General features: G+C 71.2%; 57 protein-coding genes (1 of these 57 only partly in view). 28 read left to right on the top strand and 29 right to left on the bottom strand.

Annotated features, from left to right (window positions below; translation table 11 throughout):
• The 3 genes in view from ACN269_RS05855 to ACN269_RS05845 are tightly spaced (each overlapping or abutting the next) and all read right to left on the bottom strand, a layout consistent with a single transcriptional unit that may run on beyond the window.
• Positions 1-1,200: the 5' portion of a glycosyltransferase family 2 protein gene (locus ACN269_RS05855; protein ID WP_421471413.1), read on the bottom strand. 339 nt of this gene lie to the left of the window's left edge; only the first 1,200 of its 1,539 coding nucleotides appear in the window; its start codon is at positions 1,198-1,200; its stop codon lies beyond the left edge, outside the window.
• Positions 1,190-1,735 (bottom strand): hypothetical protein, encoded by a 546-nt coding sequence (locus ACN269_RS05850; protein WP_421471412.1) that lies wholly within the window; start codon positions 1,733-1,735, stop codon positions 1,190-1,192. Before ACN269_RS05850 ends, ACN269_RS05855 begins: the two co-directional genes overlap by 11 nt.
• A complete protein-coding gene (locus ACN269_RS05845) occupies positions 1,732-1,881 on the bottom strand; it encodes a peptidase (RefSeq protein WP_421471411.1) in 150 nt (49 codons plus the stop codon). Before ACN269_RS05845 ends, ACN269_RS05850 begins: the two co-directional genes overlap by 4 nt.
• A 187-nt stretch (positions 1,882-2,068) precedes the next feature.
• On the opposite strand from ACN269_RS05845, the gene ACN269_RS05840 reads away from it, so the two are divergent.
• Positions 2,069-3,121: an LCP family protein gene (locus tag ACN269_RS05840; RefSeq protein WP_421471410.1), complete on the top strand. Its 1,053-nt coding sequence runs from the start codon at positions 2,069-2,071 to the stop codon at positions 3,119-3,121.
• Between the two features lie 333 nt (positions 3,122-3,454).
• Here ACN269_RS05840 and ACN269_RS05835 read toward each other — a convergent pair whose 3' ends face one another.
• The 11 genes from ACN269_RS05835 to ACN269_RS05785 all read right to left on the bottom strand — a co-directional run bounded on the left by ACN269_RS05835 (position 3,455) and on the right by ACN269_RS05785 (position 16,638).
• Complete coding sequence (locus ACN269_RS05835) at positions 3,455-4,318, bottom strand: TylF/MycF family methyltransferase (RefSeq protein ID WP_421471409.1); 864 nt, start codon at positions 4,316-4,318, stop codon at positions 3,455-3,457.
• A gap of 76 nt (positions 4,319-4,394) precedes the next feature.
• Positions 4,395-6,365, bottom strand: a complete 1,971-nt coding sequence (locus ACN269_RS05830) for a hypothetical protein (RefSeq protein WP_421471408.1) — start codon at positions 6,363-6,365, stop codon at positions 4,395-4,397.
• Complete coding sequence (locus tag ACN269_RS05825) at positions 6,365-7,564, bottom strand: glycosyltransferase family 4 protein (RefSeq protein WP_421471407.1); 1,200 nt, start codon at positions 7,562-7,564, stop codon at positions 6,365-6,367. The genes ACN269_RS05830 and ACN269_RS05825 overlap by 1 nt, the downstream gene beginning before the upstream one ends.
• A complete protein-coding gene (locus ACN269_RS05820) occupies positions 7,564-8,511 on the bottom strand; it encodes a glycosyltransferase family 2 protein (protein WP_421471406.1) in 948 nt (315 codons plus the stop codon). The genes ACN269_RS05825 and ACN269_RS05820 overlap by 1 nt, the downstream gene beginning before the upstream one ends.
• Positions 8,508-9,824 carry an O-antigen ligase family protein gene (locus ACN269_RS05815; RefSeq protein ID WP_421471405.1) on the bottom strand — a complete coding sequence of 439 codons (1,317 nt, stop codon included), beginning with the start codon at positions 9,822-9,824 and terminating at the stop codon, positions 8,508-8,510. The genes ACN269_RS05820 and ACN269_RS05815 overlap by 4 nt, the downstream gene beginning before the upstream one ends.
• The gene (locus tag ACN269_RS05810; RefSeq protein WP_421471404.1) at positions 9,821-10,981 is read right to left on the bottom strand and encodes a glycosyltransferase; all 1,161 of its coding nucleotides are present in this window, start codon (positions 10,979-10,981) and stop codon (positions 9,821-9,823) included. The genes ACN269_RS05815 and ACN269_RS05810 overlap by 4 nt, the downstream gene beginning before the upstream one ends.
• On the bottom strand, positions 10,974-12,281 hold the full coding sequence (locus ACN269_RS05805; protein ID WP_421471403.1) for a glycosyltransferase family 2 protein: 1,308 nt from the start codon (positions 12,279-12,281) through the stop codon (positions 10,974-10,976). Before ACN269_RS05805 ends, ACN269_RS05810 begins: the two co-directional genes overlap by 8 nt.
• Positions 12,281-13,132, bottom strand: coding sequence for a methyltransferase domain-containing protein (locus ACN269_RS05800; RefSeq protein WP_421471402.1), 852 nt, complete (start codon positions 13,130-13,132; stop codon positions 12,281-12,283). Before ACN269_RS05800 ends, ACN269_RS05805 begins: the two co-directional genes overlap by 1 nt.
• A complete protein-coding gene (locus ACN269_RS05795; RefSeq protein WP_421471401.1) occupies positions 13,129-13,980 on the bottom strand; it encodes a class I SAM-dependent methyltransferase in 852 nt (283 codons plus the stop codon). The genes ACN269_RS05800 and ACN269_RS05795 overlap by 4 nt, the downstream gene beginning before the upstream one ends.
• A complete protein-coding gene (locus ACN269_RS05790; protein ID WP_421471400.1) occupies positions 13,977-15,542 on the bottom strand; it encodes a lipopolysaccharide biosynthesis protein in 1,566 nt (521 codons plus the stop codon). Before ACN269_RS05790 ends, ACN269_RS05795 begins: the two co-directional genes overlap by 4 nt.
• Positions 15,535-16,638, bottom strand: a complete 1,104-nt coding sequence (locus tag ACN269_RS05785) for a sugar transferase (RefSeq protein ID WP_421471399.1) — start codon at positions 16,636-16,638, stop codon at positions 15,535-15,537. Before ACN269_RS05785 ends, ACN269_RS05790 begins: the two co-directional genes overlap by 8 nt.
• 210 nt (positions 16,639-16,848) lie before the next feature.
• Between ACN269_RS05785 and ACN269_RS05780 the strand changes: the two genes are divergently transcribed.
• Positions 16,849-17,901, top strand: coding sequence for an NAD-dependent epimerase/dehydratase family protein (locus tag ACN269_RS05780; protein ID WP_421471398.1), 1,053 nt, complete (start codon positions 16,849-16,851; stop codon positions 17,899-17,901).
• Positions 17,902-17,908: 7 nt separating this feature from the next.
• On the opposite strand, the gene rfbD is transcribed toward ACN269_RS05780, so the two are convergent.
• Positions 17,909-18,841: a dTDP-4-dehydrorhamnose reductase gene (gene rfbD, locus ACN269_RS05775; protein WP_421471397.1), complete on the bottom strand. Its 933-nt coding sequence runs from the start codon at positions 18,839-18,841 to the stop codon at positions 17,909-17,911.
• A 181-nt stretch (positions 18,842-19,022) separates the two neighbouring features.
• Between rfbD and ACN269_RS05770 the strand changes: the two genes are divergently transcribed.
• Positions 19,023-21,401 carry a discoidin domain-containing protein gene (locus ACN269_RS05770; RefSeq protein WP_421471396.1) on the top strand — a complete coding sequence of 793 codons (2,379 nt, stop codon included), beginning with the start codon at positions 19,023-19,025 and terminating at the stop codon, positions 21,399-21,401.
• 222 nt (positions 21,402-21,623) lie between these two features.
• Here the strand turns inward: ACN269_RS05770 and ACN269_RS05765 are convergent, their stop codons facing one another.
• The gene (locus tag ACN269_RS05765) at positions 21,624-22,106 is read right to left on the bottom strand and encodes a GNAT family N-acetyltransferase (RefSeq protein ID WP_421471395.1); all 483 of its coding nucleotides are present in this window, start codon (positions 22,104-22,106) and stop codon (positions 21,624-21,626) included.
• A gap of 442 nt (positions 22,107-22,548) precedes the next feature.
• Positions 22,549-23,714, bottom strand: a protein-coding gene (locus tag ACN269_RS05760; RefSeq protein WP_421471394.1) for an IS3 family transposase whose coding sequence is annotated in 2 segments (ribosomal slippage) — positions 22,549-23,427 and positions 23,430-23,714 — 1,164 coding nt in all. Because the reading frame shifts where the segments join, the coding sequence is not laid out codon by codon here.
• A 540-nt stretch (positions 23,715-24,254) separates the two neighbouring features.
• Here ACN269_RS05760 and ACN269_RS05755 point away from each other — a divergent pair.
• From ACN269_RS05755 to ACN269_RS05740, 4 genes are all read left to right on the top strand, one after another.
• Positions 24,255-25,013: a hypothetical protein gene (locus ACN269_RS05755; protein WP_421471393.1), complete on the top strand. Its 759-nt coding sequence runs from the start codon at positions 24,255-24,257 to the stop codon at positions 25,011-25,013.
• A gap of 244 nt (positions 25,014-25,257) precedes the next feature.
• Positions 25,258-26,400 carry a helix-turn-helix domain-containing protein gene (locus tag ACN269_RS05750; protein ID WP_421471392.1) on the top strand — a complete coding sequence of 381 codons (1,143 nt, stop codon included), beginning with the start codon at positions 25,258-25,260 and terminating at the stop codon, positions 26,398-26,400.
• Positions 26,401-26,514: 114 nt separating this feature from the next.
• Complete coding sequence (locus ACN269_RS05745; protein WP_421471391.1) at positions 26,515-26,676, top strand: hypothetical protein; 162 nt, start codon at positions 26,515-26,517, stop codon at positions 26,674-26,676.
• A complete protein-coding gene (locus ACN269_RS05740) occupies positions 26,663-27,904 on the top strand; it encodes a helix-turn-helix domain-containing protein (RefSeq protein ID WP_421471390.1) in 1,242 nt (413 codons plus the stop codon). The genes ACN269_RS05745 and ACN269_RS05740 overlap by 14 nt, the downstream gene beginning before the upstream one ends.
• Before the next feature lie 37 nt (positions 27,905-27,941).
• Here the strand turns inward: ACN269_RS05740 and ACN269_RS05735 are convergent, their stop codons facing one another.
• The gene (locus ACN269_RS05735; protein ID WP_421471389.1) at positions 27,942-28,325 is read right to left on the bottom strand and encodes a hypothetical protein; all 384 of its coding nucleotides are present in this window, start codon (positions 28,323-28,325) and stop codon (positions 27,942-27,944) included.
• Between the two features lie 145 nt (positions 28,326-28,470).
• Between ACN269_RS05735 and ACN269_RS05730 the strand changes: the two genes are divergently transcribed.
• Entirely contained in the window at positions 28,471-29,079 is a 609-nt protein-coding gene (locus ACN269_RS05730) for a hypothetical protein (protein ID WP_421471388.1), read from the top strand.
• Between the two features lie 43 nt (positions 29,080-29,122).
• Here the strand turns inward: ACN269_RS05730 and ACN269_RS05725 are convergent, their stop codons facing one another.
• Positions 29,123-29,989: a metallophosphoesterase family protein gene (locus ACN269_RS05725; protein WP_421471387.1), complete on the bottom strand. Its 867-nt coding sequence runs from the start codon at positions 29,987-29,989 to the stop codon at positions 29,123-29,125.
• A 167-nt stretch (positions 29,990-30,156) separates the two neighbouring features.
• On the opposite strand from ACN269_RS05725, the gene ACN269_RS05720 reads away from it, so the two are divergent.
• Positions 30,157-31,008 carry an alpha/beta fold hydrolase gene (locus tag ACN269_RS05720; RefSeq protein WP_421471386.1) on the top strand — a complete coding sequence of 284 codons (852 nt, stop codon included), beginning with the start codon at positions 30,157-30,159 and terminating at the stop codon, positions 31,006-31,008.
• 97 nt (positions 31,009-31,105) lie between these two features.
• On the opposite strand, the gene ACN269_RS05715 is transcribed toward ACN269_RS05720, so the two are convergent.
• From ACN269_RS05715 to ACN269_RS05695, 5 genes are read right to left on the bottom strand one after another with little or no spacing between them, the layout of a single operon-like run.
• Entirely contained in the window at positions 31,106-31,735 is a 630-nt protein-coding gene (locus ACN269_RS05715; RefSeq protein ID WP_421471385.1) for a hypothetical protein, read from the bottom strand.
• Complete coding sequence (locus ACN269_RS05710; protein WP_421471384.1) at positions 31,732-33,138, bottom strand: selenium-binding family protein; 1,407 nt, start codon at positions 33,136-33,138, stop codon at positions 31,732-31,734. Before ACN269_RS05710 ends, ACN269_RS05715 begins: the two co-directional genes overlap by 4 nt.
• 29 nt (positions 33,139-33,167) lie before the next feature.
• A complete protein-coding gene (locus ACN269_RS05705; protein WP_421471383.1) occupies positions 33,168-33,899 on the bottom strand; it encodes an ABC transporter ATP-binding protein in 732 nt (243 codons plus the stop codon).
• A complete protein-coding gene (locus ACN269_RS05700; RefSeq protein ID WP_421471382.1) occupies positions 33,872-34,705 on the bottom strand; it encodes an ABC transporter permease in 834 nt (277 codons plus the stop codon). Before ACN269_RS05700 ends, ACN269_RS05705 begins: the two co-directional genes overlap by 28 nt.
• The gene (locus tag ACN269_RS05695) at positions 34,702-35,679 is read right to left on the bottom strand and encodes an aliphatic sulfonate ABC transporter substrate-binding protein (RefSeq protein ID WP_421471381.1); all 978 of its coding nucleotides are present in this window, start codon (positions 35,677-35,679) and stop codon (positions 34,702-34,704) included. The genes ACN269_RS05700 and ACN269_RS05695 overlap by 4 nt, the downstream gene beginning before the upstream one ends.
• Before the next feature lie 149 nt (positions 35,680-35,828).
• Here ACN269_RS05695 and ACN269_RS05690 point away from each other — a divergent pair, with 149 nt between their 5' ends.
• The 5 genes from ACN269_RS05690 (at position 35,829) to ACN269_RS05670 (ending at position 40,039) form a co-directional block, all read left to right on the top strand.
• Positions 35,829-37,016, top strand: a complete 1,188-nt coding sequence (locus ACN269_RS05690; RefSeq protein ID WP_421471380.1) for an LLM class flavin-dependent oxidoreductase — start codon at positions 35,829-35,831, stop codon at positions 37,014-37,016.
• A 358-nt stretch (positions 37,017-37,374) separates the two neighbouring features.
• Positions 37,375-38,094: a VOC family protein gene (locus ACN269_RS05685; protein WP_421471379.1), complete on the top strand. Its 720-nt coding sequence runs from the start codon at positions 37,375-37,377 to the stop codon at positions 38,092-38,094.
• 406 nt (positions 38,095-38,500) lie between these two features.
• Positions 38,501-38,992 carry a hypothetical protein gene (locus ACN269_RS05680; protein WP_421471378.1) on the top strand — a complete coding sequence of 164 codons (492 nt, stop codon included), beginning with the start codon at positions 38,501-38,503 and terminating at the stop codon, positions 38,990-38,992.
• Between the two features lie 84 nt (positions 38,993-39,076).
• Complete coding sequence (locus ACN269_RS05675; protein ID WP_421471377.1) at positions 39,077-39,340, top strand: hypothetical protein; 264 nt, start codon at positions 39,077-39,079, stop codon at positions 39,338-39,340.
• A 153-nt stretch (positions 39,341-39,493) separates the two neighbouring features.
• The gene (locus tag ACN269_RS05670) at positions 39,494-40,039 is read left to right on the top strand and encodes a DUF4240 domain-containing protein (protein WP_421471376.1); all 546 of its coding nucleotides are present in this window, start codon (positions 39,494-39,496) and stop codon (positions 40,037-40,039) included.
• Between the two features lie 58 nt (positions 40,040-40,097).
• Here ACN269_RS05670 and ACN269_RS05665 read toward each other — a convergent pair whose 3' ends face one another.
• The 3 genes from ACN269_RS05665 to ACN269_RS05655 form a co-directional block, all read right to left on the bottom strand.
• Positions 40,098-40,463 (bottom strand): VOC family protein, encoded by a 366-nt coding sequence (locus ACN269_RS05665; protein WP_421471375.1) that lies wholly within the window; start codon positions 40,461-40,463, stop codon positions 40,098-40,100.
• A 191-nt stretch (positions 40,464-40,654) separates the two neighbouring features.
• A complete protein-coding gene (locus tag ACN269_RS05660) occupies positions 40,655-41,041 on the bottom strand; it encodes a hypothetical protein (protein ID WP_421471374.1) in 387 nt (128 codons plus the stop codon).
• A gap of 54 nt (positions 41,042-41,095) precedes the next feature.
• Positions 41,096-41,917 carry a hypothetical protein gene (locus ACN269_RS05655; protein ID WP_421471373.1) on the bottom strand — a complete coding sequence of 274 codons (822 nt, stop codon included), beginning with the start codon at positions 41,915-41,917 and terminating at the stop codon, positions 41,096-41,098.
• Positions 41,918-42,322: 405 nt separating this feature from the next.
• On the opposite strand from ACN269_RS05655, the gene ACN269_RS05650 reads away from it, so the two are divergent.
• The 7 genes from ACN269_RS05650 to ACN269_RS05620 all read left to right on the top strand — a co-directional run bounded on the left by ACN269_RS05650 (position 42,323) and on the right by ACN269_RS05620 (position 47,453).
• Entirely contained in the window at positions 42,323-42,625 is a 303-nt protein-coding gene (locus tag ACN269_RS05650; protein WP_222957358.1) for an urease subunit gamma, read from the top strand.
• A complete protein-coding gene (locus tag ACN269_RS05645) occupies positions 42,622-42,987 on the top strand; it encodes an urease subunit beta (RefSeq protein ID WP_421471372.1) in 366 nt (121 codons plus the stop codon). The genes ACN269_RS05650 and ACN269_RS05645 overlap by 4 nt, the downstream gene beginning before the upstream one ends.
• Entirely contained in the window at positions 42,984-44,687 is a 1,704-nt protein-coding gene (locus tag ACN269_RS05640; protein WP_421471371.1) for an urease subunit alpha, read from the top strand. The genes ACN269_RS05645 and ACN269_RS05640 overlap by 4 nt, the downstream gene beginning before the upstream one ends.
• A complete protein-coding gene (locus tag ACN269_RS05635; RefSeq protein ID WP_421471370.1) occupies positions 44,687-45,499 on the top strand; it encodes an urease accessory protein UreF in 813 nt (270 codons plus the stop codon). The genes ACN269_RS05640 and ACN269_RS05635 overlap by 1 nt, the downstream gene beginning before the upstream one ends.
• Positions 45,489-46,247, top strand: coding sequence for an urease accessory protein UreG (gene ureG / locus ACN269_RS05630; RefSeq protein WP_421471369.1), 759 nt, complete (start codon positions 45,489-45,491; stop codon positions 46,245-46,247). Before ACN269_RS05635 ends, ureG begins: the two co-directional genes overlap by 11 nt.
• Positions 46,247-46,975, top strand: a complete 729-nt coding sequence (locus ACN269_RS05625; RefSeq protein ID WP_421471368.1) for an urease accessory protein UreD — start codon at positions 46,247-46,249, stop codon at positions 46,973-46,975. The genes ureG and ACN269_RS05625 overlap by 1 nt, the downstream gene beginning before the upstream one ends.
• Positions 46,976-47,057: 82 nt before the next feature.
• Positions 47,058-47,453, top strand: a complete 396-nt coding sequence (locus ACN269_RS05620; protein WP_421471367.1) for a cupin domain-containing protein — start codon at positions 47,058-47,060, stop codon at positions 47,451-47,453.
• A gap of 8 nt (positions 47,454-47,461) precedes the next feature.
• On the opposite strand, the gene ACN269_RS05615 is transcribed toward ACN269_RS05620, so the two are convergent.
• Positions 47,462-47,926 carry a MarR family winged helix-turn-helix transcriptional regulator gene (locus ACN269_RS05615; RefSeq protein ID WP_421471366.1) on the bottom strand — a complete coding sequence of 155 codons (465 nt, stop codon included), beginning with the start codon at positions 47,924-47,926 and terminating at the stop codon, positions 47,462-47,464.
• A gap of 96 nt (positions 47,927-48,022) precedes the next feature.
• Here ACN269_RS05615 and ACN269_RS05610 point away from each other — a divergent pair, with 96 nt between their 5' ends.
• The 7 genes from ACN269_RS05610 (at position 48,023) to ACN269_RS05580 (ending at position 54,899) form a co-directional block, all read left to right on the top strand.
• Positions 48,023-49,105 (top strand): substrate-binding domain-containing protein, encoded by a 1,083-nt coding sequence (locus tag ACN269_RS05610; protein ID WP_421471365.1) that lies wholly within the window; start codon positions 48,023-48,025, stop codon positions 49,103-49,105.
• Positions 49,106-49,512: 407 nt separating this feature from the next.
• Positions 49,513-50,757 carry an urea ABC transporter substrate-binding protein gene (gene urtA, locus ACN269_RS05605; RefSeq protein ID WP_421471364.1) on the top strand — a complete coding sequence of 415 codons (1,245 nt, stop codon included), beginning with the start codon at positions 49,513-49,515 and terminating at the stop codon, positions 50,755-50,757.
• Positions 50,736-51,722 carry an urea ABC transporter permease subunit UrtB gene (gene urtB / locus ACN269_RS05600; RefSeq protein ID WP_421471363.1) on the top strand — a complete coding sequence of 329 codons (987 nt, stop codon included), beginning with the start codon at positions 50,736-50,738 and terminating at the stop codon, positions 51,720-51,722. Before urtA ends, urtB begins: the two co-directional genes overlap by 22 nt.
• Entirely contained in the window at positions 51,719-52,906 is a 1,188-nt protein-coding gene (urtC, locus tag ACN269_RS05595) for an urea ABC transporter permease subunit UrtC (protein WP_421471362.1), read from the top strand. The genes urtB and urtC overlap by 4 nt, the downstream gene beginning before the upstream one ends.
• Positions 52,903-53,679, top strand: coding sequence for an urea ABC transporter ATP-binding protein UrtD (gene urtD / locus ACN269_RS05590; protein ID WP_421471361.1), 777 nt, complete (start codon positions 52,903-52,905; stop codon positions 53,677-53,679). Before urtC ends, urtD begins: the two co-directional genes overlap by 4 nt.
• Entirely contained in the window at positions 53,679-54,371 is a 693-nt protein-coding gene (gene urtE / locus ACN269_RS05585; RefSeq protein WP_091427612.1) for an urea ABC transporter ATP-binding subunit UrtE, read from the top strand. The genes urtD and urtE overlap by 1 nt, the downstream gene beginning before the upstream one ends.
• A 57-nt stretch (positions 54,372-54,428) precedes the next feature.
• Complete coding sequence (locus ACN269_RS05580; RefSeq protein WP_421471360.1) at positions 54,429-54,899, top strand: molybdenum cofactor biosysynthesis protein; 471 nt, start codon at positions 54,429-54,431, stop codon at positions 54,897-54,899.
• Between the two features lie 7 nt (positions 54,900-54,906).
• On the opposite strand, the gene ACN269_RS05575 is transcribed toward ACN269_RS05580, so the two are convergent.
• Positions 54,907-55,284, bottom strand: a complete 378-nt coding sequence (locus tag ACN269_RS05575) for a nuclear transport factor 2 family protein (RefSeq protein ID WP_421471359.1) — start codon at positions 55,282-55,284, stop codon at positions 54,907-54,909.
• Positions 55,285-55,378 lie beyond the last annotated feature (94 nt).

Genomic DNA, 55,378 nt, shown 5'->3' with positions numbered 1-55,378 from the left:
CACCGACAACTGCGGCTCACAGCGAACCCGGTAGACGATCCCCCAGAGGGCGAACGGCCCGACGCCGAAGACCAGCACCAGCGGTGGCACGCCCCACCCGCCGCCGTCCCACCAGCCGGCCAATCCGCCGGCGGTGCGGTCGACGTACCAGATCATCACCGCCAGGCAGGCGGCATAGATCGGCGTGCCCAGGAGCTGGGTCCACGGCGCGGCCAGGAAGTGGGCGATTTCCAACGTGGCGGAGTTCCTGATTCGGGGGGAGCGCAGCACCCGGCCCAGATAGCGGCCACACTGCATCGAGCCCTGAGCCCAGCGGGTCCGCTGCCGCACCAGTGGTCCGATCCGGGTCAGCGCCTCCTGGGCCACCCAGCTCTCCGCGCAGTACTCGGTGCGTCCACCGGCCAGCAGGATGTGCAGGCCCAGCTCGAAGTCCTCGAGCAGGGCGCCGTGCCACGGTGTGCCGTGTTCGGCGGCGATGTCGTTGAGCAACGACAGGCGGGTGAACTGCCCGTTGCCGCCCATCGCCACGCTGCCGGTGTGTCGACGCAGGGACTGCATGGCGGCGATCGGCGCGCGGAACTCCATGTCCTGTAGCCGGATCAGCAGCCGACCCCAGCGGCTGACCTCGGTCGCCGGGGCGTACCGACGCGGCGCGCACTGGAGCATGCGCACCTCCACCTGGACCGCGCCGACGTCCGCCGTACCGAAGTACTGCCGGCCCGAGAGTGCGACGGGGCCCTGTGGGTCGAGCCGGCTGTCCGCGTCCAGGACCCCGACGATCACCCGGCTGCGGTCGACGCCGGCCGGCAGCGACTGCTCGATACACCGCCAGGCGGCGTTGAGCGCGGCGCCCTTGCCCTGCCGCGCGTCCGGTAGCTGACGCCGGACGACGTGCACCCGGGGCTCATCGGCGAACGCGGCCAGTTCGGCGAGCGTGCCGTCGTCGGAGGCGTCGTCGACGCACCAGACGGCCACCTGCGGGAAGTCGCCGAGCAGCCGCCGCAGCGTGTCGCCGATGACGGACGCCTCGTTGCGACACGGCACGATGATGTGCCAGTCGAAGCCGTCCGGGCTGCCGCCCCGGCTACGTCGGGTCTTCAGGTGGAAGACCAGGATGCTCAGCACGTACGCGCAGAAGCTGACGCACAGCAGGAACGCCGCCGTGTTGAGCAGCGCGAGGGTCTGGGTCTCAGCGGACACCGGCGACCGCCCCCCGCATGCGCTTGGTGCGGCTGACCAGGACGACGAACAGGATCGCCACGGCGATCAGGCCGGCCGTCGTGATCACGGATCCGATCAGCACGTGGCTGCGCTCGTAGCCGAGCCGGAAGCCCCAGGTCTGCATCGAGACGACGACCGCGGCGAGGCGCACCTGGTTCACCGTGATCAGCAGCAGGGTGGCGATTCCCAGGGCGTTGAGTCCACGGGTCATCGAAATGCGCCGGAACCCGACGAGCGTCGAGGCCAGCACGATCGGCGGTATCAGCAACATGGCGACCGAGCATCCACTGGAGACCATGAAGCCGACCCAGCGCTCGTCGAGCGGGAAGATGACCGCCGCGCCGATCGACCTGGCGTGCGCCAGGCCGACGGTGTCGACCAGGCGGGCGTTCAGCCAGGCCTCGCCGCTGGCGATGTCGTGCCAGCGCCACAGGGTCGCGGCGGCCACGGCGACGCCGAACAGGATGCCCGTCGTCGCGCGCAGCCACGCTCCCCAGGTGGAGGAACCTGTCATCGTTCACGGCCCAGCATGGCGACGAACCACAGCGCCAGGCCGAGCACGACCAGGCCGATGCCGACTAGCAACCACGACTGGATCGCGACCCCGGTGGCCGCCAGCCCTCCGCCGATGTGTGGACCCTTGGTAGGTCTTCCGTACATGGCCAACCCCCTCGTGAACTCGGAGGTCAGGATGGCATCGGCAGAATCGGGCAAACAGGATAAAAACCCATAGACGCCCTAAAGAGTGATTAAATACCCCTTGTGTGGGTGGCGCCGCGATGGTCGGGCGGCATCCCTTGCGCCGCAACAGATTCGATGTCCCGAGAGTGGTGCAGAGGTGGTCAAGATGGTGACCGGATCCCCCCGCAGGGCGGGCTCGCCGACGACGTCCCGGTGGCGGGCCCTGGCGGGCTGGCAGAAGGCCATGGTCGCGTTGACCCTGGTCTTCGCGGTGCTCTGCGCGGGCGTCGTCACGGTCGGCTTCGGTCTGAAGCACCGGTACGAGAGCCGGGTGCAGCGCGAGGACATCCTCGGCCAGGGCACCGGTCCCCGCGACGAGCGCCGCTGGAAGTCGGGGCCCCTCAACCTGCTGCTGCTCGGGTCGGACTCCCGCGACGGTGAGCCGGATCAGGCGCTCTACCCCGGGCAGCGCTCGGACACCATCATGCTGGTGCACGTCAACGCCGCCCGGGACGCGGCCACCGTCGTCTCGATTCCCCGGGACAGCTACGTCGAGGTTCCCGCCGCCGGTGGGGTGTGGTCCGGCGGACTCAACAAGATCAACGCTGCGTTCGCCTTCGGCGGCGCCGCGCTGGCCGCCGAGACGGTCGCCAAGCTCACCGGCCTACCCCTGGACGGGGTGCTGGTGGCCAACTTCGCCGCCGTCCGCAAGCTGGTGGACGCGGTGGGCACCATCAACGTCTGCCTGCCCTACCCGGTCACCTCCTCGGACACGAAGGTCACCTGGACCGCCGGTTGTCACGACCTGGACGGCAGGGCGGCCGACGACCTGATGCGGCAGCGACACGGAGTGCCCGGCGGCGACTTCGGGCGCATCCACGACCAGCAGCTGGTGGTCCGTGCCCTGGTCGAACGGATCAGCGCGACGAGTCTGCTCACCAACCCGACCCGACTCGACCGGGTGCTCACCACGGCGGCCGAGTCGCTGGTCGTCGACCGTGACCTCGACCTGGCCGACCTCGCCCTCGCGGTGCGCCGGGTCAGGCCCGAGACCGTCCAGTTCGTCACCGCCCCCTTCAGCGACGCCAACCTCCAGACCCCGGCCGGGTCCGCAGTACGGCTGGACGAGGTGAAGGCCCCGGCACTCTTCGCGGCCGTCCGCGAGGACCGTGTCGCGCAGTGGCTCGCGGCCAACCCGCAGACGGCGCCGACCAACTGAGCCGCGCCGGTCCTGGCGGTCGGACGCAGATCGCGGAGAACGTAGTCTCACCCGGCGCACGCGCATCTGAGCTTCGAGAACTCTCCGGCGCTGCCCCACGAGGTGGTGGCTGAGGTGTTGGTGCAGGGACGTCGACGCTCGGGCTCTCGACGGATATGACGACGTCCGGAGCTTTCTCCGCTCGTGGTGAGGTCGTCAGGTGCGGGGAGAACACGCGGAGGCGGACACGGTCGTGAGCGGTATGCCGCAGAGTCATCTTGATGCCTCTGCGGCATACCGCTCACCAGCACATCGACCCGCTGAGAGCCGAGCGAACGGCGCCGGCGCCCTCGTTCAGCGCGTCCGCTGCCAGTAGCGGCACGTCCAGTCGACCTGGTGTAGCTCGTCCTCGATGCCGTGCTCGGCACGGAAGTCGTCGACGGCCTGCTTGCACCCGCGTACGGCGTGGTAGTCGTCGATGATCACGTACCCGCCCACCGACAGCTTCGGGTAGAGCGAGCGCAGCGCGACCATCGTGGAGTCGTAGAGGTCCCCGTCGAGACGCATCACCGCCAGGCGTTCCATCGGCGCGGTGGGCAGGGTGTCCGCGAACCAGCCCTTGAGGAAGCGGACCTGGTCGTCGAGGAGGCCGTACCGCTCGAAGTTCTTCATCACCTGCTCCTGCGACACGGCCAGGAAGGACACCTGCCACAGCGCGTCCTCGACGTCCTCGACCCGTCGGGGGTCCGGCTTGGGCAGACCGCGGAACGAGTCCGCGACCCACACCGTGCGGTCCCGGTCGCCGTAGGCGCGCAGCATCCCGCGCATGAAGATGGTCGCGCCGCCGCGCCAGACCCCGGTCTCGATCAGGTCCCCGGGCACGCCCCGGTCCAGCACGTCCGCGATGCACCGCTCCAGGTTGTCCAGCCGGCGCAGGCCGATCATCGTGTCGGCCTCCGGCGGCCAGTCCCGGCCGTTGGCCCGTGCCTCCGCGTCGAACGGGAACTGGAGCACCAGCTCCAGCCCCTTGCGTTGCAGCAGGTGCCGGCCGCGCTGGTAGAGCTTCCCGTGCAGGGAACCCCGACGTGGCTGGTAGGGCATCCACGTCTCGCGGAAGACGTATCTGGTCAACGCCTTCTTGAGCAGGTCGCAGTAGAGCGCCCGGGGATCGTCAAGCATCGGGTCGGACGACTGGCTCGGCGCCAACATCTCACTCATCGGCAATCTCCTTGTCGGTGTCTCTGATCGGCAACTGGCGGCCCGCCTCGGCGTGCGGGCGCCGCCCCCTCGTTCGTCAGCCCCAACGGTCGGCATCGCCGACGGCGACCGCGCGGCGCAGCACGATGGACGTGGAAGAGAGTCGTTCCGTACCCGGTCGTCCGGCGGGCAGCAGCTCCTGCCCGTAGGCCGACCACCGGCCCGTCGGGTCCGGGATGGGCGTCTGCGCCGACGACGGCGGCGTCACGGGCTCGGCCGTCGCCGACCGCCAGGTCGCCTCGGGCCGGGCCAGTGGCCGTCCGAGCACGCTCACCCCAGCAGCGCCGTGGCGGGTCGGCGAGCCATTCGCGTGCTCGGGACTGCGGGGAACGTCGGTCACCACCGGGTTGGGCTCGGTGATGGCGTCCTCGACGCGGGTCGCCCGGACCGGCGTCTGCGGGAGGCGGGCATTCGCGTCGCCCGCCGCCTGCTCGACCGGCGTCGCCTGCTCGACCGGCGTCGCCCGCTCGACCGGAACCGCCCGCTCGGTCGGTGTCGGCCGCTCGACGGCGATGCCTTCGACCGTCCTCGCGGACGGGCGAGGCGAACCGCCCGAGTCCCCGGTCTGCCGGCGATGCCGCCCGCCCGTGCTGCCGGAGGAGTCCTCGACGAGCGCGCTGACCAGCTCCCGGATGACGGCGCCCGACCTCGACGACGGCACCGACAGGGTGTCGTGTGTCGGGTCCGGCGTCGGAGTCGGTTGCTGACCGGCCACCCGGTGGTCCGTACGCGCCTCCGCGCCGATCACCACGACACCCGCCAGGGGAAGCCCGAGGCGCTGCACGAGCCGGGCCGCCCGCGTTCCGTCGTCGAGGTTCGTCCGGCCGGCGCGAATGACCAGCAGCACCCCGTCCGCGTGCTGGGCGAAGGCGGAGATCTCCCGTCCCGCCAGGATCGGCGGCGCGTGGACGAGCACGCAGTCCTCGTCCTCGCCCAGGGCGTTGAGAAGTCCGCCCAGGTCGTGCAGGGCCTGCGTGTCGGCACCCTCGCGGGGTTCGGCCGGCAGCACGGTCAGGGTGGGGAAGTCGACCAGGCGCACCGGGGAGCGCTTCTGCGTGAGGACCTGTTGCCAGGTGTGCGGCGCCTCCGGGAAGTGACCGGACAGCACCGGATCCCGTACGGCTCCGTCCACCAGGGTGGCCCGGCAGTGCTCGTCGGCCAGACCGAGACCCAGCAGCGCGGTCACCAGCGCCTTTCCGTCGTCGTCGTGGGCGCTGGTGACCAGCAGCCTCCGGCGCGGCAGCGGCGCGGTGAGCACGCTGAGCGTCGAGATCGTGGCACGTACGGCGTCGGTGACGTCGCTGCGCGCGTAGAGCGCACTGGCGTGGTGGCGGGAGAAGCGGCGCGGCAGCTTCGGCAGCACGCCGAGGACCGGCAGGCCCAGGCGCGTCTCGACCTGCCCGACGTCACGCAGTCGGCTGTCGAACCGGTCGCGCAGGAGCGTCGCGCCCCAGCCGGCCAGCAGTCCGGCCAGGGCACCGAGCACACCGTTCAGCAGCGGCTTGGGAAAGGCGGGGGTGGCCGGCGGGCTCGCGGTGTCGAGCACCCGGGCGCTGATGATGGTCGAGCCGCCCATCTCCAGTTTGCTCAGGCGTTCGCTGGCGGCACGGGAGGCCACGTTCGCGATCGCGGCGGCCTGGGCCCCGGAACCGGCGCTCGCGTGCACGGTGATGATCTGTAGACCGAGTTCGTACTCACCGTTGACGTGCCCGAGCACCGCGTGCTCGGGCAGTCGCAGTGTGCGCGCCGTCTCGATCGCGACCTCCCGGGAGCCGACGAGTCGGGCGATGGTGGGTGTGAGGTTCTGCGCGAGAGCCAGATCCGCGGGTCGGCTCTCGTCGGTCTGTTCGGCGCTGACCAGTACGGACGCCTCGGCCTCGTAGCGGGCCGGGAGGAGTTCGGTGACCCCCTGGGCGGCGGCCAGGCCCGCGCACAGGCCGATCAGCGGTACGCCCACGCGGCGCCAGGAGGCACCGAGCAGGCCCTTGACATCTATCGACGCGCTCATCAGGCGATCGCCTCTCTTGTTGGATGCCCGGTCTCGGCGGGCGGTGTGCGAAAGGGGCGGGTGGGGGACCGCAGCCCGCGCCAGGTGGCGCAGAGGGTGTCGGCGATGCGTGCCCAGTCGAACTCGGCGTGCGCTCGGCGCAGGCCCTGGTTCGCCAGCCGGCCGGCGAGTGGGGGATCGTCGCGCAGCCGCGCGAGGCAGGTCGCCAGCGCGGGCACGTCACCGGCGGGAAAGACCAGGCCGGCGTCGCCCACCACGTAGGGGATCTCGCCGACGTCGCTGCCCACGACCGGTACGCCGCAGGCCATGGCTTCGACCAGCACCCGGCCGAACTGCTCGCGCAACGGGATGCCGATCCACGGCAGGGTGTTGCGCTGCACCACCTCGACCGACGGCATCGCCACCGCGTCCATCCGGTTCAGCAGAGCGGGCAGCTCGGCGTGCCCGGCCCAGCCGTGCCGGTGCACCCGGCCGGGCCGTCGCGCGGCCGCCCGGTCGATCTCGCCGCCCAGGCTGCCGTCCCCCACCAGCGACACGTCGCAGTCGATCAGCTCGGCCGCGCGCAGCAGGTCCGTCACGCCCTTGTGTGGCTCGAACCGTCCGACGAATCCGACCGTGAACGGCCGCATCGCCGGGTCGGTGGGCAGCGGACGGAAGGTCCGGGTGTCCACACCGAGCGGCACGATCGTGGCCGGACCCCGGTAGCCCTTGACCCGCAGTACGTTGAGCGCCGCGGGCGTGATCGGGAAGGCGTGGTCGACGGACAGGTAGGACTGTCGCTCGATCCGGGGAAACGGCACCGGGAACCGGGTCACCACGTTCTGCGCGGCGTACAGGGTGGTGGGCACTCCCGCCCAGCAGCGCTGCCGCAGCCGCAGGGCCTGCCAGGTGGTGAGGTAGGCCGCCTCGCCGATGACGTGCAGGATGTCGGGGCGGGTGGTGGTCACGCCGTGGTTGCCGGGGAGCCGGAACAGCACCGAGGCCATGTGCCCGGTCAGCGACTCGCCGAGCAGGTGCGGTACGACGTGGTACCGCAGTCGGCGGTGTCGCCCGGTGAGCCGGGCCAGTTCGCGTCGGGTCACCGGGGACACGTCCGCGGCGAGGACGGTCAAACTGACGTCGGGCTGTTCACACAGCACGTCGAACAGGTCCGTCCAGTGTTCGGTGCGCTTGCCGACGACCGTGATCAGGACGTGCATCACGCTCCTCCTCCCGTCTCTGCTCGGGTGACCGCGATCCGGCCGATGCGGGTCCAGGCCCGCAGCCGCGCCGTCCCGGCCCGGGGTTGCAGGGGCATCCGCACACCGGCCAGACCGATACCGATCAGGGCGCGCAGCAGCACGGCGCCGCGTACGGCGCGCAGGGTGCCGGCTCGGTGCCGGGCGAAGTACCGCAGCATGCTGCGGTACAGGTGGGGCCAGATCCAGGCCGGGTCCGAGCTGCTCGCGCCCCCGGTGTGCAGGGCGGTCACGGATGGCACGTACAGCACCTCGGCGCCGCGTCGGGCGGCCTGGAGGCACAGCTCCTCGTCCTCGTAGTAGAGGAAGTAGCCCTCGTCGAGCCCGCCGACCGCCTCGAACAGGTCGGTGCGCACCGCCAGGCAGGCCCCGGAGACCCAGTCCACCGGGACCGGCTGTGATCCCCGTACGCAGGCGTCGTAGGCGGCCCGGCGCTGCCGGCCACTGAGCAGCCGGCGCAGCGCGACCGGCGTCAGCGACCCACCGAACCGGCTGGCCAGCACCGTGCCCAGGGACTCGAACCGGTGCGCGCTGATCGCGATCCGGCCGTGCGCGTCGATGAGCCGTGGCCCCGCGATGCCCACCGACGGCCGGCTCCTGATGACCCGGACCAGCTCCGCGGCCATCCCGGGGGTGACCACGCAGTCCGGGTTGACCAGGAGTACGACGTCGGTGTCGATCCCGGCGGCGGCCCGGTTCACCGCGCTGGCGAAGCCGGTGTTGGTGGTGTTGACGAGGACCGTCACCTCCGGGAAGCGGCGGCGGACGAGCGCGACCGTGCCGTCGGTGGAGGCGTTGTCCACCAACCGCACCGGCAGTCCCTCCTGCCGTAGCGCGGTCAGGGCGGCGACGATCTGCCGCTGCGAGTTGTGGGTCACCACCACGGCGGTGGCGTCGGCGTTTCTCATGCCGGGACTCCTGTCCGGTGCACCGGGCGGGGCAGGAGCGGCGCTCCTGCGAACCGTCGAAGCGGCGCACCTTCGTGTGCTGCGGTGAGCAGGGTCAGCGCCGGCAGCAGGCCCAGTTCCCAGTGCCCGTCGGTCGGCGCGGCGAAGACGGCGGCGGCCAGGAAGCCGCAGGACAGCGCCGCGAACGGCAGGGTGATCCCGTCCCGTCCGCGCAGGCCGACGCGGATGCTGCGCACGATCGGCCAGAGGACGAACAGGATGCCGACCAGCCCGAGGTTCGCCAGCACCGTGACGTAGAAGGCGTGGTAGACCGGTCCGACGTCGGTGAGGGTGAAGCCGGACAGGTAGACGTCGGGCGTGCTCTGTCCGAGGCCGGCGCCGACCAACGGCTGGTCGGCGAAGACGCCCAGGCCCACCGACGACTCCGCACCCCGGTAGCCGGCCGACTGCGCCAGGCCCTTGGCGATCTCGTCGGCCCGGTCCCGTACCCCCGGTTGCAGGGCGAGGACCGCTGCCACCGCGACCCCGGCGGCGGCGGTCGCGGCCAGCCCGGTGCGGACGGCCCGACCACCACGGACCAGCATGATCAGCAGGGTCAGGACGGCGGCGAGCCAGATTCCCCGGTACGACGCCAGGAGGACGTCGACGGCGAAGAACCCGGCGAGCAGGAGGACGCCGTTGCGACGCCACCCCCGCAGTCGACCGGCGGCCCAGATCAGCGGCGGGACCGCCATCAGGGTGATGAGTCCGCCGTGCCGCCCCGGCGTGGTGACCGAGAGGGCGGTGAAGGTGGCCGCCAGCACCACGTACAGGATTCCGGCCGCGAGGATCCGACGGGCGGTGGTCAGGGTGTGGGTCGCGACGAAGAAGTACACCGGGATGGTGGCCATCTGGTACGCGGCGACCAGGACCTCCTCGGGGGCGTTGCCGACGGCCAGGCCGTAGATCGCGGCCACGGCGGTCAACCCGATGAGGCTCAGCATGCCCACGTCGGCGGGGGTACGCCGGGCCGGCCCCTCCACCCGCAGCCAGTGCCGTACGGCCAGCGCGGCGCCGCCGGCGGCCAGCAGCAGCACCTTCACCGCGATGAATCCCCGGACGTCACCGCCGCTGAGTACGGCGCCGATGACCGCGCCGCCGATGATGCCGACCGGCAGCACCGCCCACGGCCAGAGCAGGAACACGCCACCGGCGAGCACACCGGCGGCGGCGGCCAGGCCGACCGGTCCGGGCAGCAGGGTGACCACGGTGACCAGGGCGCCCAGCCCGGCGCCGCCCAGGAGCACGGTCGGTGCGACGATCGGCACTCTCATCGCGGCAACCCCGCCAGCAGTGAGCGCAGCCGTATGCCCCGGACGGACCAGCTGTTGCGGGCGGCGACCGCCCGCCGTCGGGCGACCTGGTCGGGCGTGTCGGCGTCGTCCAGCGCGGCGCCGATGGCGGCGGCGAAGCCGGCCGCGTCGTCGGCGAGGGCGATGACGTCGGCGAGCGCCCGCAGCGCGGGCAGCGGTGTCGCGACGACGGGCTTGCCGAGGGCGAGGTACTCGTAGCACTTCTTCGGGTGCACGTAGTCGACGAGGCTGCCGACCCGGTAGGGGATGACGGTGACGTCGCAGGCCCGCAGGATGTTCGGCACCTCGGCGAAGCCGACGGCGTCCACCATGTGCACGTTGGACAGGTGCGCGAGCGGCGCCCGTCCGGCACGGGTGGACGGTCCGATCAGCACGAACGTCCACTCGGGGTGCGCCCGGGCGACCTCGGCGACCAGGTCGCCGTCGAAGGCGCGGGTGTCGACCGCCCCGCTGTAGCCGATCAGTGGCCGGCGCAGCCCGGCCAGCCAGGGCGCGACCGGGCCGTCCGGCGAGAAGTGCTCGGGGTCGCAGCCGTTGGCCAGGACCACCGGCGCGGGGTCGACGGCGGGCATCCGTTCGGGTAGCGCGCTGGACGAGGCGAGCACGAGGTCGGCCGCGCCGACGGCGGAGTCCAACGCTCGGCGCAGGTGCCGACGGTTCCAGCGTCTCGTGAACGTCCAGTCCAGGTCGGTGGCGTCGTACACCACGGCGGACGCGTCCAGGCGGGCGGCGACCGGCGCGGCCAGGTCCTCGTCCAGCCACAGCAGTCGTACCGAGTCGGCGTTCCGGCGGAACCAGCGACGGAGCTTCAGCGCGGCGAACCACCGGTTGATCCGGTTGACCGGCGGCACGTGCCGGCCGAGCGGCAGCAGCGCGGGCCCGGCGCACTGCCACAGGCCGTCGGCCACCTGCCGGACGCGCACCCGCCAGCGGGGGAGGTGTCCGGCGGGGTCGACGAAGAGGACCCGGTGGTCGACGGTCAGCTCGCGCGCCAGCGCGTGCTGACGGTGGGCGCCGTTGGCCCACGGGGTGCCGCTGAAGACGACCACCCAGTCCCGGTCGTCGGTGACCGTCTCGTCGACGGTCGGCACTGGTCGGCGAAGCGTGCGCTCAGCCACGGCTCGACCGCTGCATCGGTCGGGGCCCTCCGGGGGGCAGCACCTCGTCCTCACCCAGCCGGCCGAGCACCGGGTGGGCGCGTTCGTCGTCCAGGCGCAGCAGGCGCGCTCCGGCGTGGCGGTCCAGCCAGCCGCGCACGGCGTTGGCCGCGATCCGGCGGTTGATCCAGTTGACCAGCGGCAGTGCGTCGCCCCACGGCAGCGCGGTGGGCGCGCTCGCGTGCCAGGCCGCCGAGCCGATCGGGGTCACCTCGCACCGCCAGCGCGGGCGTCGGGCCGGCGGGTCGACGATGAGCAGTCGTTGCCCGGGTGTCAACTGGCGCAGCACGGTCGAATGTCCGTCGACGGACCACCTGGTACGGCGGAACAGCACCAGCCAGTCGCGGGTGTCGCCGTCGGGCAGCGGGCCGACGTCGCCGCGCAGCGCGGCGAGCAGGTCGGCCATCCCCAGCTGGACGGGTCGGCCGAACAGCCGCTTGACCAGGTGGTCGACGAGCAGGACGGCCCGGAAGATCGCCATCCGGTGCCGGGGTTGGGTCGTGCGCAGGTAGCCGACCAGGCTGCCCAGGAGGTGTCGGAAGCGGATGGTCGGCCCGAGCAGCCGGCAGGACGCTCCCCGGCTGTGGGTGACCACGGCGTCCGGGATCATCCACAGTTGGTGGCCGGCCTGCTGGAGTTGACGGGCGAGGATGGCGTCGTTCCAGTAGACGGGGAACGTCTCGTCGAAGATGGTCTGCCGCCCGAGCACCGCGCGGCGCAGCAGCATGCAGCTGCCGGAGGCGAGTTGCCGGGGGCGACTGAAGTCCTCGCCGCGCATCTGGAACCGGTGCAGCGCCTGCCGGAACCCGGGCACGCGGCGCAGCGCGGTGACGAGGGCGATGGTGGCCGCGAAGCTGGGCTGCTGGACGTAGTGCTGCTGGAACGTGCCGTCCGGGTTGAGGTACAGCGGGCTGACCCCGGCCACCTCCGGCCGCTCCCGCAGGTGCTCGATCATCCGGGTCAGCGCGCCCGGGTGGAACCGGACGTCGCTGTTGAGCAGCAGGACCAACGGCCCGGTGGAGCGGCGGTACGCCTGGTTCACGGCGGCCGCGAAGCCGGTGTTGTGGCTGTTGCGGATCAGCCGGACCCGCGGCTGGTCGGCGAGCATGTCGGCGGAGCCGTCGGAGGAGGCGTTGTCGACGGCCACCACCTCGTAGTCCAGGTCGGCGGGGGCGGTCGCGGCCAGCGACTCCAGGCACTGCCGGGTCTGCTCGCGCGTGTTCCAGCTGATCAGCAGGACCGACAGCTGTGGGGCGGCCATCACGACACGCTCCGGTCGTCCCGGCGGGCGAAGATCCGCAGCAGGTCGCCCTGCCGCGCGTGCGTCACCCGGGGTGAACCGCTGGCGGCGACGTCGGCGACCAGGAGGTTGCGCGCGTTGCGCCACCGGGCCGCCGGTCGCCAGTAGAACCGCGAGAAGACCGTGTCGTGGGCGATGACCCGGAAGCCGGTCTCCACCAACATCCGGCTGAGCGTGTCCGGGGTGAAGTGCCACCGGTGGTACGCCGGGGCGATGGCGGGCCAGTCGGTGCCGAGTCGGCGGGCGGCGGCGGAGGCGATGTTGGGTACTTCGAGGGCGAGCCAGCCGCCGGGGGTGAGGGCGGTGTGGGCGGCGTGCAGGAAGGCGCGGGGGTCTTGGACGTGTTCGAGGACGTGGAAGGCGCAGATGGTGTCGGCGGTGAGGGTGGGTGCGATGGTTTCGAAGTAGCCCTGTCGTACGGGCATGTGGAGGTGGTCGCGGGCGTACTGGGCGGCGGCGTGGCTGACTTCGATGCCGGTGGCGTTGATGCCGGCGTGGTGGGCGGCTTCGAGGAAGTAGCCTCCGGCGCAGCCGGCTTCGATGAGGGTGGTGGGTCGGACGGTGGAGAGCAGCCAGCGCAGCCGGCGGGCCGCCTCGAACCGGCGTTGGTCGGCCGAGGCGAAGTACTCCTGGTACCCGTCGGTGGTGTAGTAGGCCTCGTCGTACAGCTCCTCGGGGTCCGGCGCGTCGCCGGCCGTCCAGACGAAGCCGCAGTCGGCGCAGCTCCAGAGCAGGTCGCCGAGCGTCGGCCTGTGTCCGCCCGCGCGGCCGCAGAGCCGGCAGCGGACCAGCTCGATCCCATCCAGTTTCATCGGGTACTCCGTCGTTTTTGTGGCGTCCGGGCGATCACCCGGAGCAGGTCGCCGAGGTGCGGATGGGTCAGCCGCGGTGAGCGGAGCCCGATCAGGTCGGCGGGTAGGAGGTGGCGCGCGTGCCGCAGCCGGTACCGCAGCGGCATGTAGTAGCGGAAGACGGTGGTGTCCTGCCGGACCACCTCGAAGCCGGCGTCGGTGACGAGACGGACCAGTGTGGCGGGCGTGAAGTGCCAGCGGTGGTAGCGCGGTTGCAGACCGGGCCAGTCGGTGCCGAGTCGGCGGGCGGCGGCGGAGGCGATGTTGGGTACTTCGAGGGCGAGCCAGCCGCCGGGGGTGAGGGCGGTGTGGGCGGCGTGCAGGAAGGCGCGGGGGTCTTGGACGTGTTCGAGGACGTGGAAGGCGCAGATGGTGTCGGCGGTGAGGGTGGGTGCGATGGTTTCGAAGTAGCCCTGTCGTACGGGCATGTGGAGGTGGTCGCGGGCGTAGGTGGCGGCGGCGTGGCTGACTTCGATGCCGGTGGCGTTGATGCCGGCGTGGTGGGCGGCTTCGAGGAAGTAGCCTCCGGCGCAGCCGGCTTCGATGAGGGTGGTGGGTCGGACGGTGGAGAGCAGCCAGCGCAGCCGGCGGCCCGCCTCGAACCGGCGCGGCCCTTCCCGGAAGTAGTCGTCGTAGCCGCCGTCGGCGAAGTAGTCCTCGTCGTAGCGGCCGTCCGCCTCGGCCTGCTCCTGCGCGGTCCAGGCGAACCCGCAGGCCGCGCAGCGACGCAGCAGCCCACCGAGTTCGGGCCAGTGGTCCTGCCGCGGTCCACACACGAGGCACCGGGCGGTGTGGCGGTCGACGCTCATCGCGGACCGCCCGCCGTCGGCGCGAGGATGGCCGCGGGAGCGCGCAGCAGCCGGTGCAGCCGCATCCGGTCGCTCGCGCTGACGTGTCCGCCGATGATCAACAACACGGCGGCGACGAGCAGGGTCAGACCCACCCGGCTGCCGACGGCGAGGGCGGCGTCGAGTCGCCCCGGGCCGTCCGGCAGGTATCGGCTCGCCGCGCTGGCGACCAGTCCGGCCGCGACCGCCACGGCGATCGGCGGCCAGATGGCCCGCGCCAGCGGGGTCAGCCGCCGGGCCGTCGCCGCGTGGAAGTGGACCAGGAAGTACGCGGTGCTGAGCACCACGGCCAGGGCGGTCGACAGGGGTACGCCCAGCGGGCCGCAGAGCCAGATCAGCGGCACCGTGAAGGCCAGGTTGAGCACGACGGAGAGCAGCACGTACCGGGTCTCCAGGCCGGGTCGGCCCTCGGCGCGGGCCACCACGGTGGTCGCCCCGCTGATCAGGTTGAGGGCGTACGCGGGGGTGAGCACGAGGATGTTCACCGTCGCCCAGGTGACCTGGTGTCCCAGCCAGAGCCGGACCAGCGGGTCGGCGCTGACCATCAGCGCCGCGGCGGCCGGCGCGAGGAACAGCGCCAGGTAACGGGTCGCGGCGAGGTGGAACCGGTCCGCCCAGCCGACGCCCTGGGCCGCCGAGCGCGCGACCGCGGCGGGAAACAGCACGACCAGGGCGAGACTCGGCGGCAGGCGCAGCAGGTTGAGCAGGCGGGTGCCCAGGTCGAAGTCACCGGCGACGGCGGGACCGAAGACACCGCCGAGGACGAGGCGGTCGAGTTCCACGTTGACCATGCCGGCTCCGGTGGACACCTGCACCCGCATGCCGTACCCGCCGATCCGGCGGACGTCGCTCCGGCCGAGCCGTCCCCAGCGCGGGGACAGGTCCGGGCGCTGCCGGTGGGTGGCCCCGGCGAGTAGGAGCGTACGGATGACGCCGGTGGCGGCGGCGGAGGCGGCCAGCGCCGCCAGGCCGCCGCCGAGGCGTACCACCAGGATCGCCAGCGTGGCCCCGAGCACGGCGGTGCCGGCGCTGATCGCCGCGAGCGACCCGTACCGCTGGCCGCCTTCGAGCACGGCACGCCAGGGCAGCTCGACGGCGCTGGCGACCAGGCCCAGAACCAGCCAGATCGTCGCGTGCCACGCCTGGTCGGCGAGGTCGCCCAGCCGCAGCAGGCCGGTGATCCACGGCCAGCAGACGCCGAGCGCGCCCAGGGTGAGCAGACCGAGCAGTACGGCCCAGCCGAGCGTCAGCCCTTGCAGCCGGCGCACCAGGTCACGGTCCGCCGTGCTCACGGCTCTGGCCACCTCGCGCACCAGTGCGGAGCCGAGTCCGAGATCGATCAGCGCGGCCATCGCCAGCAGACCGGTCAGCACGATCCAGACGCCGAACTCCCGGGGTCCGAGGCTCTGGTAGACGACCGGCACCGAGACCAGCCCGGACAGCGCCATGACCACCCGCGCGCCCAGCATGCTGGCCGTGTTGCGGGTGACCCGGGTGTCGACCGTGTCGGTGGCGCTACCCACGGGGAAACCCCCGGAACAGCTCCACCACGGTCAGCAGCAGCAGGGCCAGGTCGACCCGCATCGACCGGCAGTTGAGGTAGAGCAGGTCGCAGCGGAGCTTGTCCTCCACGGTGGCCGCGTAGCCGCCGGTGAGTTGCGCGATGCCGGTGAGGCCGGGGCGGATCAGGTGCCGCAGGTCGTAGTGCGGCAGGCGCTCGAAGCCGGCGATGAACTCCGGCCGCTCGGGGCGTGGGCCGACGAGGCTCATCTCGCCGCGTACGACGTTCCACAGTTGGGGGAGTTCGTCGAGGCGGGAGCGTCGGAGCCAGCGTCCGACCCGGGTGATCCGGGCGTCGTCGGGCTGGGCGAGGACGGGCCCGGTGGCCTGTTCCGCGCCGACCCGCATGGTCCGGAACTTGACCAGCCGGAACAGCCGGCCGCCCGCGCCGACCCGCTCCTGGAGGTAGAACGGTGGACCGGTGAACGAGACCACGACGGCGATCACCGCGATCAGCGGGAGTACCACGGCGGCGCTGAGCAGGATGACGGCGAGGTCGAAGGCCCGCTTGAGTCGTTCGTGCCGGGGTCGGCCCGCGCCGGAGGCGAGGCGGATCCAGGGCAGCCCGCCGAAGCGGGCCATCGCCGGCGCTCGCAGCAGGCCGTAGACCGGTCGGGCCAGCACCAGGATCTCGACTCCGGCGCTCAGGCAACTGGTCATGAGGCGCTCGTCGATGCTCTCCAGGGAGTGCTTGAGCAGCAGGAGTCGGGGGCGGACACGGGTGAGGACCGTCGCGACGTCCTCGGGGCGCGACGACATCGGAAGCCGGGCGGCGACGTCGAACTCCTCGTCGAGCCGGTCGGGAACCGGGGGGACGTCGTCCGGTTCGATGACCACCACGCGTAACCGCCGGTTGTTCTCCTCCGACCGCGGAGTCCGCTCGCGCCGTCCGGCGTGGGGCACGGACACCTGACGGACTCCCACCCGGGACGTCGGCGCCGTGCCGAGACCGATCGGGACGTCGGCGCGGTCGAGCGACGCCGGAGTGTGGCCCGCACGGATGGGACCCCGGGTCTTCCTCAACGCGTCGACCTCCTCGGTCAGGGACTCGCACGGCATGCCGGCCAGCACACCCCGGGAGCAAGTGTCAAGGACAAAAGACCCAAGAGGGTCAAAACGGCAAAAAAAGGATTCTGGGGACGAGCATGCCGATATGGCGTCAACCTGGGTGGGGAAAGGTTCCCTTTTTGGGCGTGCCAGGCCCGCGCCGACGGCCCGAGCCCGGGTTGCCGCGCTGGCCGACGGCCCTGTCGCACCGAGGAGTTCCAGATGGTCCTGTCCGACATCGCTGTCAGTCCCGAACCGACGGCGGTCCCGGTGCCCCGGCGCGTTCTGGTGATCGGCGGCGCCGGCTTCATCGGCAGCCACGTGGTCGCTCGGATGATGCTGATGGGCAGCGAGGTCCGCGTCCTCGACAACTTCTCCACCGGGCGGCTGGAGAACCTCGCCGATGCCGCGTACGGCGGGCTGACCGAGGCCGACGTGGTGACCGGCGACATCCGTACGCCGGAAGGGCTGGAGATCGTGCACCAGTGGCAGCCCGAGGTGGTGGTGCACCTGGCCGCGCAGCCCAGCGTCCCGGCGGCCCGCCGCTCACCCCTGTACGACGCCGACGTGAACGTGTTCGGCACCGTCAACGTGCTCGACGCCTGTGTCCGCAACGGCGTACGACTGGTGATCAACGCGGCCAGCAGCGCCATCTTCGGCCGGGTCCCCGCCAACGAGCTGCCGATCCGTGAGGACCATCCGATCGCGCCGGTCAGCCCGTACGGCATCAGCAAGGCCGCCGCCGCGCACTACCTCGACTGGTACGGGCGGCAGCACGGCCTGGCGTACACCTCGATGGTCTTCGGCAATGTCTACGGCCCCCGCCAGGAGGGCGGCGATTGCGGCGTCGTGTCCCTGATGGCCGACGCCCTCGTCCGGGGCCGGCAGGTGGTCATCTACGACGACGGCGCGCAGACCCGGGACTTCATCCACGTCAGCGACGTCGCCGAGGCGGTGGCCGTCGCCTCCCACCACCCGGGCGCGGGAATGGTCAACATCGCCTCCGGCCGGCAGACGAGCATCAACGAGGTGTACGACGCCGTCCGCGACGCGTGCGGCGTCGTGGCCCCGGCCCGCTACGAGCCGCTGCCCTGGCCGGGCGAGGTGCGCACCATGGCGCTCGACATCCGCAAGGCCCGTGAGCTGCTCGGCTGGTACCCGAAGGTCGGCCTCACCGAGGGTGTGCGGATGACGGTACGCGACGCCCGTCGTCGCCACGGCGGTCAGGTCCTCACCCAGGCGCGCGACCTCGACCCGGTGGTGGCGACCCAGTAACGGCGGGTTACCGCCCCGACGTCTCGAGGCGCGGTGAGCGGGCGCGGGCGGTCTCGGCGAGCGCGGCGAACACCGGCGTCCGCAATGCCTCCCCGAGCTGCTCCCGCCACGGTGCCTGGGGGCTCACCCCGGCCACCCGCCACCGCCCGTGCCCCAGCACCCCGTAGGCGGGCCGCCGCGCGGGGCGGGGGAACATCGTGTGCGGCACCGGCTGGACCCGCTCCGGGTCCAGCCCGGCCAGGTCGAACAGCGCCCGCGTCAGGTCGTACCAGGTGGCGTGGCCGGCACTGGTGCCGTGGTAGATCCCCGGCGGCGCCACCCCGGCGTGGGCCGCCTGGCCCAGCTCCACCAACTGCCGGGCCAGCGCCCCGCTCCAGGTCGGCTGGCCGGTGTGGTCCGCCACCGCCCGCACCACGCGTGACTTCGCGGCCTGGGCGAGCATGGTGGCGACGAAGTTCCGCCCGTGCTCGCCGTACAGCCAGGCGGTACGGACGATGTAGCCCTGCTCGGGCAGGAGTCGCCGCAGCGCCTGTTCGCCGACGAGTTTGCTCCGGCCGTACGCGTTCAGCGGGCCGGTGCGGTCGTGCTCCCGGTAGGGGCGGCGGGCAGCCCCGCCGAAGACGTAGTCGGTCGAGATGTGCAGCAGGCAGGCGCCGGAGTCCGCGCAGGCTCGGGCCAGGTGCGCGACGGCCGTGCCGTTGACGGCGGTCGCGTCGTCCTCGGCCTCCTCCGCGGCGTCCACATCCGTCCAGCCGGCCGTGTTGACCACGATGTCGTGGCCCGGCACGAGGCGCGCGACGGCCGCCGGGTCGGTGACGTCGAGCGTGGCGTGATCGGCGACGGTCACGGACGCCCCGGGGTGGCGGGCGAGCGCGTCGACCAGGTCGCGACCCAGCATGCCGTGTGCTCCGGTCACCAACCAACGAGCTGCTGTCTCCATCGAAATAGAGTAAATCGTACATAACGCCCAAGCCGGGCTTTTTGAGCAGGAAACAGGACAGGCCTGGACTGCTTCCCGAGACCTGACGATTTTTTCCATCGATCAGTCGTACTCTTGCTGAACCCCATTCGGAACTGCCACGATGGCCGTCAATGCCTTCCGTCCCGAAGGAGTGGTCCTCATGGCGGTCTCCCGCCGCAGGTTCGTCACGTCCGTGTTGGCGGGTTCCGCCCTCGCCGCCGCCTCCACCACGAAGCTCCTCGCCAGCCCCGCCCAGGCCGCCAGCCCGGTAGGCGACGTCGTCGGCAAGGTGACCGTCGGCTACCAGGGCTGGTTCAGCGCCCCCGGCGACTCCGCGCCGATCGGCGGTTGGTGGCACTGGAGCCGCGACCGGTTCCAGCCGCCCTCGCCCAGCAACACCACCATCGTGTCCTGGCCGGACATGCGCGAGTACACGCGCAGCTACCCCACCGCGTACCCGAACCTCGGCAACGGCTCGCCGGCCACCCTCTTCTCCTCGTACGACCAGCAGACCGTGGACACCCACTTCCGCTGGATGCAGGAGTACGGCTGCGACACCGCCGCCCTGCAACGCTTCAACCCGACGGGCGACGAGGGGCCGACCCGCGACGCCATGACGCTCAAGGTCCGCTCGGCGGCCGAGCGCTACAACCGCAAGTTCTACATCATGTACGACGTCACCGACTGGCTGACCATGCAGGCGGACATCAAGACCGACTGGCTGAACAAGATGTCGACGCACACCGCGTCCAGCGCGTACGCCCGCCAGAACGGCAAGCCGGTCGTCTGCATCTGGGGCTTCGGCTTCAGCGAACCGAGCCGGCCCTTCACCCCCGGGCCCTGCCTGGAGGTCATCAACTGGTTCAAGGCGCAGGGCTGCTACGTCATCGGCGGTGTGCCCACCTGGTGGCGGCAGGGGATCAACGACTCCCGCTCCGGCTTCCTCGACGTCTACCACGCCTTCAACGCGATCTCGCCGTGGATGGTCTACCGGACCGACACCCTCGAAGGGCTCGACTCGTACTACAACAACGTCAACATCGGCGACATGGCCGACTGCGCGGCGCGCGGCATCGACTACCTGCCCTGCGTGATGCCCGGTGACCTGGCCGGCGGCCACCGCCGCCACGGCGACTTCTACTGGCGGCACATCTACAACATGGTCAGACTCGGCTCGCAGGGCCTCTACGTGTCCATGTTCGACGAGTACAACGAGGGCAACCAGATCGCCAAGACCTCCGAGACGCAGGCCACCACCCCGGCCGGCGCGAACATCCGCGCCCTCGACGAGGACGGCGTGGCCTGCTCGGCCGACTACTACCTGCGGATCACCGCCGACGGCGGCCGGATGCTCAAGGGACAGCTCGCCCTCACCGCGACCCGACCCACCCCACCCATGGTCGGCACCCCGCCCCCGACCGGCGGCGACCTCGCGGCCGGCCGGTCCGCCTCGGCCAGCAGCCAGAACGGATCGTTCGTCGCCGCGAACGCGGTGGACTCCGACGCCGGAAGCTACTGGGAGAGCGGCGGCGGCGCGTTCCCGCACTGGTGGCAGGTCGACCTCGGCGCCAGCCAACAGGTCAGCCGACTCGTGGTGCGGCTACCCGCCGGCTGGGAGGCGCGTACCCAGACCATCACCGTGCAGGGCAGCGTCGACGGCAGCTCCTTCTCGACCATCGCCGGGGCCTCGGCGTTCGCCTTCGACCCGGCGACCGGCAACACCGTCAGCCGCACGCTGACGACCACCACGGCCCGCCACATCCGGCTGAGCATCGCCGGAAACACCGGCTGGCCGGCGGGCCAACTCGCCAAGGTCGAGGTGTACGGCTCCAGCGGCACCACGGACAACCCGCCGACCGCCCCGAGCAATCTTGCGGTGACCGCCAAGACGTCGAGCAGCGTCTCCCTGGCCTGGACAGCCTCGACCGACGACAAGGGCGTCACGGGTTACCAGGTACGCCAGGGCGGCACGGTCGTCGCCACGGTCACGGGCACCACCGCCACCGTGAGCGGGCTCAACGCGTCCACCTCGTACACCTTCACCGTCGTCGCCCGCGACGCGGGCGGCAACACCTCGGCCGCGTCGAACGCCGTCACCGTGACCACCGACGCCCCCGCCAACTCCGACCTCGCCCGCGGCCGCTCTACCAGCGAGAGCAGCCACGTCCAGAGCTACGGCTCGGGCAACGTGGTCGACGGCGACGCCAACAGCTACTGGGAGAGCGCCAACAACGCCTTCCCCCAGTGGGTGCAGGTCGACCTGGGCGCTGCGCGCACGGTCGGACGGGTGGTGCTCAAGCTGCCGCCGTCCTCGGCGTGGGGTGCTCGTACGCAGACGGTCGCCGTTACCGGCAGCACGGATGGTTCGAGCTTCGGGATGCTCGTTGGCTCGGCGGGGCGGACGTTCAATCCTTCGACGGGGAACTCGGTGTCGTTGACGTTCGGTGCCGCGCAGGCGCGTTACGTGCGGATCACCGTTACCGGTAACACCGGGTGGCCGGCCGGGCAGCTGGCGGCACTGGAGGTGTACGCGAGCTGACCGGACGTGGGGCGGCCGCCGGACGCCGACCGGCGGCCGCTTCTCCCGTCGACCCCAGCCCCTAGCGGTGCATGTCGACGTTCACAGAAGTTCGGTGATCACAAGTCGCCGTAACGCTAGGCAGAAGCGACACCACCTGCGATGCCTGCCTGACACAAGAGGCTGGCACGGACTGGTGTAACCCGGGGCAGGGGACGTGAGGCGCCCCTGCCCCGGATCGGGTCAGAGTTCTCGGTAGTAGACGGCGACCGGGAGCGGCGTGCAGCCGAGAGCTTCATACAGGGCTCGGGCCGGCGCATGGAATCTGTCTCCGCCAGTGCCGATCGTGACAACCTCGGCGCCAAGGTCCCGCATCGCGGAGAACGCGTGCTCGCACAGCACCCTGCCCGCACCGAGCCGGCGGTACTCCGCGGCCACGGCGAGGATCGTGACGCTGGCATTTCGCCGCTCGGGCTCGACCGCCCAGGCCACGTAGCCGGCGATGACACCCTCGTGCTCACCGACCGCGACGTACCGGTTCTGCGCTGGGTCGTGGAGCTCGACAACCTGCTTGACGTAGTCGTCGCGCCACTTACCGTGCTGGTTGGCGAAGACGACGTCGCCCACAAGAGGGCGGAATGAGTCTTCGTAGAACGGCCCGAACGTCTCGATGGTCAATTCGGTGAGCCGAGCCAGGTCATGCTGAAGGAACGAGCGGATACGCATGTGAGTGCCTCTCAAGCTGAGTTCTGAAAGCCAACAAATCGGGCATCAGATGGCCGGCCAGCGGCCGGGACGGCGGCGAGCCGACCCTCAGCGGCGGGTGCGCCAAGCGGCGACGCAACTCATGATCGGAATCCTACGTGACGCTGCAACCCCATTCGCAACACAATGCGTCCGCCGGCCTGCAACGACGAGAGCTCAAAGGGCAGCCGCCATCACGCTGCGACCGGCAGGGGCCAAATGCGCCCGGCGGCCTCCAGCCTCGGCCGTCTGTTTGTCAAGGCTCGCGCCGCATCGTGGCTCGCGGCCAACGATCCAACCCATGCGCGGCTTGGAAAAGGCTCATTTTAGACTTTGCGCGTGGATCCGTCCTCCGGGTTAGCCGCAGCAACAGCACAGCATCATCTGCAAGTGGGTCTGCTGCACCGATAGGTGACAGTTTCAGTCACGCGGCCTGACTGGCCGGTCGGGTCATGATGGTCTCGTACTCGACGGGGGTCAACCGGGACAGGGATCGTTGGCGTCGGCGGCGGTGGTAGGTCCGTTCGATCCAGGTCACGATCGCGGTCCTCAACTGCTGCCGGGTGGTCCAGGTGCGGCGGTCGAGGACGTTGTTCTGCAGCAGGCCGAAGAACGACTCCATGGCAGCGTTGTCGCCGGCGGCGCCGACCCTGCCCATCGACCCGGTCACGTGGTGCTGGTGGAGAGCGTGGACGAACTTTCGGCTCCGGAATTGCGACCCGCGGTCGGTGTGCAGCACGCAGCCGGCCACGTCACCACGGCGGGCTACGGCGTTGTGCAGGGCGTTGACGGCCAGCCTCGACTTCATCCGTGAGTCGATGGAGTAGCCGACGATCCGGTTGGACCACACGTCCTTGATCGCGCACAGGTAGAGCTTTCCCTCGCCGGTGCGGTGCTCGGTGATGTCGGCCAGCCACAACCGGTTCGGGCCGTCGGCGGTGAAGTCCCGCTGGACCAGGTCGTCGTGTACCGGTGGACCGACCTTGCCGCCCTTGCCCCGACGCTTTTTGCTGAACGCGCTCCACCAGCCCATACCGGAGCAGATCTTCCAGGCGGTGCGCTCGACCATCGGCTGGCCGGCAGCGCGGGCCTCGTCGGCCAGGAACCGGTAGCCGAACTCCGGGTCGTCGCGATGGGCGTCGAACAACGCGTCCGCCCGATACGCCGCTACCAGGTCGGCGTCGGTGACACGGTGGGCACGCCACCGGTAGTAGGGCTGACGAGCGATGTTCAATACCCGGCACGTCACCGCCACGGGGATCCCGTCGGCGGCCAGCTCGCTCACGAGCGGGTAGAGCCTTTTCCCGGCAGATGCGCCTGCGACAAGTAGGCTGCGGCCCGGCGCAGGACCTCGTTCTCCTGCTCCAACAACCTGATCCGCTTACGCGCCTCGCGCAGCTCGGCCGACTCGCTGCTGGACGTCCCAGGGGTGGCGCCGGCGTCGACGTCGGCCTGGCGCAGCCACTTGAACAAGGTCATCGGGTGCACGCCGAAGTCCTTGGCGATCTGCTCGACCGTCACGCCTGGCTCGCGGTCACGAGCGACCCGCACGACGTCATCGCGGAACTCTCGGGGGTAGGGCTTGGGCACAGCGACATCCTTCCAGCTCGCCGTCAGGGCAAGCCATCTCAGATGTCACCTATCGGTGCAGCAGACCCGACGTCGTGACGCGGTTTTGGCTGCGAGCTGAGCCGATGCTCCGAGACGCCGTAGGCAGGACCCAACGTCGCCTGTCAGCTCAGCCGATGTAGGGCACCGGACGTCGCTCGAATCCGTGGTCGACCCTGAGCTGCATCGAAGGGTGCATGAGCCTGGGCGGACCAACACCGACACCAGTGGACCGGAACAAGCAGCGGCACCGTACCGCGACCAGCCATCCCCAATCTTCTTCCAATACCCACGCCGCCCCCGGCCGCCGGCAACCCACGCTTGACAACTGCCATTGAGACTCGACCAGTGGGGTGCTCCACCTTGACCAGGCAGGCCCCATCCCCTCCACGATGTGCGGACGAAGCCGACGGGATGGCTAGAGAGTCACGGGAAACGGGCAGGAAACGTGTCAGTTGGAAGACAGCGGATCTGTGCCACCGGCCGTAGCCGTCTGTCGCACACCGATGACAAGGTGTCACGATGACTACCACATCTAAGCCGCACGTCGAAGGCGCTGGCGAGCGCAAAGATCTCCACCCCGCAATGCTGGCCGCCCTCTGGACCGTCAGCAACGGACAATGCTACGCCCCGAACTGCGCCATGCCGGTAGTGCTAGAGGTTCGTCCCGGCGTGTATCAGAAGAATTCACAAGTAGCGCACATCTACGGCGTTCGGCCAAAGGCTGCCAGGTTCCAGGGGGAAATGCCGGCGGAGGAACGCGATACCTTTGCCAATTTGCTCCTCCTCTGCCTCGCTCATCACAAGGAGGTGGATGGCGACGAGACCCGTTATACGCCTGAGGTGTTGAAGTCCTGGAAGGCTCGCCACGAAGGTGAGGCCGGCGCGGTGCTCGCGAGGCTGCGTGTGCCTGATGCTGAGACGCTCGGCAAGATACTGACGGATCTCGCGGAACCTCCGTTGCAGCGGCTTGAGGCGGTAACCAAACGGTTGGAAGAGACTGGCACTGCCAACTCTGAGACCGTCGCCGAACTCAAGGGAATCATCGCGACCTTGTCGGTCGGGGACGGAGTCAGCGGGCAGACCGCTCGGGCCTTGGCCTATGCGGCTGAGGTATTCGGCACGAGCGCCTTCGATCAGAGTGCTAGCGCTGCGGCCTACGCTGCCGAGGTCTTCGAGTCGCAGAGTCTCGACCGCACCGTCACCACGGCCGTCGAGGTCTTGCCACGCCTCGTGGAACGTTTGGAACGGGCGACTCACCAGCTGAGCCAGTTCCATTGATTGAGGCCGGGTCGGGTTGGAGCGGCCAGCGGGGTCGCGGTGAGGGGCCGACAGCAACCGGCCCTTGCCAGAGGCCGGGGTTCCGGGCTACGGATTGCTGACCGCTCCAACAGGATCATCGTCACAGATACGGCAAGCCGGCAGTGACCGTCGTTAAGAATCCATACAGGACATGGGTGGGGAGTACCCTAGGTGATTGCGGGATGGCCGACCGTCGCCGTCGTGAGGTAGGAGTAGTGCAGCCATGCCCCCACGCGCAACCACACTCGTTGATCCACGGTTCCCGGCTGAACTGCGGCGCCTTCGCCAGGCGCGAGGACTCTCGCTGCGGCAGCTTGCCGCCGTCGTCAGCCACGGCAAGAGCCTCCTTCACCAACTTGAGGCAGGGCAGACCAAGCCGACGGTGGACGTGGCGGTCCGACTCGATGACGCGTTGCAAGCAAACGGCGCGTTGGCGGCCCTGGTCGTCGAAACGCCACGGGGTGACGATCGTCTGGCGTACGTGACGGCGCATCGGGGACGTGTGGACCGCGCCACTGTGGATGCGCTCGCTGGCCTCCTTGCCGGATACCGCCGCTTGGAGGATGCCATCGGCGCAGCGGCGATCACGCAACCCGTGCGTGATCACTTCGACACCGTGACCAGCCTGCTCAGGGATGCCCCGGACGGCGTACGGCATCGCATGGTCGATCTGGCCGGGCAGTGGGCACAGTTCGCGGGCTGGCTCAGCCTTGCGCAAGGTCAGGAGCGCGCAGCGACTGCCTGGAACGCGAGGGCCTTGCAGTGGGCGGAGGAGGCCGGTAACGGCGACCTCGTCGCCACCGTGCTGTCGTTTCAGGGATATCAAGCCGAGTGCCGCCACGAACTCCCGACCATGATTCGGCTCTCTCAGGAGGCGAGACGCGATCAGTCGGTGAACGCCGCCCTGCGGGCTTACTGCGCGGGGCAAGAGGCGCGAGGTCTAGCCATGGCCGGTGCTGAGGCGACCGCCGTCACTGACCGTCTCTCCGAGGCATCGGACCTGTCAGCCCAGGCTGCCGAAGAACCCTTGTCTCCGTGGGGCTACTGGTACACACCGTCGTTCTTCGCCATCCAGCAGGGGAGCGTTCTACGGCACCTTGGCGCAACCGACAGCCGTGCCAACGACCGGGCGGTGGAGTTGCTGACGGCCGGTGTGGCGGGCGTCAACGAGGAGGCCGGCAACGCCGAGTGGCACGGACACAACCTCATCCACCTGGCCGTCGCGCAGGCACAGGCCGGAGACACCGTCGCGTCTCGCGAGACGTTGGCGGCGGCAGACTCGATTGCCGTAGCGACCGCATCCCACGATCTCGCACGCAAGGTCACCGAGGCGGTCCGTCTGCTTCGGCTGTCCGCTACGCCATAACGGACGCGTTTCGCCTGGTCGGCGACCCACTGTCACATTGACGATGACTGTGGGTGACGACGATCTGAGCTGTTCCGGGACCTACGTCGCGCCCACGGCCCGACGGAGGTGTGCATGCGCGGTGACGAGACGGCGAGCAAGGGTGAACAGGTTGAGGCGGCCGAGCGGGAGGCTGCCAAGCAGCGCATCCTGGCTCAGGCCGAGGCGGAGCGCGTGCCCGTCGAGGACACGACCCGCGCGATCCCGGACCGGCGGTGGCGGCGTGAGCAGCGATGACCTCCCCATCGGACGACGCGTGGCCGGCTGGCGGGTGCGGCGGTCGATGACGCAGCAGATGCTGGCCGACCGGCTGCGCAGGTCGAAGAGCTGGGTGGACAAGATCGAACGCGGCGTTCGCCCCCTGGACCGGTACTCGGTCATCCAAGAACTCTCCCGCGTCCTGCGGGTCGATCCGGAGGTGCTGCTCGGCCAGCCGCCCAGCACCCCGGCGAGCGCGCCGACCGGGGTGGACGACATCCGAGCGGCGCTCGCCCGCTACGACACCCCGCCGACCCCGCCACACCTGCACGAGCTGAGGCGACAGGTCGGGCACGCCTGGATGGCCTACCAGCACGCGCACTACCCACAGTTGGTGCGCGCGGTGCCGAACCTGCTCAACGCCGCCCAGGGCGCGCGTTCGCCGGAGGTGCTGGTGCAGGCATACCGGATCACCGCGCTACTACTGATCAAGCTCGGCGAGGCCGACCTCGCCTGGCTGGCCGCCGACCGCGCCATGGGCACCGCCCAAGACGACCCCGTCCTCGCGGCGACGGCGGCAATCGCGGTCGCCCAGGCCCTACGCGCATCGGGCCGGGACCGCCTGGCCCTGTCGGCGACCCTCACGGCGGCCAACCGCGCTCTTCTACCGACACTCCACCACGGTGATCATGAAGTTAGCGGCACTTTTGGAGATCAAAGTCGACAACAACTTCATGATCAACGGGGACGGGGTGAGCACGCCGGGCCGGGTGATCGTCGAGGGTGGGCGGTGGGTGGGATCTTGCTCGTGCAGGCCGCGCTTGCCGCCGCTGGGTGCGGCGAGCACCGCCGCGCCACCGAGCTGATCGACCGGGCCGCGGGCGTCGCCGCCGACCTTCGGGGGTACGACCCGCACGGCAGCACCTTCGGGCCGGTGACCGTGGAGATGGCGCGGGTGCTGCTCGCCGTGCAGCGCGGGGACACCGACGGCGCACTGACTCGGCATGTGGGCGTCGTGCGGAGGGAGGTGTGGCGGCGGTTGCCGGCCGAGCATCGGGGTGCCTACCTGCTCGACGCTGCGCGGATCTACGTGCGCGCTGGTGACCTGCGCGGGGCGGCGCGGGCGTTGGTCGACGCGGACAGCGTCGCGCCGGGTGAGGTTCGGGGGCGGCCTCTGGCGCGTACCCTCATCGGTGATGTTGCCCGTGTCAGGCCGGCGCCGGCCGGCGTGGCGCGACTGGCGATGCTGGTCGGGCTCACCCGGTGACCGATGAGCGGCGGCCGCCCATCCACCTGTGCGCCGATTACCAGATGATGATGCCGCCGTGTACCGCCCTGGCGCGTTGCACGGCATCTCCCACGTTGCTCAGGTAGCGGAGGATGCGATCGGTGTCGTAGCCGGTCGCGGCGGACAGCAGCTCGACGTTCTCCGTTAGCAGGTCGCACTCCTGAGCGAAGGCGTCGAGCTGGCCGGGGGAGACCTGGAGGTGGCCCCGGTTCTCGGCCGTGACGTCGGCGAGTTGCGGCAGGAACGTCGCGCCCAGCTGACGAGCGGCCGCGGAACCCCACAGCGAATGACGGAAGGCCTCAGCTCCCACTGCCGTGCTCACGTCCGGCGGATCCTCGACGACGTGCCGGCCGGCGTATGAGTTGTCGTCCGGTATCCACACCGCGATATCCAGGCTCAATCGCACACTCCCGCCATCCTTCGAAGCGCGGCTGAGACCTAGGTACGCCGATCCGCCGCCCCGACTGGCCACGATGCTAGGTGCGCCGCCCGAGCCGGCCCAAATTGTGTGTCGGCTCTGGCGCCGCCTGGTTACCGTGCCTCCCGTGACGATGTCGGACGCGGACTGGTGGTCGCTGCTTCGGGAGTTGGACGAGCCGGTCCCACCGGTGGAGCACCGCCTCAGCCCGGAGTCGATCCTGCGGGCCATGGTGGACGGCACCGTGCCGCAGTCGGTGCTGACGGCATGGAACGAGCGGCTGGAGTCAGGCGCAGGTGGCGATCTGGAGATGCCACGGCAATTCGACCTCGCGGCGACCCAGGGTCGGTTCGACCGGCTCACGGAACGATTGAGCGAGGCCTTCGGTTGCCAGTGCGTCGCGTGGCACCCTCAGGATTCCGCATGTTTCGGCGGCATCGAGATTCCCGCCGAGGCCAGTCGCAGCCGCACGAAACGTACGCGAATCCCGCTGTCGCTGGGTGTGAGCGTGAGCAACTTCGGGGGCCTCGCCACCTACGGCGCTTCCGCTCCGTGGGGCCACACATCTCACCTGCACCCGGACGACGGCGCACGGATCGAGGAGATCCTCACCGGTCTCGGGTACCTGCTCGTCCCCGAGCACATCCTCGCCACGCCCTACGACGGGCCCAACGGCTGGGTGTTCGTCCCGACGGACGAGGCGACCTGGTTCACCCGATTCTTCGATTACCTCTGAACGCACAACGGGTCAGCCGCACGGCTGGCGGCGCTCGTCGGGCTTACCCGGTGACCGACGTGCGGCGGCGTACGTCGTCGGCGGGGTTGATGGTGCGGACGGGGTTGGGGACCGGGCCGCGTCGCCGCCACTCGCGGGGGTAGCCCAGTGAGACCTCCTCGAAGTGGACGCCGTCGTAGAAGGTCGTGCGGGGGATGTGCAGGTGCCCGTAGACCATCGTGGACGCGCCGAAGCGCAGGTGCCAGTCGCGGGTGCGGACGGTGCCGCACCACTGGGCGAACTCCGGGAACCACAGGATGTCGGTGGGTTCGCGCACCAGCGGGTAGTGGTTGACCAGCACGGTCGGCAGGTCCGGGTCGCGTTCGGTGAGGCGGCGTTCGGTCTCGGTGACGCGGGCGTCGCACCAGGCTTCGCGGCTCGGGTACGGGTCGGGGTGCAGCAGCGCCTCGTCGGTGCAGACCACGCCGGCCTTGTACGCGATGTCCAGGGACTCCTGTTTGGTGCTCGCCTGGGGCACCCGGAACGTGTAGTCGTAGAGCACGAAGAGCGGGGCGATGGTGGCCGGGCCGCCCTCGCCGTCCCATACCGGGTACGGGTCCTCGGGCGTGACGACGCCCAGGCGGCGGCACATCGCCACCAGCTCGCGGTAGCGGGTTTCGCCGCGCAGGTGCTCGGGGTCGCCGGGCGGCGTCCACAGCTCGTGGTTGCCGGGCGCCCAGACGACGGTGGCGAATCGGCTGCTCAGCAGATCGAGTGCCCATTCGATGTCGGCGAACTTCTCGCCCACGTCGCCGGCCACGAGCAGCCAGTCGCCGGGGTGGTCCGGACGCAGCTCTTCGACGAAGGCGCGGTTCTCCGCGTAACTGATGTGCAGGTCGCTGACGGCCCGCAGCCGGGGGGAAGCGCTCACGGGTCGAGGCTAGGCGTCGGCGGCCCGATCGGCATACTCCGATTCGGTCGTGTCCTGCTCCGCTTGCGATGGCTACCACGGGACGTGCCCGCCGGCCGGCATATCCGCTGAGCCGGCGGGAAAGCGCGGGGCGTCCGAGAGCCCGAGACCGGAGCAGGAGACGAAACATGCCTTTCATCACCGTGGGGACGGAAAACTCCGCGCCCATCGACCTGTACTACGAGGACCACGGGTCCGGTAAGCCGGTGGTGCTGATCCACGGCTTCCCGTTCAACGGCGCGACCTGGGAGAAGGAAACCAGGGCGCTGCTGAACGCCGGATACCGGACGATCACCTACGATCGGCGCGGCTTCGGAAACTCGGCGCAGCCGGCGTTCGGGTACGACTACAACACGTTCGCGGCCGACCTGGACGTGTTGATGACCGAGCTGGACCTCAGTGACGTCACCCTCGTGGGGCACTCGATGGGCACCGGTGAGGTCGTGCGTTACCTGGGCAACTACGGCTCGCAACGCGTGAGCAAGGCGGTGCTGCTCAGCCCGCTCGAGCCGATGCTGGCCAAGGCGGACGACAACCCCGAGGGCGTCGACCGGAATCTCTTCAAGGGCTTCCAGGACGCCATCATCAAGGACCGCTTCGCCTATCTGACGTCGTTCTGCGACGCGTTCTTCAACCCGGACCAGAACATGGGCAAGCGGGTCAGCGAAGAGGCGTACCGGGCGCACTGGCAGATCGGCGCGATGGCCTCCGCCAAGGCCACCCACGACAGTGTGGACGCCTGGCAGGAGGACTTCCGGCCGGACCTGCCGAAGATCGACATTCCGGTGTTGATCGTGCAGGGTGACCAGGACCGGGTGCTGCCGTACCCGGTGACCGGTCAGCGGCTCGGCCCGATGATGCCGACCGGCACGCTCGTCACGCTCAAGGGCGCGCCGCACGGTATCCCGTGGACGCACGCCGACGAGGTCAACAAGGCGATCATGGACTTCATGAAGCAGCCGGCCAAGGCGCGCGCCTGACCCGTACCGGTAGCCGATCGGACGCCAGCGCCGTGACGGCGCTCCGGCACCCGGCCCCAGCGTTTCGCACCGGGGCCGGGTGTCGGCGTTCGCGTGGTCACGCCCGGATCAGCGTCACCAGCCCCGCCGCGACCAGCACGCCGGCCCAGAGCCGGTCGACGTTGAACCAGGCCTTGCGCAGCACCCCCACCCCGAGCACCTCGTAGACCAGCACCGCGACGACCAACGCGGTGCCGAACATCGCCACGGTGTGCACGCCCGCGGCGGCCAACCCGGGCAGCGCGCCCACCGACGCCGCCGCCAGATGCCCGGCATGGCCCCCGGGAACCGGCTCGGCCACCAGCACCGGCAGCAGCATCAGCCCCGCGCCGTGCGCCGACGACATGAGGAACGACCAGCCGGCGAGCTGTGCCGCCGACAGGCGCATGCCCGCCCAGCGGAAGTGCCGCTCGGAGAGCAGCCGCCACAGTCCGAAGCCGACCAGCAGCACCCCGCCGACCACCGCCAGTACGGTGCTCGCGGTCACCGAGCGGGTCGCGGTGACCAGGGCGGCGACGATCGCCACCGAGGCGAGATGCCCTGCCGCGATCGGCGGCAACGCGCGCAGCAGCGCCGCCCGGCGGCGTTCCTGGAGGCCCCGGGCCACCGCGAACAGCCAGCCCATCGCCGGGTTCAGGCCGTGGAACGCGCCGAGGGCGGCGAGCGTCGCCAGGGTTCCGAGGGTCACGGGAAGCAGTACGAGTCGGAGGACGCGTCCCCGCCCTGTAGGCGCGTCTGGTGCACGCGCAACCCCCGGAACTCGTCGCCGTGCGGGAAGAACCGCACGTCCGGGGTGAGCCCGCCGGCCTCCACGTCCACGTCGAGCTTGGCCAGCCACGCGCCCACCCCGTCGGGATAGAACTGGTCGTCCCACGCGCCGTAGAGGGAGTTGCTGACGTAGACCCGCCGGCCGTCCCGGCTCACCTCCACCATCTGCGGACCACCGGCCAGTGCCTCGTCCGGGGCGGACGGGTGGGCGGTACGACGGACGATCCCGCCGAGGTGCACCGAGCCGGTGAGCACCGGGTGCAGCGGGTCGCTGACGTCGTACTGGCGCAGCTCGCCGGTGCCCCAGCACGACACGTACAGGAAGCGGTCGTCGACGGACAGGTCGATGTCGGTCACCAGTGGCGGCACCGCCCCGAACGGCTTGAGCAGGTCGGGCAGGTCCGCCGGGTCGGCCGGCTCGGCCGGGATGTCGATCACCTTGGTGACCGCCCAGGCGTCCCCGTCGCGGTGCCACAGCCACACCGAGGCGGACAGGTCCTCGACGCTGATCACCACCCCGACGAACCCGTACGACTTCGTCGGGTCGTGCGCCGGGCGCAGCTCCAGCGGCATCTGGTACGCATCGCCCAGGTCGACCCGCTGCACGTGCCGGCGCTTGGCGAGATCCCAGAAGTGGATGGCGTGGCCGTAGCGGCGGCCCAGCAGCAGCTCCCCGATGATGCCGTCCTCGATCATCGACGGGGTGCCCCACTCGCTGGTGACCAGCACGTCCTGGTTGAGGTGCCACCACACGTCGTACGCGAGGAACTGCGGCCCCCGGTCGGCCTCCCACGCCCCGCGTACCTCGAAGGTGGTGTGGTCGAGGATCGCGACGCCGCCCGGACCCTCCTCGCCGTCCGCGCCGCCCAGCGCCGACAGGTAGATACCGTCCGGGCCACAGTGCACGGTGTGCGGGCGGGAGTAGCCGGCCCGTTTCGCCAGCTCCTCCGGCCCGATCACCTTGACCACCCGCGGCTGGCGCGGGTCGGGCTGGGTGTCGACGACGTGGATGCGCGAGGAGCGCAGGCCCGGCACGATCAGGTAGCGCCGCTCGACGTGCGGGTGCGGGGCCGTCGGGCAGAGCGCGCTGCTGCACGCGTTCCAGCCGAAGTGGTGCAGCTCGTCGCCGAGGTGTGGCAGTTCGGTCCAGCCGACCACCCGGCCGTAGTCGGCGGAGTCCGGGTCGGTGTCGAGCACCACGATGGCGTCCGGGCGGCTGGCCGTACGGTCGAAGGCCGCCACGTAGGCGAGCTTCTCGGCCGGGGCGGTGGCCGCCTCGCGGGGTGACGGGTAGAAGGTGGGGTCGGGCGTCCAGCGGGTCATCGCATCTCCGCTTCGTCAGGTGGTGGGACTCAGGTGGTGGGAACGCCGAGTCGGTCGAGCAGGAGCCGGCGCAGCGCGCCGAAGCCCGGGTCCTCCGGCGTGCGGGTGGGTGCCAGGTCGACGGGCAGGTCCGCGGCGATGCGGCCGTCGTCGAGGAGCAGGATCCGGTCGGCGAGCAGCAGCGCCTCCTCCACGTCGTGGGTGACGAGCAGGGCGGCGAAGCCGTGTTCGGCGCGGAGCCGACGCAGCAGCACCTGCATCCGCAGCCGGGTGAGCGCGTCGAGGGCGCCGAACGGCTCGTCGAGCAGCAGCAGGTCCGGTTCGCGGACCAACGCCCGGGCGACGGCCACCCGCTGCGCCTGCCCGCCGGACAGCTCGGCCGGCCAGGCCCGGTGTCGCTCGGCCAACCCGACCTCGGTCAACGCCCGCCCGATGCGGCCCGCGGTGTCCGGACCGGACAGGCCGAGCCCGACGTTCGCCGCCACCCGCTTCCACGGCAGCAACCGGTGCTCCTGGAAGACCACGGCGGCGGTGCCGTGCACGACGGTCTCACCGGTCGCCTCGCCGTCGAGCCCGGCGAGGATGCGCAGGAGGGTGCTCTTGCCCGAACCGCTGCCGCCGAGCAGGGCCACGACCTCGCCCCGCGCGATGCTCAGGTCGACCCCGGCCAGCACGACCGTCGGCCCGAAGGACCGGCGGATCGCGTGGGCGGTCAGCACCGGGGTCGCGCCGATCAGGTGGCTCGCAGTCCGCGTCGCCATGTCAACATCCTCCTCTCCGCCACGCGAAGGGCAAGGTCGGATATCAGCCCGAGCAGCGCGTAGACGAGCAGGCCGAGGACCACCACGTCGGTCTGGCTGAACTCGCGGGCCTCCATCATCAGGAAGCCGATGCCGGTCTGGGCGTTGACCTGCTCGCCGACGACGAGGCTCAGCCAGGCCGCGCCGATCGCGAGGCGCAGGCCGAGGAAGAGCGACGGCAGCGCGCCCGGCAGCACCACGTGCCGCAGCCGGGCGGCCGGCCCGAGCCCACAGGCCCGGGCGGCCTCCACCAGCCGCTCGTCGATGTCCCGGATGCCGGCGTACGTGTTGAAGTAGACGGGGAAGAACGCGCCCAGCGCCACCAGGCTGATCTTCAGCGACTCGCCGATGCCGACCCAGATGATCAGCAGGGGTACCAGGCCCAGGTGCGGCAGCATGCGGCCCATCTGCACCGGGGGGTCGACGAGGTCGTCGCCGAGGCGCAACAACCCGGCCACCGCGCCCAGCACGAGCGCCAGCACGCCGCCGATGAGCAACCCCGCGCCGGCCCGGGTGAGCGAGTCCACCAGGTGCACGGCGAGCGTGCCGTCGCGGGACAGTCGCCAGCCGGTCGCGAGGACGTCGCTGGGCGCGGGCAGCTTCTCCGGTGCCAACACGCCGGTCCGGGCCGCCAACTCCCAGCCCAGCACCAGCGCGACCGGGCTGACCACCCGCCGCCACCGCCGGGACGGCCGTGGGCGGCGGGCTGCGGGCGTCGGTTCCGCCGCGACCTCCGGCGGTGTTTCGAGCAGCGGGGTACGACTCATTGGAACACCGCGCTGAAACGATCGTCCACCCGGCTCCTGATGTCGACCGGCCCCGGGATGAGGTCCAGCGCGACGAAGCTGTCGGTGATCGCCTGGAGTTCGTCGCCGATGGCCGGGCTGACCGGGGCGAGTGGCTTGGCGCTGCGGTCCAGTGCGCGGCTCGTGACGTCCTCCGGGATCTTCAGCTCCGGCGCGAGCGTGCGGGCCCGCTCCTGCGGGTTGGCGATGCCCCAGTCGGTCACCTCGCGGTACTTCTGTAAGAACGTCCGGACGTCGTCCGTGCGCGTGGTGACCGTGTCCGGCGCGGCCAGCACGTACTCGCGGTTGCTGGCCAGGCCGGTCGCGTCGGCGAGTACCCGCACGCCGGGCTGCTCGGCCAGGGCGAAGTACGGGTCCCAGATCACCCACGCGTCGACCTGGCCGCTGTCGAAGGCGGGCCGTCCCTCGGCCGGCTTGAGGTACTTGACGTTGATGTCGCGCAGCGTCATCTTGTTGGCCTCCAGCAGCCGGACCAGCAGCCAGTGGACATTGGAGCCCTTGTTGAGGGCGACCGTCCGGCCCTTGAGGTCGGCGAAGCTGCGGTAGCCGCTGTCCGCCTTGACGAGCACGGCCTCGCCCTGCGGGATCGGCGCCGAGGTGCCGATGATGGAGAACGGGATCTTGCCGGCGGCGGCGAAGACCGGTGGGGCCTCGCCCACCTGTCCGATGTCGATCGACCCGGCCTTGAGCGCCTCGGTGAGCGCCGGCCCGCTCTCGAACAGCGACCACTCGACGTCCGGGGCCGCGCCGCGCGCCTTGACCAGGCTGAGCCCGCCGAAGCGTTGGTAGCCGATCCGCAGCTTGCCCCCGTCGTCGCCCGCGTCGGCGGACCCGCCGCAGGCGCTCACGCCGCCCGCGGCGAGCAGGACGAGGGCGGTGAACGCCGCCGTGCGCAGGCGGCGACGCGGGGGACGAACAGGTGAGGGGGTACGCATGGCGGCTCCTTGACATGAACGGATGAGCCGGGCCGCGTCGACCGGCGTGGGCGGTAGCCTACTAACCCGATAGGTTTTATGGGTAGGCTGTGGGCGGGTTCGTCCCACCCCTCAGGAGAGCGCCCCGCGCACACACGGAAAGAGCCCCGATGACCCTCACCTTCCACTGGTTCCTGCCCACCAACGGCGACAGCCGGGACGTCGTCGGCGGTGGACACGGCGTACCCACCGGCACGGCCGGGGGCGCCCGCCCGCCGAGCGTGGCCTACCTGGGGCAGATCGCCCGCACCGCCGAGCAACTCGGCTTCGTGGGCGCGCTCACCCCGACCGGCGCGTGGTGCGAGGACGCCTGGCTCACCACCGCGATGCTCACCGAGGTCACCGAACGCCTCAAGTTCCTGGTGGCGTTCCGGCCCGGCCTGACCTCACCCACCCTGGCCGCGCAGATGGCCGCCACCTTCCAGCGGCTGTCCCGGGGCCGACTCCTGCTCAACGTGGTCACCGGCGGCGAGTCGACCGAGCAGCGCGCGTACGGCGACTTCCTCGACAAGGACGCCCGGTACGCGCGCACGGACGAGTTCCTGCACGTCGTCCGCGCGCTGTGGCGGGGCGAGACCGTCGACCACGTCGGCGACCACCTACGCGTCGAGCAGGCGCGACTGCACCGGCTGCCCGACCCCACGCCCCCGGTCTACTTCGGTGGCTCGTCCGCCGCCGCCCTGCCCGTGGCCGTGCGGCACAGCGACGTCTACCTCACCTGGGGTGAGCCACCGGCCCAGGTCGCCGACAAACTCGACCGGGTCCGGGCCCTCGCCGCCGAGGCCGGTCGGGAGCTGCGCTTCGGCATCCGCCTGCACGTCATCGCCCGGGACACCGCCGACGAGGCGTGGGCGCAGGCTCGGCGGCTGCTCGACGGCATCGCCGAGGCCGACATCCGGGCCGTGCAGGAAGGGCTGCGGCGCAGCGAGTCCGAGGGGCAGCGCCGGATGCTCGACCTGCACGGCGGCTCCCGAGACAGCCTGGAGGTCGCACCCAACCTGTGGGCCGGCGTCGGCCTGGTACGGGGTGGGGCCGGGACCGCCCTGGTGGGGAGCCACCGCGAGATCGCCGACCGGATCGCCGAGTACCACGCGCTCGGCATCGACGAGTTCATCCTCTCCGGCTACCCCCACCTGGAGGAGGCGTACTGGTTCGGCGAGGGCGTACTGCCGATCCTGCGCGAGCGCGGTCTGTGGCGACACCCCGACGGCCACCCGGCCCCGGCGGACCTCGCGGACATCCCCTTCGCCGGCACGACGACACCGCGTCCGACGCCGGAGCCCGTGGCGGCCCGCTGACCAGCCACCGGGTGCGGGCGTGCGGCGTGCGCCCGCACCCGACGACGTGCCGCCGCCGGCGGCAGCTTCCACGCGATCATCTTCAACGACGACGACAGCTACGCCTGCTCGCCCGTCGACGAGCCGTTCGAACGGGTCCCCGAGGGCGGCCCGGACCTCACCGCGACCGAGGCCCGCGCACACGAGGATCTGCCGTTCGTCTGGTGGGTGGTGGACCTCGTCATGGAGCGTGACCAGGCGCCGCTGATGGTTCGGCTGGCCCGCGTTGCGTTCTAGTCATCAGCCGATCGGATGACCGAAGGCGATGATCGGCTGTTTCCATGTGCGACGGACACCCTGCGACGCCTATGAAGGAGGCATGACCAACGAGCGGACCGTTCCCCTGCTGCCGTGCGCGTCCATCGACGACATCGAAGCCTTCTACGGCGTCCTCGGTTTCCGCACCACGTACAAGCAACGCAAGCCCAACGCGTGTGTGGGGGTTCAGCGGGAAGACCTGCATCTGCAGTTCTTCGAGATCGCCGGATTCGACCCGGAGCAGTCCTATGGCTCCTGTCTCGTAATCACCCCGGACATCGAGGGACTACATCAGGCATTCGCAGCCGGCATGCGGGCCGCGTACGGCAAGGTGTTGGTGTCCGGAACGCCGCGGATGACGCGGCCCAGGGCGCGGAAGAACGCCGATGGGTTGGGCGGGTTCAGCGTCATCGACCCGGGCGGCAACTGGATCCGCGTGTTCCGGGACGCCACCGCCGCGCCCATACCGGCCGCCACGCCTGCCGGGCGGCTGGCGAAGGCGCTGGCGAATGCTGTCGTGCAGGCCGATTCCAGGGGAAGTGTCGAACAGGCCGTCCGGATCCTCAACAGCGCGTTGGCCCGCCCGCAAGCCGACGACGACCCGGTCGAGCAGGTAGAGGTCCTGGTCTACCGCGCCGAACTCGCGATGGTGCTGCACGATCCAGAGACTGCGGCGGAGATGCTGGCCCGCGCGCGGTCCGTCACGCTCAGGGAAGACGAATCCGAAAGGGCGGCATCGGCGTTCGACAACGCCGCCCAACTCGCAGCAGCACTGCGGTGACGAACGCCGCACTCAACCCGGCACAAGACGGTGCGGCTGACCGTCGTGCTGCCGACCGCCATCCCGATCAGCGCCAGGACCGCTCCGACGACCCACAGTCCGCTGTCGTCGCGCGATGCCGTCTGGTGGGACCAGGCGGCGGTGAAGGCGAGGGTCATCACGGGTGCCACCAGCCACGGGCCACGGCCAGGAACAGCCCGCACCGGGTGTGACGGAGGCCCGCGCCGAGCCGGTCGCCGACGGGACGCAGTCCGCATCCGCCTGGCTGGAGTTGCCATCCGAGTACGGGTACCGTCCGGACGCGCCCTGGACCGGCGGGCCATCCTGAGAGGAGCGCGACGACAACGCTGGGGCGGATCGGCGCCGCACCGAGCTGGCGGCCCGACGACGGGGAGGGAACACACACGTGGACGAGGCGTACCTGACGACCGCGCGGCAGATCGGTCTGTCGATCGAGGCTGGCGGCCGATCGGAGCCTGCTCGCTTCGTACTGCTGCTCGGCACCAGCCGGCACGAGTGTGTGCTGCAACCGGACGAGGTGGTCTTCGACGTCGGCGGGCGGCACCGCACCCGGATGTACATGCTGGACCGGTGGATCGCGCACCTGCACCGGCTGAGCACTACCGGGGGCGGTGCGGTCATGCTGCCGTACCACTTCGCCGACCAGTGCAGCGCCTGGCTCAGGGTCACCTCGCCGGACGGCGTCAGCGCAGAGGTCCAGGCGGGGTGGAGCGACCTCAGCGAGTTCGGCTTCGATCCGGAGACGTTCGTCGGCGAGGGCATGTTCATCGAGGATTTCCGTCCGATTCCTGATGCCCGGATCTCGGGCCCGCTCGATGACATCATCCGAGCTGTCGCGATCTCCCGTGACCAGGTGGCCGAACTCCACGATCTCTAGCGTTACTGAAGCGCGCCGGTCGGGGACGGGATCGGCGACTATCGGCGGTATGAGCGTGGACGTCGCCTGAGGTAGCTTCTGCGGATGCCTCATGATCCGTTGCAGGACATGCCCGCCGCATCTCGCGCGGAGCTGACGGCGGCTGTCTGCGCTGCCGTCGACACCGATCCGGCTACGGCGCAGGACATCATCCGCTCGACTGAGCCATTGTGGGATGCGATGGAACGAGCCGGTGGCCTCGTGGACTCGTGGGGTGGCGGCGAGTTCTGTTACGTCCTGCCGAGGGTCCTGTCGTTCATCCGGCAGACCGCAAATCCGAGCGCATTCGGCGATCCCTCTGACTCCTGACCAGCGCTACCGGACGGCACCTGACTCAAGCGATCGTGACGCTTCGCGACGCGCGGTCCGCGGCAGATCCGCGTGCCTGATCCTGGATCGCGCCAAGCGAGGACCGACGCGCCCACGTCGACACGTGCCCGACCGAGTCGGTACGGTCCAGCAGTGGAACAGGCGGTCTTCTGGCGCCTCGTCGAAGGGGCCCGGGCTGAGGCGGGCAGTGACACCGAACTCGTCGCTCAGGCGCTGCTTCGTCGACTTCGCGCGTTGACCCCGAACGAGATCGAGCAGTTCGAACAACTGTGGTTCCAGGCCCAGGATGAGCTCTACCGCTGGCCGGTCCGGGACGCTGGGACGCTGCTCCTCGGGCCCATCGATGATGACGAATTCATTGCCGTGCAAGACTGGATCGTTTCGCACGGGCGGCGAACCATGCGGCGCGTCCAGGACGACCCTGACAGCCTGGTCGAGTTGGCGTTCGACCGGCACAACGCCCGCATCGACTGGTTCTGCGGCCTCCCACTCGAGGCCCACATCGCCGCAACCGGAGCGCCCTTCGCCATCGACGGTCCTGCCGGACCCGACACACCGCGCGGAACTCCGGTCGACCTGACCGACGAGACCCGCACCAGACAGCGCTTTCCCAGGCTGACGGCCTACCTCAACGACAATCCGTGGATCGAGCGCCCATGGCAACGTGCGGCCGACTGACCGCCGTCCGAATCGTGGCAGATGTGCTCGTTCTTCCGCCGGAAGTGCCGCCGGGACGTCATTTTTGGTAATGCTGCACGACGCAGAACTCGTTGCTCTCCGGGTCGGCCATCACCAAGACCGCGCCCTCCGGGTAGTCGTGTCGCTCGCCGGTCCAGCGGCCGCCCAGCGTCCCGATCCGGTCCACCGCTTGACCGACGTCGGCGACGGTTATGTCCAAGTGCAGACGCGCCTTGCCGACCTTGGGCTCCGGTACCGGTTGGAACGTCAACACCGGCCCGCCGTCGGTAACGATGACTCGCCGCCAGCCGGGTAGGGATTCCATCACCCGGCCGCCGAGCACAGCGGACCAGAAGTCAGCCAGCTTCTGTGGGTCTTGGCAATCTATCGTGACGCCGGCAAACCTACCCATGGTCGTCGTCATGAGCCCTAACCTAGCCATACCCCAAGGCCCTCGCCAGGGAGCACGCAACTCGCAGAAGCGGGCTCCGCGAGGAAAGGGGCGGCACGCCTCTACCTGCGGCGCGTCGTGTTGGTCTGAACTCGCTCCATCATGGTCGGCTCAACCGGCCGTCACAGCATTCTCGCCTGCATCGATGGGCGAGCCGGTTCGAGCTAGTCGGAACGGGCGGCCCGGCGGACGACGAGGCTGACCGTCGTACTGCCCACCGCCATCCCGATCAGCACCAGGACCGCCCCGACGACCCACAGCCCGCTGTCGTCGCGCGACGCGGCCTGGCGGGACCAGGCGGCGGTGAAGGCGACAGTCATCACGGGCGCCACCAGCCACGGGCTGAGTCGCCACGCGGCCAGCGCGGCCAGCAGCACGAGCGTCAGCACGCAGCCGATCACCTGCCACGCCTCGTACGGGCCACTCGTCGCGCCGGTCCGCGCGTCGACCGTGTAACCGGTGTCCCAGCCCAGCCAGGCGAGCCACACCCCGACGGTGGCCACCGCCAGGAACAGCCCGCCGATCACTGCGCCCGTACGCGTCGCCGTCATCGAGCGATCATCTCCCGCAGCGACCGCGCGCGGGAACGCCCACCCGGCACAGAGTCAGGCACCCGTGGCGTCCCAGACGACGACGTGCACGACGAACGCCTTGTCGGCGCGGCTGTCGTTGGTGATGGTGGCGAACCCGAGGCGTCCCTCCGAGGTACGGAAGCACCAGTTCGCGCCGGGTGTGAAGGAGGCCCGTGCCGAGCCGGTGGCCGACGCGACGCAGTCCGCGTACGCCCGACCAGGGTTACCGCCGGAGTACGGGTACACGTTCGGCGCGTTGGCGACCTGGACGTTGTCGGAACGGATATCGCCCCAGTCGTGGTAGAGGTCGAGCCCGTCCGTCGCGCCGTCGGAGTGGTTCGTGACGACCCGCTGATCCGGCCGGTCGACGTCGACGGCGGCCTCCCGGGGCAGCACGACGTCTTGAACGACGAGGGTGCGGGGCGCGTCCGGGTTCGAACCAGAGGCGGCTTGGCTCGCGGGCGGCGCGGCGGGGCTGGTGGCCGGTGGGGATGCGGCGACCGCGGTGGGAGACGACGTCGACGGTGCTCCGGCGCTGGACGGCGACGTCGACGGTGCGTCGGCGGCCGGTGACGGCGTCGACGGGTGGTGGAGCTGGGTCGCCAGGACACCGCCGAGCAGCACGCAGCCCACTGCCAGCAGGGCGATCGCGACGCGGGTCTGCCGACGCCACAGCCAGAATCCGCCGAGCAGCAGGACCGCCGTCAGGGTGAGGGCGAACAACAGCACGTCCCGTTTGAGCCAGCTCTCCACCGCGGTCACCACACCGAGGACGTTGGCCGCCGCACCGATCACGAAGAGGGTCCGAAGCCGCCGGTCGTCGCTGTGACCGTCGGTGGTGGGGGAGTCTCCCAACGCGAACCTCCAATGTGGATGTGCGGCGATGGGCGGGCCGCCCCCGTCATGATCCCATCGAGGCGCTCGCAAGCGGGCCGGCGCGAACCGCGAGGTGGCGCGGAGGCGAGTCGGCTATCCGACCCCACGCCGGCGCGGCGTGATCTCTCATCGCGGGCACCCTGTTGCCCCCGCCGGGAACGATCCTCTACGGTCTGCTCAAGCGGTGGGCGGTGCGGTCCGCATCCGACCGACACCGCCGGGTGCCCGTCGTGCGGGCCGGGATGGTGGAGTCCCGGGCCACCTCGTCGACGGTCGTCTCGGCGGTCGTGTGATCCCAGTTCGTCCTCCGGGTGGTGCTGCCCGGAGCGGCTCAGCGCGGAGCCGACGGCGAGCCGGCCACGCCGATCCCCACCGGAGAATCCCGTGTTCCTCAGCCCGCACGAGCAGGACCGTCTGCTCGTCCACGTCGCGGCCGATGTCGCCCGCCGCCGCCGCGAGCGCGGCCTGCGACTCAACTATCCCGAAGCCGTCGCGATCATCACCGCTTTCCTGCTCGAAGGGGCCCGGGACGGGCGCTCGGTGGTCGACCTCATGTCGGCCGGCCGGACCGTGCTCGGCCGCGACGACGTCCAGGACGGCATCCCCGAGCTGCTGAGGGAGGTGCAGGTGGAGGCGACGTTCCCGGATGGCACCAAGCTCGTGACGGTGCACCACCCGATCCCGTGATCCCGGGGGAGATCCTGCCGGCGGACAGCCCGGTGGAGATCAACGTGGGTCGACCGGTAACCACCCTGGTCGTGGTCAACACGGCCGACCGTCCGGTGCAGGTCGGCTCGCACTACCACTTCGCCGAGGCGAATCCGGCCCTGGCCTTCGACCGGGGCGTCGCCTGGGGGCAGCGCCTGGCCGTACCGGCAGGCACCTCGGTCCGGTTCGAACCGGGCGTGAGCCGCAGCGTCGACCTGGTGCCGCTCGGCGGCGCGCGCGTCGTGCCGGGCCTGCGCGGCGAGTGCGCCGGCCCGCTGGACGCCGCCTCACCGGCCGCGCCGACGACCGACGCGCCGACGACCGACGGGCCAGCGCGGTGAGCGCCGTGCGGCGGGACCGCTACATCGATCTGTACGGGCCCACCACCGGTGACCGCATCCGGCTGGCCGACACGAGTCTGCTGATCGAGGTGGAGACCGACCACTGCGTGGGCGGCGACGAGGCAGTCTTCGGCGGTGGCAAGGTGATTCGCGAGTCGATGGGCCAGTCCCGGGCCACCCGCGCCGAAGGCGCCCTCGACACCGTCATCACCGGCGCGGTGGTGCTCGACCACTGGGGCGTCGTCAAGGCCGACGTGGGCCTGCGGGACGGACGGATCGTCGCCCTCGGTCGGGCCGGCAACCCGGACACCATGCCCGGCGTCCACCCCGACCTGGTCATCGGCCCTGCCACCGAGGTGATCGCCGGCAACGGCCGGATCCTCACCGCCGGCGCCGTCGACACCCACGTGCACTTCATCTGTCCGGAGATCGTGACCGAGGCGCTCGCCAGCGGCGTCACCACGCTCGTCGGCGGCGGCACCGGCCCCGCCGAGGGCACCCGGGCCACCACGGTCACCCCGAACGCCTGGCACCTGGCCCGCATGCACGAGGCGCTGGACACGCTGCCGGTCAACGTCCTGCTGCTCGGCAAGGGCAACACCGTCTCGCAGGAGGCGTTGTGGGAGCAGTTGCGGGCCGGCGCGGGCGGGTTCAAGCTGCACGAGGACTGGGGCACCACCCCGGCGGCCATCGACGCCTGCCTGCGGGTGGCGGACGCCTCCGGCGTGCAGGTGTCGATCCATACCGACACCCTCAACGAGGCCGGTTTCGTGGCCGACACGCTGCGCGCGATCGGCGGCCGGGCCATCCACTCGTACCACACCGAGGGTGCGGGCGGCGGGCACGCGCCGGACATCATCACGGTGGCCAGCGAGCCCAACGTGCTGCCGTCGTCGACCAACCCGACCCGGCCGTACACCGCCAACACCCTCGCCGAGCACCTGGACATGCTGATGGTCTGCCACCATCTCAACCCGTCCGTGCCCGAGGACCTGGCCTTCGCCGAGAGCCGCATCCGTCCCTCCACGATGGCCGCCGAGGACCTGCTGCACGACCTCGGCGCGATCTCCATCATCGGCTCCGACGCGCAGGCGATGGGCCGGGTGGGCGAGGTGATCCTGCGGACCTGGCAGAGCGCGCACGTCATGAAGGAGCGGGTGGGCGCGCTGCCCGGCGACGGCGCGGCCGACAACCACCGGGCCCGGCGGTACGTGGCGAAGTACACCATCTGCGCGGCGATGGCGAACGGGCTGGACGGCGAGATCGGCTCGGTCGAGCCGGGCAAGCTCGCCGACCTGGTGCTGTGGGATCCGGCGTTCTTCGGCGTACGACCACACCTGGTGATCAAGGGCGGCATGATCGCGTACGCCCAGATGGGTGACGCCAACGCGTCGATCCCGACGCCGCAGCCGATGCTGCCGCGACCGATGTTCGGGGCGTACGGCGTCGCGGCGGCGGCCACCAGCCTGGCGTTCGTCGCGCCGGCCGCCCTCGACGCCGGGCTGCGCCTGGACGTGCGGCGACGGGTGGTGCCGGTCGCCGACGTGCGCTCGCGGGGCAAGGCCGACCTGCCGGAGAACGACGCGATGCCCCGGATCGAGGTGGACCCGGACACCTTCACCGTGCGGATCGACGGGGAGGTGGTGGAACCGGACCCGGTGCCCCGCCTGCCGATGGCCCAGCGGTACTTCCTGTTCTGATGCCGACGTCGAGCCTGCTCCTGCTGCTCGCCGACGGTCGCTTCCCGGCCGGCGCGCACGCGCACTCCGGCGGCCTGGAGGCCGCCGTAGCCGCCGGCCGGGTGACCGACCTGGCCTCGTTGGAGGCGTTCCTCGTCGGCCGGCTGGCCACCGCCGGACTGGTCGGCGCGGCCTTCGCGGCGGCGGCCCACCGGGCGGTGACGCCGGCCGCGCCCGTCGGGCGCTCGGTCGGCCTCGGCCATCCCGCGCGCCGCGCGACCACGCCGACCGATCCGGGGGTACGCGGGAGAGCACCGGCCGACTCCGCCGTACGCGGGGAAGCGCCGGCCGAGGACAGCCCGCGCCGGACCGCGCTGGCGCGGCTCGACGCGGAGTTGGACGCCCGGACGGCGTCGCCGGCGCTGCGGGGGGTGTCCCGCCGGCAGGGCCGGGCCCTGCTGCGTGCCGGCCGGGCCATCTGGCCGGACGGGCCGTTCGACGACCTGCCCGCGACACCGCAGGGGGCGCACCAGCCGTTGGTGCTCGGGCTGCTCTGCGCCGCCGCCGGCCTGAGCCGCGTCGACACCGCCACGGTCGCCGCCTACGGAACGGTGACCGGTGCGGCCAGTGCCGGCGTACGCCTGCTCGGTCTCGACCCGTACCAGGTGCAGGCCCTGCTGGTCGGTCTCAGCGACCTGTGTGACGGCACCGCCGCCGACGCGGCGCGGGCCGCCGACGATCCACCCGAGCGGCTGCCCGCGGCCGCCGCGCCCCTTGCCGACATCTACGCCGAAGCTCATGCCACCTGGGAGGTGCGTCTCTTTGCGTCCTGACACCGTTTCGCCGACCGCTGTGCCCACTGCCGAACCGCACGACGAGACCGTTCCGCACACCCACCCCGAGCCGGGGGTGGACCCGCATCCGCCGCTGGCGCGGGCCGGCCGGGCGCTGCGCGTCGGCATCGGTGGGCCGGTCGGGTCCGGCAAGACCGCCCTGGTGGCGGCGCTGTGCCGGGCGTTCGCCGGGGAGCTGCGACTCGGCGTGGTCACCAACGACATCTACACGACCGAGGACGCCGACTTCCTCAAGCGGGCCGGCGTGCTGGACCCGAGCCGGATCCGCGCCGTGGAGACCGGCTGCTGCCCGCACACCGCCATCCGCGACGACATCGGGGCCAACCTCGACGCCGTGGACGAGCTGGCCGAGACGGTCGGCCCGCTGGACCTGGTGCTGGTCGAGAGCGGCGGGGACAACCTGACCGCCACGTTCAGCCGGGGCCTGGTGGACCGGCAGATCTTCGTCGTCGACGTGGCCGGCGGGGACAAGGTGCCCCGCAAGGGCGGCCCCGGGGTCACGTCCGCCGACCTGCTCGTGATCAACAAGACCGACCTGGCGCCCATGGTCGGGGCGGACCTGGCCGTCATGGACCGGGACGCGCGGGCCCGGCGTGGCGACCTGCCGACCGTGTTCCTGTCGATCGTCGGTGACCCGACGGCGGGTCGGGTCGCCGACTGGATCCGGCACGAACTGGCGCACCACGCGGCCCTGCACCCGATCGCCGCGCCGGCCGGCCCGGCCTGATGCGCGCGTTCGCCCGGGTGGTGGCCCGCGCCGACGGCCGGGGCGGCACGGTCCTGGCCGAGCTGCGCGGCGAGACGCCGCTGCTGCTGCGGCAGACGCCCGGGGACGGTCGCGCCGCGACCGTGTACGTGGTGGGCGGGGCAGCCGGCCCGCTGGCCGGCGACGACCTGCGCCTGGAGATCGACGTGGGGCCGGGGGCGGCGGTGCGGGTGCACAGCGTCGCCGCCTCGGTCGCCCTGCCCGGCCGGCCCGGCGCCGTGTCGCGGATGACGGTACGCGCCGTGGTGCACGACGGCGGCGCACTGCACTGGCTGCCCGAGCAACTGGTCGCGGCGGCCGGCTGCGCGCACCTCGCCGAGTCCCGGGTCGAGCTGGCCGCGGGCGCCAGGCTGACCTGGCGGGACGAGGTGATCTGCGGCCGGTACGGCGAGACGCCGGGTGCCGCCGTCGTGCACACCCGGGTCGACTACGACGGCCGGCCGCTGCTGCGCCAGTCGCTGGCGGTCGGCCCGGGTGCGCCCGGCTGGGCCGGGCCGGCGGTGCTCGGTGGCGCGTCGGCCACCGGGTCGCTGCTGGTGGTGGACCCGGCACGCCCCGCCGAGCCCGCGATGGTCGAGGGCACGCTCGCGCGGCTGCCCCTGAGCGGTGCTCCGGCGACGCTGTTCAGCGCCACCGCGCCCGACGCGCACACGCTCCGCGCCCACCTGGGTGAAGAGGTCGCCGCCTGAGCCGTGGACCGTTGTGCGGAATCTGCGCCCCGGCGCTCGCTTCGCTCCTATCCTCGGAAAACGTGCGATCGCCGGTCGCCGGATGGCTCACGAGGAGGCCGTGATGGGTGGCAAGGACCGACCCGAGGGCATCAGCCCGACAGCCGTGGAGGGTGCCCCCGGGCTGTGGCGTGTCGACCTTCAGCGGCACGACCTGAGCATCGAGGGCCGGGAGGTCGTGCAGAGCCGGGTCGAGTTCACGCCGGACTCGCCGCCGTTCAAGCACTTCCACCCCGGCGAGGAGATCATCTGCGTGCTCCAGGGGTCACTGGAGTACACCCTCGACGGTCAGCCGCCGGTGGTGTGCAACGTCGGTGACGCCCTGACCGTGCCGTACGGGGTCCACCACCAGGCCCGCAACGTCGGCGACGGGGTGGCCGTCGAGCTGGCCACGTACGTCGTCGAGAAGGGCAAGCCGCTGCTCACCAGGGTGGAGTGAGCCCGGCGTCAGCGGCGCGGACCGGCCGCTTCGGCGTGGTCGCGGCGACCGGCCGGGTCGAGCCGGGCGATCAGGTCGGCGAGGTCGTCGAGCAGGGCGGTGTCGGCCGGTACGCCCGCCTCGGCGAGGCTGGCCCGGACCCGCTCGTCGATGCGGGCGTGCTCACGGCGGCCCCTCGTCGTCAGGTAGGCCCGGATCCGTCGCCGGTCCAGCACGTCGATCCGCCGGAACACGAGGTTACGGTCGACGAGCTGGTCGACCAGCTTGGTGAGGGTGCCCGGCGGCAGCGACGCCTCGGCGGACACCCCGCTCATCGGGTGGCCCTGACCGTCGGCGAGCAGGCAGAGCACCCGCCACGCCTCGGGGGTCAGCTCGTCGTCGGCCAGTACGGCGGCCAACCGGCGGGAGAGCAGCCGTTCGGCGCGGGTGAGCGAGCGCAGCAGGTCGGCTGGCGCCCCGGGCACGTGTGACATGGAACTCCCTGGGCCGGTGGCCCTGTCATGGTAGCGAGTCGTCCCGGTCCGTGGTGAAGTCTGGTCTTCCGACCTGTGCCGGGCAATCATGTGCTCATGTCCGCGCCGGCACCGCCGTGGCTCACCGTCGATCGGGCCGTGGTCAGCATCGCGCTGGTGTACCCGATGCGCGGGCCGGCGGGAATGTTCGGTCCGACCTGCGAACTCTGCGCGCAGCTCGCGGTCGAGGAGATCAACGCCTGCGGCGGGGTGCTGGGCCGGGAGGTACGGCTGGTGCCGGTCGACGGTGGCGCCCCGCCCGCCGAGGTGGCCGCCGAGGTCGAGGCGCTGGTGTCGGTGGGCGCCGTGCAGGGCGTCACCGGTTGGCACATCTCCTCGGTGCGGCAGGCGCTCGCACCCCGGGTCGCCCACCGCGTGCCGTACGTCTACACCGCCCTGTACGAGGGTGGTGAGCGTACCGAGGGGGTCTATCTGACCAGCGAGACGCCGGACGCCCAGTTGTGGCCCGCCATGCGGCTGCTCGCGGGCGAGCAGGGCGTCCGGCGCTGGTTCGTGGTCGGCAACGACTACGTGTGGCCCCGGCGCACCGCGCGGGCGGCCCAGCGGTACGCGCTGCGCGGCGGCGGTCGGGTGGTGGGGCAGGCGTTCCTGCCGTTGGAGACGCACGACTTCGACGAGGTGCTGCGCCAGATCGAGCGCAGCGAGGCCGACGCGGTGGTGATGCTGCTCGTGGGCGCGGACGCGGTGCGGTTCAACCGGGCGTTCGGGCGTGCGGGGATGGACCAGCGCTGCCTGCGGCTGAGCACGCTGATGGACGAGAACATGCTGCTGGCCAGCGGCGTGGGCGCGACGCGGCGGCTCTACAGCACGGCGGGCTTCTTCGCCGGCCTGGTGACGCAGGAGAACCTGGACTTCCACGGCGAGTTCGCCCGTCGGTTCGGGGTGGAGGCGCCGCCGCTGGGCAGCCTGGGGGAGTCCTGCTACGAGGGCGTGATGCTGCTCGCCGCCCTGATCGCGCAGGCCCGCACCCTCGACGTACGGGCGATCGAGACGGCGGCCGACACGGTGGCGTACCACGGGCCCCGTGGTCGGCTGCGGCTGCGTCGGCGGCACGTGCGCCAGCGGATCTACCTCGCCGAGGCGGACGGCCTCGACTTCACCGTGCTCGCCCAGCTCTGACCGCCCGTCCGGACCCTTGACAGGCCCACCCGGCCCGGTCCTAAGATACTTCCTGCGTGAAGGATCTGGCTCGGGCCGGGTACGCGCGATTCTGTGTCCACCGTCGGCGGAAATCTGTCCGCCGACCATTGTGGTGGCCTTTTCCGCGTCGATTCAATCATTGTCGGCAGCCTCCTGCGAAGGCGATGCCGGGCATTGTGGTGTGCGCAATCTCCACGTGCCGGGAAACAGTCAATTAAGGACTGGGAAACACTCACGCAATCATGCCGGTCGACGCTTTGCGTGCCCGTACCCGATGCGATGACCACCGGCGACGTCCACCCGTCGACCTCGGCATCGCCCACGTCAGCTCCACCGGACCGCACCGACCGTCCTTTCGCTACTTGAGTGCACCGCAGGGAGATTAGATGTCACTTCTTTGGGGCCGCCGCATCCTGGCGGGTGCCATGACCCTCGTCGCCGCGGCCGCCATGACCGCGTGCGGCAGCAAGACCAGTGACGAGGGCGGCGCGGCCGGCGTCACCGCCGACGTCTCCGGCGACACCGTCAAGGTGGGACTGCTCAACTCGCTCTCCGGCACCATGGCGATCAGCGAGGTCACCGTCCGCGACTCGATCATGCTCGCCGTCGAGGAGATCAACGCGGCCGGTGGCGTCCTCGGCAAGAAGATCCAGCCGGTCGGGGAGGACGGCGCCTCGGACTGGCCCACCTTCGCCGAGAAGGCCGAGAAGCTCATCTCCGAGGACCGGGTCGCCGCCGTCTTCGGCTGCTGGACGTCGGCCAGCCGCAAGGCGGTCAAGCCGGTGTTCGAGAAGAACAAGGCGCTGCTGTTCTATCCGGTGCAGTACGAGGGGCTGGAACAGTCGCCCTACATCTTCTACACGGGCGCGACGACCAACCAGCAGATCGTCCCCGGGCTCGACTACCTCAAGGCCCAGGGAACGAAGTCGGTCTACCTGGTCGGCAGCGACTACGTGTTCCCCCGGACGGCCAACAAAATCATCAAGGCGTACGCGGCGGCGAACGGGATGACGGTGGTCGGCGAGGATTACGCGCCGCTCGGGTCCACCGAATTCGGCACGATCGTCAACAAGGTCAAGTCCTCCGGTGCGAAGGCCGTCTTCAACACCCTCAACGGTGACAGCAACGTGGCCTTCTTCAAGGAGTACAAGTCGGCCGGGCTGACCGCCACCGCCATGCCGGTGGTGTCGGTGTCCATCGCCGAGGAGGAGGTCAAGGGCATCGGCACCCAGTACCTGGAGGGTCAGCTCACCGCCTGGAACTACTACCAGACCACGCCCGGCGCGGCGAACAGCAAGTTCGTGGCCGCGTACAAGGCGAAGTACGGCGCGGACAAGCCGACGAGCGACCCGATGGAGGCCGCCTACGTCAGCGTCTACCTGTGGAAGGCGATGGTCGAGAAGGCCGGCGCGTTCGACGTCGAGAAGGTCCGCGCCGCCTCCGACGGGATCACCTTCGACGCGCCGGAGGGCCTGGTCACCGTCGACGGCAAGACCCAGCACATCGCCAAGACCGCCCGCATCGGCAAGATCGGCGCGGACGGCCTGATCACCGAGGTGTGGAACTCCGGCAAGCCGGTCGCACCGGACCCGTACCTCAAGACCTACCCGTGGGCGAGCGGCCTGAGCTGACGACGCCGGCCCGGGCGGGTGACGCGACGACGCGCGCCCTGCCCGGGCCCCCCGACCAGCAGTACGGAGTACCCACCGTGACAGTCCTCTTCGGTCAACTCTTCACCGGCATCAGCATCGGCGCGGTGCTGCTGCTCATCGCGCTCGGGCTCGCGCTGACCTTCGGCCAGATGAACGTCATCAACATGGCCCACGGCGAGTTCATCATGGCCGGCGCCTACACCACGTACGTGCTGCAACAGAGCATCACCGGCGCCGGAGTCTCCCTGCTGGTGGCGTTGCCGGTGGCGTTCGTGGTCGCCGGCACGATGGGTGTGCTGCTGGAGATCCTGCTGATCCGCCGGCTCTATGCCCGCCCGCTGGACACCCTGCTGGTCACCTGGGGCGTGTCCCTGATGCTGCAACAGCTCGCCCGGGACGTCTTCGGCAGCCCCAACGTGCAGACCCGCGCGCCGGACCTGCTCACCGGCAACGTGGCGTTGCCCGGCGGGCTGACCGTCGCCAACAACCGGCTGTTCATCCTGGCCCTGGCGCTGGCCGCTGTCGCCGCGCTCACCCTGGCGCTGCGGCTCACCCCGTTGGGGCGTCGGATCCGCGCGGTGGTGCAGAACCGCGACCTCGCCGCGGTGTCCGGCATCCCCACCGCCCGGGTCGACCGGACGACGTTCTTCATCGGCTCCGGCCTGGCCGGGCTCGCCGGGGTGGCGCTCACCCTGCTCGGCCCGATCGGCCCGACCATGGGCACCAACCTGATCATCGACGCCTTCCTGGTCGTCGTGGTCGGCGGGATCGGCCAGCTCAAGGGCAGTGTGATCGTCGCCTTCGCCCTCGGCGTGCTCCAGGCCACCGGGGAGTACCTCACCACCCTCAGCGTCGCCAAGGTGATCGTCTTCGTGGCGATCGTCGCGTTCCTCCAGTGGCGGCCACAGGGCCTGTTCACCCTGCGGACCAGGAGCCTCGCATGACCGCCGTGACACCAGCGCCGCCGAGCACCGTCAGCACAGCGGCCCCGGCCGACGCCCCGCCACCGAAGCGGCCCGGTGGTCGCTCGCGGCTGCGTACGCTGGCCGGCTTCGCGTTCGGCGCGGCGCTGCTGTTCGCCGTCGCGCCGCTGGCGCTGTCGGACTTCCGGCTGGCCCTGCTCGCCAAGTACCTCTGCGTCGCCATGGTGGCCGTCGGCATCGGCATCGCCTGGGGTCGGGGCGGCATGCTCACCCTCGGGCAGGGCGTCTTCTTCGGCCTCGGCGGCTACGCGATGGCCATGCACCTCAAGCTCGCCGACGCGGGTCCCGGTGGGATGCCCGACTTCATGCAGTTGTACGGGCAGCTCGACGAACTGCCCGTGTGGTGGCGGCCGTTCGCCAGCGCGTGGTTCGCGCTGCCCGCCACGGTGCTGCTGCCGATGGCCGTCGCGTTCGGACTCGGCTCGCTGGTGTTCCGCCGTCGCGTGCGCGGCGCGTACTTCGCCATCCTCAGCCAGGCCCTCGCCGCCGCCATGGTGATCCTGCTGATCGGTCAGCAGGGGACCACGGGCGGCACCAACGGGCTCACCGACATCCAGGGCTTCTTCGGGTACGACCTGGACGACCCGGTCAACCAGCGGATGGTCTACTTCATCATCGCCGGCGTCCTGCTGGCGCTGCTCGCCCTGGCCCGCCAGCTCATGCACAGCCGCTACGGCGAGCTGCTGGTGGCGGTGCGCGACAGCGAGGAGCGGGTCCGTTTCCTCGGCTACGACCCGGCGTCGGTCAAGCTCGTCGCCTACGTGGTCGCGGCCGGCATGGCGGGCCTGGCCGGCGCGCTGTTCGTGCCGGCGGTGGGCATCATCTCGCCCGCCCTGATCGGCATCGTGCCGTCGATCGAGTTCGTCATCGGGGTCGCGGTGGGCGGCCGGGCCACGCTGCTCGGTCCGGTACTCGGCGCGGTCGCGGTGGCCTGGGCGCGTACCGCCCTCTCCGAACGCTTCCCGGGCACCTGGACGTACCTGCAAGGGTTGCTCTTCGTGGTGGTGGTGGCGTTCCTGCCCGGCGGCCTGGCGTCGCTGTGGGCGCTGGCCCGCCGCCGCGACGCGGACCCCGCGGCGCGGCGGAGCTGGTGGTCGGCGCTGGGTCGGCGACGCGCGGAGCGGGCGGAGGTGGCGGCTCCATGAGTGAGGACCGGCTGGACGGGTTGTCCGTCCGTGACGTGCGGGTCAGCTTCGACGGTTTCACCGCGGTCGACGGCGTCTCGCTGGAGGTCCCCGCCGGGGACATCCGATTCCTGATCGGGCCGAACGGCGCGGGCAAGACCACCCTGGTGGACGCGATCACCGGCCTGGTGCGGGCCACCGGCTCGGTCCGCTTCGGCGACCAGGAGCTGCTGGGTCGCCCGGTGCACCGGATCAGCCGCCTCGGCGTCGGACGGACGTTCCAGACGTCGACGATCTTCGAGGAGCTGTCGGTCGTGCAGAACCTCGACATCGCGGCCGGCGCGCGGCGGAGCTGGGCCACCCTGGCCCGGCGTCGGCGTGGCATCCCCGACGAGGTGGCCGCCGCGCTGGACACCATCGGGCTGACCGGCCGGGCCGACCAGCTCGCCGGCACGCTCGCGCACGGTCAGAAGCAGTGGTTGGAGATCGGCATGCTGCTGGTGCAGGACGCGCGGCTACTGCTGCTCGACGAGCCGGTCGCCGGGATGAGCCACGAGGAGCGCGACGCCACCGGCGCCCTGTTGGAGGCGGTGAGCCGCGACCGCACGGTCGTGGTGATCGAGCACGACATGGACTTCCTGCGTCGGTTCGCGCGCAGCGTCACCGTGCTGCACGCGGGGAAGGTGCTCAGCGAGGGCACCGTGGCGCAGGTCCAGGCGGACCCGCGCGTGCAGGAGGTCTACCTTGGCCACCCGGTCGACGCCGGGTCGGTCTCCACCGGTCTGGAGGCATGATGCTGACCCTGCGTGGGGTGCACGCCGGTTACGGACGTTCCCGGGTGCTGCACGGGGTGGACCTCGCCGTCCCGCCCGACGGGGTGGCCGCGGTGCTCGGGCACAACGGCGCCGGCAAGAGCACCCTGCTGCGGGTCGCGGCGGGCCTGCTGCGCCCGACCGCCGGCACGGTCGAGCTGGACGGCGAGGACGTCACCCGGCTCGCGCCGCACGAGCGGGTGGCGCGCGGGATGGCGTACGTGCCGCAGGGTCAGCAGTGCTTCCCGCACCTGACGGCGGCGGAGAACCTGCGCCTGGTCGCCGACGGACGGCGTGACGGCGCGGTGGCCACGGCGGAGGTGCTGGATCTGTTTCCGGCGCTGCGCCCGCTGCTGCGGCGGCGGGCGGGGCTGCTCTCCGGCGGCCAACGCCAGCAGCTCGCCATCGCCCGCGCGTTGATCACCCGACCGCGGCTGCTCATGCTCGACGAGCCGACCGAGGGCATCCAGCCGTCGGTGGTCGCCGAGATCCAGGAGCGGATCGTCGAGCTGACCCGGCAGTCCGGCTTCAGCGTGCTGCTGGTCGAGCAACACCTCGGGTTCGCGCTGCGGGTGGCGAACCGCTACCACGTTCTCGAATCCGGCCGGGTCACCTCGCACGGCGACGGGGGAGTCACGGCAGAGCGGGAGGTGCGCGCGGCCCTGGCGGTCTGACGTGACCTTCGGCGGAGCGTGGCCGGGCGGCACGCTCCGGTTCGTAGAATCCCTGCCATGGCGCAGATCGTCGAGTTGCTGGCCTCGCCCGTGCACCGTTTCCTGGGCCGACCCAGCGACGGCCCGGCGCCCGCGCCACCCGGCGAGCTGGTCGACACCGTCGAGATCCGGGCCGGTCTCGGTATCGTCGGCGACCGCTACTTCGGCAAGCCGGCGCACCGCGACGCCAGCGTCACGGTGATCGCCCAGGAGTCGTTGCCGGCCGGCATCGGGCTGGCGCAGGTGCGTCGCAACATCCTCACCACCGGCCTCGCGGTGGACGAGCTGATCGGCCGGGTGCTGGTCCTGGACTCCGGCGACGGCCCGGTCGGCCTGCGGGTGAACCGGGCCGCGCGCCCCTGCGCCTGGATGGACGTCACCGTCGGTCCGGGCGCCTGGAAGGCGCTGCGGACCACGGGCGGCGTCCGTTGCACGCCCCTGCACGACGGGGTGCTGCGCGTCGGCCCGCTGACCGCCACCGTGAGCTGACCGGCGCTCAGACCTGGCTGATGTGCGCGGCGAGGACGCGCCACCCGTGGGGGTCGTCGTGCACCCAGGTGCGGGTGTAGCGCAGGCGGGCGGTGAACGGCGCGCCGTCGAACACCCCGGCCACCCGGGCCAGGCAGAACGTCACGCCGGTCGTGCCGACGACGAGCAGGTCCAACTCCTCCTCGACGAGGTCCTCGACGACCGAGGTCCGCTCCCGGTGCGCGGCGAGGTCCTCCGCCTTGGCGTGCTTACGGCCGTCGGGGCCGATCGCGATCAGTTGATCGACCAGCAGCTGGTCCAGGGCCGCGACGTCACCGGCCCGCTGGGCGGCCTGCAGGGTGCGTTCGGCGTCGAGCAGCTCCGCCTCACGTGCGCTGTCCGGCATGGTGCCGTCCTCCTGACTGTCGCGCGAATCGTCAACGGAAGTCTTCTTGCGAGGGATAATAGGCTTATGCCGGACTATCTCGACGGTGACGTCG

It is taken from the genome of Micromonospora sp. WMMD736, assembly GCF_049179015.1.
Classification (GTDB): domain Bacteria; phylum Actinomycetota; class Actinomycetes; order Mycobacteriales; family Micromonosporaceae; genus Micromonospora.
This window is presented reverse-complemented; position numbering and strand designations above follow the sequence as displayed.

Coding starts and splice junctions, on each gene's coding strand:
- ACN269_RS05850 (WP_421471412.1), bottom strand. CDS start 1,735: ATGACAGGTTCCTCCACCTGGGGAGCGTGGCTGCGCGCGACGACGGGC.
- ACN269_RS05845 (WP_421471411.1), bottom strand. CDS start 1,881: ATGTACGGAAGACCTACCAAGGGTCCACACATCGGCGGAGGGCTGGCG.
- ACN269_RS05840 (WP_421471410.1), top strand. CDS start 2,069: ATGGTGACCGGATCCCCCCGCAGGGCGGGCTCGCCGACGACGTCCCGG.
- ACN269_RS05835 (WP_421471409.1), bottom strand. CDS start 4,318: ATGAGTGAGATGTTGGCGCCGAGCCAGTCGTCCGACCCGATGCTTGAC.
- ACN269_RS05830 (WP_421471408.1), bottom strand. CDS start 6,365: ATGAGCGCGTCGATAGATGTCAAGGGCCTGCTCGGTGCCTCCTGGCGC.
- ACN269_RS05825 (WP_421471407.1), bottom strand. CDS start 7,564: ATGCACGTCCTGATCACGGTCGTCGGCAAGCGCACCGAACACTGGACG.
- ACN269_RS05820 (WP_421471406.1), bottom strand. CDS start 8,511: ATGAGAAACGCCGACGCCACCGCCGTGGTGGTGACCCACAACTCGCAG.
- ACN269_RS05815 (WP_421471405.1), bottom strand. CDS start 9,824: ATGAGAGTGCCGATCGTCGCACCGACCGTGCTCCTGGGCGGCGCCGGG.
- ACN269_RS05805 (WP_421471403.1), bottom strand. CDS start 12,281: ATGGCCGCCCCACAGCTGTCGGTCCTGCTGATCAGCTGGAACACGCGC.
- ACN269_RS05800 (WP_421471402.1), bottom strand. CDS start 13,132: ATGAAACTGGATGGGATCGAGCTGGTCCGCTGCCGGCTCTGCGGCCGC.
- ACN269_RS05795 (WP_421471401.1), bottom strand. CDS start 13,980: ATGAGCGTCGACCGCCACACCGCCCGGTGCCTCGTGTGTGGACCGCGG.
- ACN269_RS05785 (WP_421471399.1), bottom strand. CDS start 16,638: ATGCCGTGCGAGTCCCTGACCGAGGAGGTCGACGCGTTGAGGAAGACC.
- ACN269_RS05780 (WP_421471398.1), top strand. CDS start 16,849: ATGGTCCTGTCCGACATCGCTGTCAGTCCCGAACCGACGGCGGTCCCG.
- rfbD (WP_421471397.1), bottom strand. CDS start 18,841: ATGGAGACAGCAGCTCGTTGGTTGGTGACCGGAGCACACGGCATGCTG.
- ACN269_RS05770 (WP_421471396.1), top strand. CDS start 19,023: ATGGCGGTCTCCCGCCGCAGGTTCGTCACGTCCGTGTTGGCGGGTTCC.
- ACN269_RS05765 (WP_421471395.1), bottom strand. CDS start 22,106: ATGCGTATCCGCTCGTTCCTTCAGCATGACCTGGCTCGGCTCACCGAA.
- ACN269_RS05755 (WP_421471393.1), top strand. CDS start 24,255: ATGACTACCACATCTAAGCCGCACGTCGAAGGCGCTGGCGAGCGCAAA.
- ACN269_RS05750 (WP_421471392.1), top strand. CDS start 25,258: ATGCCCCCACGCGCAACCACACTCGTTGATCCACGGTTCCCGGCTGAA.
- ACN269_RS05745 (WP_421471391.1), top strand. CDS start 26,515: ATGCGCGGTGACGAGACGGCGAGCAAGGGTGAACAGGTTGAGGCGGCC.
- ACN269_RS05720 (WP_421471386.1), top strand. CDS start 30,157: ATGCCTTTCATCACCGTGGGGACGGAAAACTCCGCGCCCATCGACCTG.
- ACN269_RS05710 (WP_421471384.1), bottom strand. CDS start 33,138: ATGACCCGCTGGACGCCCGACCCCACCTTCTACCCGTCACCCCGCGAG.
- ACN269_RS05705 (WP_421471383.1), bottom strand. CDS start 33,899: ATGGCGACGCGGACTGCGAGCCACCTGATCGGCGCGACCCCGGTGCTG.
- ACN269_RS05700 (WP_421471382.1), bottom strand. CDS start 34,705: ATGAGTCGTACCCCGCTGCTCGAAACACCGCCGGAGGTCGCGGCGGAA.
- ACN269_RS05695 (WP_421471381.1), bottom strand. CDS start 35,679: ATGCGTACCCCCTCACCTGTTCGTCCCCCGCGTCGCCGCCTGCGCACG.
- ACN269_RS05690 (WP_421471380.1), top strand. CDS start 35,829: ATGACCCTCACCTTCCACTGGTTCCTGCCCACCAACGGCGACAGCCGG.
- ACN269_RS05685 (WP_421471379.1), top strand. CDS start 37,375: ATGACCAACGAGCGGACCGTTCCCCTGCTGCCGTGCGCGTCCATCGAC.
- ACN269_RS05675 (WP_421471377.1), top strand. CDS start 39,077: ATGCCTCATGATCCGTTGCAGGACATGCCCGCCGCATCTCGCGCGGAG.
- ACN269_RS05665 (WP_421471375.1), bottom strand. CDS start 40,463: ATGACGACGACCATGGGTAGGTTTGCCGGCGTCACGATAGATTGCCAA.
- ACN269_RS05660 (WP_421471374.1), bottom strand. CDS start 41,041: ATGACGGCGACGCGTACGGGCGCAGTGATCGGCGGGCTGTTCCTGGCG.
- ACN269_RS05635 (WP_421471370.1), top strand. CDS start 44,687: ATGCCGACGTCGAGCCTGCTCCTGCTGCTCGCCGACGGTCGCTTCCCG.
- ACN269_RS05625 (WP_421471368.1), top strand. CDS start 46,247: ATGCGCGCGTTCGCCCGGGTGGTGGCCCGCGCCGACGGCCGGGGCGGC.
- ACN269_RS05620 (WP_421471367.1), top strand. CDS start 47,058: ATGGCTCACGAGGAGGCCGTGATGGGTGGCAAGGACCGACCCGAGGGC.
- ACN269_RS05615 (WP_421471366.1), bottom strand. CDS start 47,926: ATGTCACACGTGCCCGGGGCGCCAGCCGACCTGCTGCGCTCGCTCACC.
- ACN269_RS05610 (WP_421471365.1), top strand. CDS start 48,023: ATGTCCGCGCCGGCACCGCCGTGGCTCACCGTCGATCGGGCCGTGGTC.
- urtA (WP_421471364.1), top strand. CDS start 49,513: ATGTCACTTCTTTGGGGCCGCCGCATCCTGGCGGGTGCCATGACCCTC.
- urtC (WP_421471362.1), top strand. CDS start 51,719: ATGACCGCCGTGACACCAGCGCCGCCGAGCACCGTCAGCACAGCGGCC.
- urtD (WP_421471361.1), top strand. CDS start 52,903: ATGAGTGAGGACCGGCTGGACGGGTTGTCCGTCCGTGACGTGCGGGTC.
- urtE (WP_091427612.1), top strand. CDS start 53,679: ATGCTGACCCTGCGTGGGGTGCACGCCGGTTACGGACGTTCCCGGGTG.
- ACN269_RS05580 (WP_421471360.1), top strand. CDS start 54,429: ATGGCGCAGATCGTCGAGTTGCTGGCCTCGCCCGTGCACCGTTTCCTG.
- ACN269_RS05575 (WP_421471359.1), bottom strand. CDS start 55,284: ATGCCGGACAGCGCACGTGAGGCGGAGCTGCTCGACGCCGAACGCACC.